Source organism: Paraburkholderia sp. BCC1884 (assembly GCF_900996225.1).
Lineage (GTDB): Bacteria > Pseudomonadota > Gammaproteobacteria > Burkholderiales > Burkholderiaceae > Paraburkholderia.
In genome coordinates, this window is the sequence record NZ_CAAJGL010000101.1 from 228,369 (window position 1) to 284,579 (window position 56,211).

Annotated in this window: 56 protein-coding genes and 1 pseudogene (2 of these 57 running past the window's edge); 44 read left to right on the forward strand and 13 right to left on the reverse strand. The window is 61.0% G+C overall.

Features of this window, described 5'->3' with window-relative positions:
* The 4 genes from gmd to FQ705_RS23435 form a co-directional block, all read left to right on the forward strand.
* A protein-coding gene (gene gmd / locus FQ705_RS23420) for a GDP-mannose 4,6-dehydratase (protein ID WP_144144752.1) crosses the window boundary here: on the forward strand, positions 1-789 show its 3' portion. 330 nt of this gene lie to the left of the window's left edge; only the last 789 of its 1,119 coding nucleotides appear in the window; the start codon falls outside the window, past its left edge; it ends in the stop codon at positions 787-789.
* 6 nt (positions 790-795) lie between these two features.
* Positions 796-1,755, forward strand: coding sequence for a GDP-L-fucose synthase family protein (locus tag FQ705_RS23425; protein WP_144144754.1), 960 nt, complete (start codon positions 796-798; stop codon positions 1,753-1,755).
* A 125-nt stretch (positions 1,756-1,880) separates the two neighbouring features.
* A complete protein-coding gene (locus tag FQ705_RS23430; RefSeq protein ID WP_144144757.1) occupies positions 1,881-3,023 on the forward strand; it encodes a glycosyltransferase family 4 protein in 1,143 nt (380 codons plus the stop codon).
* A 63-nt stretch (positions 3,024-3,086) separates the two neighbouring features.
* A complete protein-coding gene (locus tag FQ705_RS23435; RefSeq protein ID WP_144144759.1) occupies positions 3,087-4,421 on the forward strand; it encodes a glycosyltransferase WbuB in 1,335 nt (444 codons plus the stop codon).
* A 31-nt stretch (positions 4,422-4,452) separates the two neighbouring features.
* On the opposite strand, the gene FQ705_RS23440 is transcribed toward FQ705_RS23435, so the two are convergent.
* Positions 4,453-4,935, reverse strand: coding sequence for a hypothetical protein (locus tag FQ705_RS23440; RefSeq protein ID WP_144144761.1), 483 nt, complete (start codon positions 4,933-4,935; stop codon positions 4,453-4,455).
* Between the two features lie 185 nt (positions 4,936-5,120).
* On the opposite strand from FQ705_RS23440, the gene FQ705_RS23445 reads away from it, so the two are divergent.
* Both FQ705_RS23445 and FQ705_RS23450 read left to right on the forward strand, forming a co-directional pair.
* The gene (locus FQ705_RS23445; protein ID WP_144144763.1) at positions 5,121-5,735 is read left to right on the forward strand and encodes a DapH/DapD/GlmU-related protein; all 615 of its coding nucleotides are present in this window, start codon (positions 5,121-5,123) and stop codon (positions 5,733-5,735) included.
* A gap of 232 nt (positions 5,736-5,967) precedes the next feature.
* Positions 5,968-7,707, forward strand: a complete 1,740-nt coding sequence (locus FQ705_RS23450) for an FAD-dependent oxidoreductase (RefSeq protein ID WP_144144765.1) — start codon at positions 5,968-5,970, stop codon at positions 7,705-7,707.
* 49 nt (positions 7,708-7,756) lie between these two features.
* Here the strand turns inward: FQ705_RS23450 and FQ705_RS23455 are convergent, their stop codons facing one another.
* On the reverse strand, positions 7,757-8,974 hold the full coding sequence (locus FQ705_RS23455; RefSeq protein WP_144144767.1) for a glycosyltransferase: 1,218 nt from the start codon (positions 8,972-8,974) through the stop codon (positions 7,757-7,759).
* A complete protein-coding gene (locus tag FQ705_RS23460; RefSeq protein WP_144144769.1) occupies positions 8,971-10,464 on the reverse strand; it encodes a hypothetical protein in 1,494 nt (497 codons plus the stop codon). Before FQ705_RS23460 ends, FQ705_RS23455 begins: the two co-directional genes overlap by 4 nt.
* Positions 10,465-10,746: 282 nt before the next feature.
* Between FQ705_RS23460 and FQ705_RS23465 the strand changes: the two genes are divergently transcribed.
* Complete coding sequence (locus FQ705_RS23465) at positions 10,747-11,931, forward strand: acyltransferase family protein (protein ID WP_144144771.1); 1,185 nt, start codon at positions 10,747-10,749, stop codon at positions 11,929-11,931.
* A gap of 107 nt (positions 11,932-12,038) precedes the next feature.
* On the opposite strand, the gene FQ705_RS23470 is transcribed toward FQ705_RS23465, so the two are convergent.
* A complete protein-coding gene (locus tag FQ705_RS23470; RefSeq protein WP_144144773.1) occupies positions 12,039-13,244 on the reverse strand; it encodes a glycosyltransferase in 1,206 nt (401 codons plus the stop codon).
* Positions 13,245-13,570: 326 nt separating this feature from the next.
* On the opposite strand from FQ705_RS23470, the gene FQ705_RS23475 reads away from it, so the two are divergent.
* Together FQ705_RS23475 and FQ705_RS23480 are read left to right on the forward strand one after the other, a co-directional pair.
* Positions 13,571-14,824, forward strand: a complete 1,254-nt coding sequence (locus FQ705_RS23475; RefSeq protein WP_144144775.1) for an oligosaccharide flippase family protein — start codon at positions 13,571-13,573, stop codon at positions 14,822-14,824.
* The gene (locus FQ705_RS23480; RefSeq protein ID WP_144145778.1) at positions 14,824-15,921 is read left to right on the forward strand and encodes a glycosyltransferase family 4 protein; all 1,098 of its coding nucleotides are present in this window, start codon (positions 14,824-14,826) and stop codon (positions 15,919-15,921) included. Before FQ705_RS23475 ends, FQ705_RS23480 begins: the two co-directional genes overlap by 1 nt.
* 50 nt (positions 15,922-15,971) lie before the next feature.
* Here the strand turns inward: FQ705_RS23480 and FQ705_RS23485 are convergent, their stop codons facing one another.
* Positions 15,972-17,123, reverse strand: a complete 1,152-nt coding sequence (locus tag FQ705_RS23485; protein WP_144144777.1) for a hypothetical protein — start codon at positions 17,121-17,123, stop codon at positions 15,972-15,974.
* 80 nt (positions 17,124-17,203) lie between these two features.
* Positions 17,204-17,818 (reverse strand): hypothetical protein, encoded by a 615-nt coding sequence (locus FQ705_RS34620; RefSeq protein ID WP_144144779.1) that lies wholly within the window; start codon positions 17,816-17,818, stop codon positions 17,204-17,206.
* Positions 17,819-18,239: 421 nt separating this feature from the next.
* Between FQ705_RS34620 and FQ705_RS23495 the strand changes: the two genes are divergently transcribed.
* Positions 18,240-18,635: a hypothetical protein gene (locus FQ705_RS23495; RefSeq protein ID WP_144144781.1), complete on the forward strand. Its 396-nt coding sequence runs from the start codon at positions 18,240-18,242 to the stop codon at positions 18,633-18,635.
* 86 nt (positions 18,636-18,721) lie between these two features.
* Here the strand turns inward: FQ705_RS23495 and FQ705_RS23500 are convergent, their stop codons facing one another.
* The 5 genes from FQ705_RS23500 to FQ705_RS23520 all read right to left on the reverse strand — a co-directional run bounded on the left by FQ705_RS23500 (position 18,722) and on the right by FQ705_RS23520 (position 21,538).
* Positions 18,722-18,958 carry a hypothetical protein gene (locus FQ705_RS23500; RefSeq protein WP_144144783.1) on the reverse strand — a complete coding sequence of 79 codons (237 nt, stop codon included), beginning with the start codon at positions 18,956-18,958 and terminating at the stop codon, positions 18,722-18,724.
* Between the two features lie 10 nt (positions 18,959-18,968).
* Complete coding sequence (locus FQ705_RS23505) at positions 18,969-19,280, reverse strand: hypothetical protein (protein ID WP_144144785.1); 312 nt, start codon at positions 19,278-19,280, stop codon at positions 18,969-18,971.
* 239 nt (positions 19,281-19,519) lie between these two features.
* A complete protein-coding gene (locus tag FQ705_RS23510) occupies positions 19,520-20,269 on the reverse strand; it encodes a haloacid dehalogenase type II (RefSeq protein ID WP_186307975.1) in 750 nt (249 codons plus the stop codon).
* Positions 20,270-20,318: 49 nt separating this feature from the next.
* Positions 20,319-20,540 (reverse strand): cupin domain-containing protein, encoded by a 222-nt coding sequence (locus tag FQ705_RS34625; RefSeq protein ID WP_260854601.1) that lies wholly within the window; start codon positions 20,538-20,540, stop codon positions 20,319-20,321.
* Between the two features lie 107 nt (positions 20,541-20,647).
* Positions 20,648-21,538 carry a LysR family transcriptional regulator gene (locus tag FQ705_RS23520; protein WP_144144791.1) on the reverse strand — a complete coding sequence of 297 codons (891 nt, stop codon included), beginning with the start codon at positions 21,536-21,538 and terminating at the stop codon, positions 20,648-20,650.
* A gap of 111 nt (positions 21,539-21,649) precedes the next feature.
* On the opposite strand from FQ705_RS23520, the gene FQ705_RS23525 reads away from it, so the two are divergent.
* From FQ705_RS23525 to groL, 19 genes and pseudogenes are all read left to right on the forward strand, one after another.
* Positions 21,650-22,129: a cupin domain-containing protein gene (locus FQ705_RS23525; RefSeq protein WP_144144793.1), complete on the forward strand. Its 480-nt coding sequence runs from the start codon at positions 21,650-21,652 to the stop codon at positions 22,127-22,129.
* 128 nt (positions 22,130-22,257) lie between these two features.
* Positions 22,258-22,836, forward strand: a pseudogene (locus FQ705_RS23535) (SDR family NAD(P)-dependent oxidoreductase); the annotation flags it as partial.
* A gap of 269 nt (positions 22,837-23,105) precedes the next feature.
* Positions 23,106-24,071 (forward strand): hypothetical protein, encoded by a 966-nt coding sequence (locus tag FQ705_RS23540; RefSeq protein WP_144144795.1) that lies wholly within the window; start codon positions 23,106-23,108, stop codon positions 24,069-24,071.
* Positions 24,068-25,195, forward strand: coding sequence for a glycosyltransferase family 4 protein (locus FQ705_RS23545; RefSeq protein ID WP_144144796.1), 1,128 nt, complete (start codon positions 24,068-24,070; stop codon positions 25,193-25,195). Before FQ705_RS23540 ends, FQ705_RS23545 begins: the two co-directional genes overlap by 4 nt.
* Before the next feature lie 495 nt (positions 25,196-25,690).
* Positions 25,691-26,431: a WbqC family protein gene (locus FQ705_RS23550; RefSeq protein WP_144144798.1), complete on the forward strand. Its 741-nt coding sequence runs from the start codon at positions 25,691-25,693 to the stop codon at positions 26,429-26,431.
* A gap of 20 nt (positions 26,432-26,451) precedes the next feature.
* Positions 26,452-27,069, forward strand: a complete 618-nt coding sequence (locus FQ705_RS23555) for a class I SAM-dependent methyltransferase (protein WP_144144800.1) — start codon at positions 26,452-26,454, stop codon at positions 27,067-27,069.
* A gap of 2 nt (positions 27,070-27,071) precedes the next feature.
* On the forward strand, positions 27,072-27,746 hold the full coding sequence (locus FQ705_RS23560) for an acetyltransferase (protein ID WP_144144802.1): 675 nt from the start codon (positions 27,072-27,074) through the stop codon (positions 27,744-27,746).
* Positions 27,747-27,757: 11 nt separating this feature from the next.
* Positions 27,758-28,681: a hypothetical protein gene (locus tag FQ705_RS23565; RefSeq protein ID WP_260854602.1), complete on the forward strand. Its 924-nt coding sequence runs from the start codon at positions 27,758-27,760 to the stop codon at positions 28,679-28,681.
* On the forward strand, positions 28,671-29,495 hold the full coding sequence (locus FQ705_RS23570) for a phytanoyl-CoA dioxygenase family protein (protein ID WP_144144806.1): 825 nt from the start codon (positions 28,671-28,673) through the stop codon (positions 29,493-29,495). Before FQ705_RS23565 ends, FQ705_RS23570 begins: the two co-directional genes overlap by 11 nt.
* A 31-nt stretch (positions 29,496-29,526) precedes the next feature.
* On the forward strand, positions 29,527-30,483 hold the full coding sequence (locus FQ705_RS23575) for a glycosyltransferase family 2 protein (protein ID WP_144144808.1): 957 nt from the start codon (positions 29,527-29,529) through the stop codon (positions 30,481-30,483).
* Positions 30,484-30,491: 8 nt separating this feature from the next.
* Positions 30,492-31,079, forward strand: a complete 588-nt coding sequence (locus tag FQ705_RS23580) for a hypothetical protein (RefSeq protein WP_186307977.1) — start codon at positions 30,492-30,494, stop codon at positions 31,077-31,079.
* Complete coding sequence (locus FQ705_RS23585) at positions 31,072-32,682, forward strand: hypothetical protein (RefSeq protein WP_144144812.1); 1,611 nt, start codon at positions 31,072-31,074, stop codon at positions 32,680-32,682. The genes FQ705_RS23580 and FQ705_RS23585 overlap by 8 nt, the downstream gene beginning before the upstream one ends.
* Before the next feature lie 69 nt (positions 32,683-32,751).
* Entirely contained in the window at positions 32,752-33,120 is a 369-nt protein-coding gene (locus FQ705_RS23590) for a hypothetical protein (protein ID WP_144144814.1), read from the forward strand.
* Entirely contained in the window at positions 33,117-33,998 is an 882-nt protein-coding gene (locus tag FQ705_RS23595) for a class I SAM-dependent methyltransferase (RefSeq protein ID WP_144144815.1), read from the forward strand. The genes FQ705_RS23590 and FQ705_RS23595 overlap by 4 nt, the downstream gene beginning before the upstream one ends.
* 302 nt (positions 33,999-34,300) lie before the next feature.
* Positions 34,301-35,488 carry a dTDP-4-amino-4,6-dideoxygalactose transaminase gene (gene rffA, locus FQ705_RS23600; protein ID WP_144145780.1) on the forward strand — a complete coding sequence of 396 codons (1,188 nt, stop codon included), beginning with the start codon at positions 34,301-34,303 and terminating at the stop codon, positions 35,486-35,488.
* Between the two features lie 30 nt (positions 35,489-35,518).
* Positions 35,519-36,130 carry a class I SAM-dependent methyltransferase gene (locus FQ705_RS23605; protein ID WP_144144817.1) on the forward strand — a complete coding sequence of 204 codons (612 nt, stop codon included), beginning with the start codon at positions 35,519-35,521 and terminating at the stop codon, positions 36,128-36,130.
* Between the two features lie 70 nt (positions 36,131-36,200).
* Complete coding sequence (locus tag FQ705_RS23610) at positions 36,201-38,252, forward strand: hypothetical protein (protein WP_144144819.1); 2,052 nt, start codon at positions 36,201-36,203, stop codon at positions 38,250-38,252.
* Between the two features lie 477 nt (positions 38,253-38,729).
* Positions 38,730-39,020 carry a co-chaperone GroES gene (gene groES, locus FQ705_RS23615; RefSeq protein ID WP_007178996.1) on the forward strand — a complete coding sequence of 97 codons (291 nt, stop codon included), beginning with the start codon at positions 38,730-38,732 and terminating at the stop codon, positions 39,018-39,020.
* A gap of 54 nt (positions 39,021-39,074) precedes the next feature.
* Complete coding sequence (groL, locus tag FQ705_RS23620) at positions 39,075-40,715, forward strand: chaperonin GroEL (RefSeq protein ID WP_144144821.1); 1,641 nt, start codon at positions 39,075-39,077, stop codon at positions 40,713-40,715.
* A gap of 140 nt (positions 40,716-40,855) precedes the next feature.
* On the opposite strand, the gene FQ705_RS23625 is transcribed toward groL, so the two are convergent.
* Positions 40,856-41,716: a hydroxymethylpyrimidine/phosphomethylpyrimidine kinase gene (locus tag FQ705_RS23625; protein WP_144144823.1), complete on the reverse strand. Its 861-nt coding sequence runs from the start codon at positions 41,714-41,716 to the stop codon at positions 40,856-40,858.
* A 290-nt stretch (positions 41,717-42,006) separates the two neighbouring features.
* Between FQ705_RS23625 and FQ705_RS23630 the strand changes: the two genes are divergently transcribed.
* From FQ705_RS23630 to FQ705_RS23665, 8 genes are all read left to right on the forward strand, one after another.
* Positions 42,007-42,177, forward strand: a complete 171-nt coding sequence (locus FQ705_RS23630; RefSeq protein WP_006047743.1) for a rubredoxin — start codon at positions 42,007-42,009, stop codon at positions 42,175-42,177.
* A 267-nt stretch (positions 42,178-42,444) separates the two neighbouring features.
* Positions 42,445-43,857 carry a hypothetical protein gene (locus FQ705_RS23635; protein ID WP_144144825.1) on the forward strand — a complete coding sequence of 471 codons (1,413 nt, stop codon included), beginning with the start codon at positions 42,445-42,447 and terminating at the stop codon, positions 43,855-43,857.
* 264 nt (positions 43,858-44,121) lie between these two features.
* A complete protein-coding gene (locus tag FQ705_RS23640; RefSeq protein ID WP_007178990.1) occupies positions 44,122-44,700 on the forward strand; it encodes a YqgE/AlgH family protein in 579 nt (192 codons plus the stop codon).
* Positions 44,697-45,137, forward strand: a complete 441-nt coding sequence (ruvX, locus tag FQ705_RS23645) for a Holliday junction resolvase RuvX (protein WP_144144827.1) — start codon at positions 44,697-44,699, stop codon at positions 45,135-45,137. The genes FQ705_RS23640 and ruvX overlap by 4 nt, the downstream gene beginning before the upstream one ends.
* Complete coding sequence (pyrR, locus tag FQ705_RS23650) at positions 45,124-45,672, forward strand: bifunctional pyr operon transcriptional regulator/uracil phosphoribosyltransferase PyrR (protein WP_144144829.1); 549 nt, start codon at positions 45,124-45,126, stop codon at positions 45,670-45,672. The genes ruvX and pyrR overlap by 14 nt, the downstream gene beginning before the upstream one ends.
* Before the next feature lie 134 nt (positions 45,673-45,806).
* A complete protein-coding gene (locus FQ705_RS23655) occupies positions 45,807-46,832 on the forward strand; it encodes an aspartate carbamoyltransferase catalytic subunit (RefSeq protein ID WP_144144831.1) in 1,026 nt (341 codons plus the stop codon).
* A gap of 34 nt (positions 46,833-46,866) precedes the next feature.
* Positions 46,867-48,147, forward strand: coding sequence for a dihydroorotase (locus FQ705_RS23660; protein ID WP_144144833.1), 1,281 nt, complete (start codon positions 46,867-46,869; stop codon positions 48,145-48,147).
* 37 nt (positions 48,148-48,184) lie between these two features.
* Positions 48,185-49,015, forward strand: coding sequence for a lysophospholipid acyltransferase family protein (locus FQ705_RS23665; protein ID WP_144144835.1), 831 nt, complete (start codon positions 48,185-48,187; stop codon positions 49,013-49,015).
* Between the two features lie 123 nt (positions 49,016-49,138).
* Here FQ705_RS23665 and FQ705_RS23670 read toward each other — a convergent pair whose 3' ends face one another.
* Positions 49,139-50,011: a symmetrical bis(5'-nucleosyl)-tetraphosphatase gene (locus tag FQ705_RS23670; protein WP_144144837.1), complete on the reverse strand. Its 873-nt coding sequence runs from the start codon at positions 50,009-50,011 to the stop codon at positions 49,139-49,141.
* A 192-nt stretch (positions 50,012-50,203) separates the two neighbouring features.
* Between FQ705_RS23670 and FQ705_RS23675 the strand changes: the two genes are divergently transcribed.
* The 7 genes from FQ705_RS23675 to FQ705_RS23705 form a co-directional block, all read left to right on the forward strand.
* Positions 50,204-51,115 (forward strand): GDP-mannose 4,6-dehydratase, encoded by a 912-nt coding sequence (locus FQ705_RS23675; protein WP_144144839.1) that lies wholly within the window; start codon positions 50,204-50,206, stop codon positions 51,113-51,115.
* A gap of 402 nt (positions 51,116-51,517) precedes the next feature.
* Complete coding sequence (gene rfbB, locus FQ705_RS23680) at positions 51,518-52,573, forward strand: dTDP-glucose 4,6-dehydratase (RefSeq protein ID WP_144144841.1); 1,056 nt, start codon at positions 51,518-51,520, stop codon at positions 52,571-52,573.
* The gene (gene rfbD / locus FQ705_RS23685; RefSeq protein ID WP_144144843.1) at positions 52,563-53,480 is read left to right on the forward strand and encodes a dTDP-4-dehydrorhamnose reductase; all 918 of its coding nucleotides are present in this window, start codon (positions 52,563-52,565) and stop codon (positions 53,478-53,480) included. The genes rfbB and rfbD overlap by 11 nt, the downstream gene beginning before the upstream one ends.
* Positions 53,481-53,489: 9 nt before the next feature.
* Complete coding sequence (rfbA, locus tag FQ705_RS23690; RefSeq protein ID WP_144144845.1) at positions 53,490-54,368, forward strand: glucose-1-phosphate thymidylyltransferase RfbA; 879 nt, start codon at positions 53,490-53,492, stop codon at positions 54,366-54,368.
* Positions 54,365-54,916 (forward strand): dTDP-4-dehydrorhamnose 3,5-epimerase, encoded by a 552-nt coding sequence (rfbC, locus tag FQ705_RS23695; RefSeq protein ID WP_144144847.1) that lies wholly within the window; start codon positions 54,365-54,367, stop codon positions 54,914-54,916. The genes rfbA and rfbC overlap by 4 nt, the downstream gene beginning before the upstream one ends.
* Positions 54,913-55,743 carry an ABC transporter permease gene (locus tag FQ705_RS23700; protein WP_144144849.1) on the forward strand — a complete coding sequence of 277 codons (831 nt, stop codon included), beginning with the start codon at positions 54,913-54,915 and terminating at the stop codon, positions 55,741-55,743. Before rfbC ends, FQ705_RS23700 begins: the two co-directional genes overlap by 4 nt.
* A protein-coding gene (locus tag FQ705_RS23705; protein WP_144144851.1) for an ABC transporter ATP-binding protein crosses the window boundary here: on the forward strand, positions 55,733-56,211 show its 5' end (the start). The gene runs 868 nt beyond the window's last position; 479 of the gene's 1,347 nt are visible here — the first part of the coding sequence; the start codon lies at positions 55,733-55,735; its stop codon lies beyond the right edge, outside the window. The genes FQ705_RS23700 and FQ705_RS23705 overlap by 11 nt, the downstream gene beginning before the upstream one ends.

Here is a 56,211-nt window from a genome sequence, read left to right on the forward strand (position 1 = left end):
GCGTTGCGCATTCTCGAGGCGATCCGCATTCTCGGGTTGCAGGACAAGACACGCTTTTATCAGGCGTCGACTTCGGAACTGTACGGCCTCGTGCAACAGGTGCCGCAGTCGGAAACCACGCCGTTCTATCCGCGCAGCCCGTATGCGGTCGCCAAGCTGTTTGCGTACTGGACCACGGTGAATTATCGCGAGGCATATGGCCTCTACGCCTGCAACGGGATTCTGTTCAATCACGAATCGCCGGTGCGTGGCGAGACTTTCGTGACGCGCAAGATCACGCGCGCCGTAGCGCGTATCGCGGTCGGCATGCAGAAGACGCTGTATCTCGGCAATCTCTCGGCACTGCGCGACTGGGGTCACGCGCGCGATTACGTGGAGATGCAATGGCGCATGTTGCAACAGCAGCAGCCTGAGGATTACGTCATCGCCACCGGCGTGCAGTACAGCGTGCGTCAGTTCGTGCAGCATGCCGCTGCCGAACTCGGCGTGACCGTGCGCTTCGAAGGCACGGGCGTGGATGAAGTCGGCATCGTCGAAAAGGTGGAAGGACGCGAGGTCAAGATGTCGCCCGGCGACGTGATCGTGCGGGTCGATCCGCGCTATTTCCGCCCTGCCGAGGTCGAAACGCTGCTGGGCGATCCGTCGAAGGCGCACGCGAAGCTCGGCTGGCAGCCCACTACCTCGTTCGAGTCGCTCGTCAAGGAAATGGTGCGCTCGGATTATCAGATCGCCCGGCGTGATGCACTGGTTACGCTGGCCGGCTTCACGGCGCTGGAACATCACGAGTAAACCGCGATGAACAAACAAGCACGCATCTTCGTCGCGGGCCACCGTGGCATGGTTGGCTCCGCGCTCGTCAGGCGCCTCGTGGCGGAGGGTTATCCCAACGTGATCACCCGCACGAGGGCGGAGCTCGATCTGATGGATCAGGCCGCGGTGAACCGCTTTTTCGAAAGCGAACGGATCGACGTGGTGCTGCTGGCGGCCGCACGCGTGGGCGGCATTTTCGCCAACGCGTCGCGTCCGGGCGAGTTCATCTACGAAAACCTCGTGATCGAAACCAACGTGATTCACGCGGCGTATCGGGCGCGGGTCGAGCGGCTGGTGTTCTTCGGGTCCTCGTGTATTTATCCGAAGCAATGTCCGCAGCCGATCCGCGAGGAGTACCTGCTGACCTCGCCACTCGAGCCGACCAACGATGCCTATGCGATCGCCAAGATCGCGGGTCTGAAGTTGTGCGAGGCCTACAACCGCGAATACAGCACGCAATATGTTTCGCTGATGCCGACCAATCTGTACGGTCCCAACGACAACTACGATCTGACCAGCAGCCACGTGCTGCCCGCACTGTTGCGCAAGGCGCACGAAGCGCGCATGAACGGCACGCCGTCGCTGACGGTGTGGGGCTCGGGCACGCCGCGCCGTGAATTCCTGCACGTCGACGATCTCGCCGCGGCCACGCTGTTCGTGCTCGAAAACGACGTGACGGATGGGCTTTTCAACGTCGGCGTGGGCGAGGATCTGTCGATTCGCGAACTCGCCGAAAGCATTTGCAGAACCACCGGTTTCGAAGGCGATCTGGTATTCGACGCCTCGAAACCCGACGGCACGCCGCGCAAGCTGCTCGATGTGTCGCGTCTCGCGCAAATGGGCTGGCGCGCGTCGATCGGCCTCGAGGACGGACTGGCCTCGACGTATCAGAACTTTCTGGAAGCACACGCGGGCTCGACACCCGCCGCCGCATTGCAGGTGTAAATGCGCGGGCAGGTTGCAGTCAGGCAGCAAGGGTTCGGTGTTGGACTGAAAGACGCCAGGGATGCGGTGCTGGCGCGGTAAGCGCGGCACACGCAGGGACGATTCTTTGAGGGAGCAGTATAAAAATGACCGCGTCAGTCACTATCTTCCACAACGTCGTATGGTCGCGCCACAAAGGTGTTGTGTTTTCCGCGTTGCATAACATTTCATCGTCGGGCGCGATACGCTACTCGATGGTGCAGATCGCCGACACCGAACACGACCGCATCGGCTTTTCTGACGTCGACTATTCGTACCATCGGTATCCGATGCAGAAGCTGTTCGACGGCTGCTATGAAGACGTGCCCACGATGAAGCTGATCGCGCGGCTCACCTGGGAAGTGCTGCGAACCAAATCGGATCTGATCGTGCTGCCGGGTTACCACCGTCCGGAGTATTGGGCGATGCTGGCGGCGTGCATCGTGACCGGCAAACGGCGCGCGGTGTTTTGCGATTCGACGGCGCGCGACCGGCCCAAGAAACTGCTCACCTCGATCCCGAAACGTGTGTTCTTTTCGCTGTGCGACGGCTACTTCGGCTTCGGCGAGCGCAGCCGCGAGTATCTGCTGTCGCTCGGCGCGAAGCGCGACAAGATTTTCGTGCCGTGTCAGGCCGCTGCCATGCCGGGCTCGTTCTCGCCCGAGCGTGCCCTGCTCGAGCGGACCGCCGCGCGTGCGGGCAATCCGCCGGTGTTCCTGTATGTCGGGCGACTCTCGGAGGAAAAGGGCATTGGCACGCTGATCGAAGCATTCGCCGGTTTGCGTCGGCGCATTCCGGCCGCGCAACTGCGCATCGTCGGCACAGGGCCGATGGCCGACGCGCTGCTTGCGAAGGTGGCCGATCTCGGTGTGGGCGACGCGGTGACGTTCGCCGGCAGTCTGCAGGACGAGCCGCTCACGCGCGAGTATTACCGCGCGACCTGCATGGTGTTGCCGAGCTATAGCGAACCGTGGGGGCTCGTCGTCAACGAGGCGCTCGCGCACGGCTGCCCCGCGGTGGTCAGCGAAAGTTGCGGCTGTGTGCCCGAACTTGTAATCGACGGCGTCAGCGGCTATGCGTTTACGGCGGGCGATGTGGCCGGCTTGCAGCGCACCATGCTCAAGGCCATGGAGGCATTCGCCGACGCCGCCGGCACGGCGCGTCGCTGCATGGATGTGATTCGCCGCTTCGATCCGCCGTCCGCCGCCGCGAATATTGCCCGCGGCTGCGCACTGATGCTAAGCGACTGAACGAAGCCGGCGCGACCGAGGTGGATCGCGCATGCAAAGCCCTAACATGTTCTGGCAGCCACGATGAAGATCCTGATCTACGGCCTCAACTACGCGCCGGAACTGACGGGGACAGGCAAGTACACCGCGGAGATGGCCGTCCTGCTGGCAAGCCGCGGGCACGAGGTCCGTGTGGTCTGCGCGCCGCCTTATTACCCGGAGTGGCGTGTGGCAGCAGGCCATAGCGCGTGGCGCTACCAGCGCGAAACACGCGACGGCGTGAAGCTGTACCGCGCACCGCTGTGGGTGCCGTCGCGTCCGAACGGGATCAAACGCATGCTGCATCTGTCGAGCTTCGCGGCGAGTTCGTTGCCCGTGCTCGCGTGGCAATTCTTCTGGCGCCCCGAGGTCGTGATGCTGATTGCGCCCACCTTGATGTGCGCGCCGGCCACGCTTGGGCTCGCGCGTCTCGCGCGCGCGAGTGCGTGGCTGCACATTCAGGATTACGAGGTCGACGCGGCCTTCGATCTGGGCCTGCTGAAAAGCTCGCGCGCCGCGCGCGTGGCGCGTTGGTTCGAAAGCACATTGCTGCGGCGCTTCGATACGGTGTCGTCGATCACGCGACAAATGAGTGCGCGGGCGACGAGCAAAGGCGTGGCGTCCTCGAAGGTCGTGTGTCTGCCGAACTGGGTCGACGTGTCGACGATCTTTCCATTGCCGCGCGCGAGCGAATATCGCCAACTGTTGGGCATTCCCGCCACGCAGAAGGTGGTGCTGTACTCAGGCAACATGGGTGCGAAACAGGGCATCGAAACGCTCGCCGAAGCGGCGGCGCGACTCGCCACGCGCTCGGATATCACCTTCGTGTTTTGCGGCAGCGGCGCCGCCCGAGAAAATTTGCTGGAGCGCTGCGCGGGACTGATGAACTGTATTTTCATGCCGCTGCAGCCTACCGAGCGCCTGAACGAACTGCTCAATCTCGCCGACATCCACGTGCTGCCTCAACGCGCCGACGCAGCCGATCTGGTGATGCCGTCCAAACTCACCGGCATGCTGGCGAGCGGGCGCGCGATCGTGGCGATGGCGCGCCGCGGCACCGCGCTACATGAAGCGGTGGCGCCGCGCGGGGTCGTCGTGCAGCCGGATAACGTCAAGGCGTTGGTTGCGGCGATTACGGTGCTGGCCAGCGACGCCGAACGGCGGCTCGCGCTCGGCAAGGCGGCGCGCAATTACGCGGAGCGGGCGTTGTCACCGGCTTCGACGATTCAGACTTTCGAGGATCGGCTCGCCAGCGAATTTCGTCAGGCGAAAGAGGGGCTTGCGAAGAAACCGGGGCAGTTCTACGAGCCGAGGCCTCCCACGGCCCACGCACGGCGGCGTCGAAAACCGGCAACCGCAGAGGAGGGCGCGCCGGATTGATCCGGCGCGCGGCGAACTCATGAACGCGATATCACCACGGGGAACGGTAGACCGCTTGCTTGCCGGAGGTGTACGGGTCGGCGTAGGTGGTTTTCGCTGCGCCGCCGGCCATGCCGTCCGGCGTGGTCGGCTGTCCGCCCTGGCCCGCGACGCGCACCGGCCCGTTGCCGGCCGCCGCCTTGCGTTTGCCGGCCGCCGGTTGTGCGCCACCGAGCACGGTCATGCGCTGCTCGCTCATGAGGGCGTTGCGCTGGGCGTCGTCGGTATTGCCCAGTGGCGTGTCGTCGCCGTATGCGTCCGGCGCGCCGAGCAGGGACTGTTCGCCGTTGCGCTGCGTGGCACGCCGGTTCGCGGGCGCCTGGGCATCGGTGCCGTAACCGGTGGCTGCCACGGTGGTGGGCGCGTTGCCTTGTGCGGGCGCAGCGGGTGCCGCGTTCTGTGCGAACGCCGGCGTAGCGCAGGCGGCGATCGCGAGAGACAGCCAGCGTGCAGTGTGACGAAGCGAGATATTCATCGTATTCCCCAGGAAGATGCAGTCGCGATGCAGCTATCGTGCGCCAACCAATCCGCGCGTAGCCGCCAAAACGCTTGCCCGCACGGCCACCTGGCCAAGCTCTGCAGCGGTCCGCAACATAATGTAAGAAAGTTGTTTCGCATACCTGTGCATGTTTACCACGCATTGTGGTTTGGAGAAAGCTGATGGGCAACGTTGCCGACGATCCGCACATCGGGTCCATGCCGCCAGGCGACGCCATTCACGAGGACGGCCGCGTGATCGATCTGAGCCTGGCGGGAAAGGGCAACTATCGCGCGAAGCGCGGCGCCCTGATCGAACTGATCTGGTTCGTGCTCGAAGCGTGCGTGATCAACAACAAACTGCTGCCGCTCTCATTCGTGCGTGTCGCGCTTCTGCGCCTGTTCGGCGCGAAGATCGGCGACGGCTGCCGTTTCGTGCATCCGCTGCGTGTAAAGGCGCCGTGGAATCTGGAAGTGGGCGACAAGTGCTGGTTCGGGGTCGATGTCTGGATCTACAACCAGGCGCCGATCCGCATCGGCTCGAATGTCTGCATCTCGCAAGGCACGTTTCTCACCGCCGGCTCTCACGACATGAGCACCACGATGGATTTGCGCGTAGCGCCGATCGTCATCGAGGACGGCGTGTGGATCACTTCGAAGTGCATCGTGCAAATGGGCGTGACGATCGGTCGTTCCGCCGTCGTGACGCCGTTGTCGGTCGTCCACCGCTCGCTCGAAGCGGAAGGCGTGTATGGAGGAAACCCTTGTCGTTTTATACGGAAACGCTTCGTTCCGTGACCTGAACCACAGACATAGAACCACAGCATTCATACGCTGAGGAGGCCAAGGTCGTGTTTGCCGGAGGGCGGGGGTCGTTGCCCGGGACTGGTCGATGCCGTCTGATCGACGCCCGCGGCGACACCGCCGTCGTCTCCGGTGCTCGACGTGTGCGCAGTCGCGTTGCCGGCCCGGCCGGCAAGCGACGGTGGTCGCGCACCCAGAACTGCATGAAGAAGATGGGGAGTAGGGGATGTTCATCGATACGCGAACTGTTGAACAGAATTCGGTCATTGAAACGACGGTCTGCATTATCGGCGCGGGGGTCGCCGGCATCACCCTTGCGCTGGAGATGTCGCGCGCGGGTGTCGACACCTGCGTGCTGGAAAGCGGCGGCTTTGGTCCCGACGACGAGACCCGCGATCTCTATCGCGGCGAAAACGCCGGACTTCCCTATACCTTCGCGGACGGTTCGCGCAGCCGCTATTTCGGCGGCAGCAGCAACTGCTGGGGTGGCTGGTGCCGGCCGCTCGATCCGTGGGATTTCGACAAGCGCGACTGGATCGCGCACAGCGGCTGGCCGTTCGGTCTCGACGAACTGGCGCCTTACTATGCGCGCACTCACGAACTGCTGAAGCTGGGTCCGCAGAATTTCGACCCGGCGTATTGGGAGCGCGAAATCGGGCGTCCGGATGTGCGTCGTCTGCCGCTCGGCACGGGCCATATGCGCGACACGGTCGCTCAGTTCAGCCCGCCGCTGCGTTTCGGCAAGGTGTATCGCGAAGAGCTGTCGCGCTCCGCGCGGGTGCGCGTGTTCCTCTACGCCAACGTGCTGAACATCGACGCCGACGCGCAGGGTACGAGTATTTCGCGAGTGCGAGTCGGAACGATCACTGAGCGCAAGATGTCGGTCAACGCGAAGATTTTCGTGCTGGCGACGGGCGGCATCGAAAACGCACGCCTGCTGCTTGCCTCGAACAACGTGCAGGCCGCTGGCCTCGGTAATGCCAACGATCTGGTGGGCCGCTATTTCATGGATCACCCGCGGATGATGTCGGGCAAGGTGCGTTTCCGTCCGGGCACGCCGCGCAACAAGCTGTACGACATCAAGTATCACTATCAGAATGCCGCGGTCTCCGCGCACGGCACGAAGATTTCGTCGCAGTTCGCTCCGAACCCGGAATGGATGGCACGCGAGAGGTTATTGAACTCGCGCGTGTGGCTCTACTCGCGCTGGTACGGCGAGGGCAGCGCGGGCTCGGAAGCGCTGATCCGCTTCAAGGAAGCGTTGATGCAGAAGGATCAGCCGGGCCGTAACGTCAGGGCGGATATCGCGACCATGGCCGCGCATCCGCTGGATACCGTCGGTTTCGGTTTGACCCGGCTGTTGCAATGGCCGGCGCTGATCACCGGCGTCACGCTGCAGGCGATCGTCGAAGCGGTGCCCGATCCCGATAGCCGCGTCACGTTGTCGGCGGAGAAGCGCGATCGCTTCGGCATGCCGCGTGTCAAGGTGGAATGGCGTCTGGGCGACCAGGTGCAACGCACCTTCGACAAAACCTTCGCACTGCTCGCGCAGGAATTGCAGCTGGCCGGCGTGGCCGACGTCGAACTCGACGCGCCGCTCGAAGGCCGCAGCTGGCCGACGAAACTGGAAGGCACCTGGCACCACATGGGCACGACGCGCATGCACGATTCGCCACGCGAGGGTGTGGTCGATCGCGATTGCAAGGTGCATGGCATGAGCAATCTGTACATCGGCGGCAGCTCGGTGTTCCCAACCGTCGGCGCCAATTTTCCGACCATCACGATTGCGGCGCTGTCGCTGCGACTGGCGGGGCATCTGGTGCGGCAACTGGATTTGCCGGACATCGTCGGCAACTTGCGGCTCGAAGCCGCGAACAGCTCGAGCATGTCGATTCAGGTACAACCGCAGGTCGAGACCTTGCCGATCGCGGCATCCGCGTTGACGACCCTGATGAAAGAGCAGTGAGCGCGGAGCGACGGTGCGCGTTGGATCGCGCATCGTCGCACGTGCGAGGTTAGCGACCTTCCCGAGCCGGCTCGCGCAACGGGCTGAGCGGGTTGCGTTCGCGTGTGCCGTCGGCGGCGCCCTTCGATTCCAGCAGCGCGGTCAACGCCGCCACCATGGTCTCGATCCGGAAGCGCGAGTTGAACGTGCGGGTAGCCTGCATACGCATGGCCGGGCGAGCGTAGTCGTCGAGGTCGAGCCAGTGCAGCAGACTTTTTTCCGTGCCTTCGACCGTATCCGATGCCACGATGCCCGCGCCGTCCGCCTGGATTTCGCGCCACACGTTGACCTTGTCGGAAATCAGCGCGGGCAGTCCACACCCCAACGCCTCGGCCACCGCCACGCCGAAATTCTCCTGATGCGAGGGCAGAACGAACACATCGCTCGCGTGGAATGCGCCCCACTTGAGGTCGCCCTGCAGCATGCCCGGCAGGCTCATACGGTCTTCGATGCCGGCTGCCTGAGCCTGCGCGCGCAGACTCGTCATCCAGCCGGTTTCATCGGGGCCGGCGATTACCAGGTGCAGCGACTGATCGCGGCCCGCCACGCGTGCGAAGGCGTCGATCAGCAGATCGCAGCCTTTTTTGGCATGCACGCGGCCGAGAAACAGCACGATGCGTTTGCCGCGCAAGCTCGGGATGGCGCGCAGAAAGGTCTCGCGCACCGACTCGGCATCGACCTTCGGCACGGTCGTGCCGAACGGCACGATGCGTTCACGCACCCGGTATAGCCAGAAAGATTGTGCGGCGCGCGTGCGTTCCTCCTCGGTCGTGAAGATCACGGCGCGCGCGTCGCGCAGCACGCGGTATTCCGCCCACGGCCAGTACAACCACTTCTTCAGATGCTTGAGCGGATAGGCTTCCTTGAACCACGGATCGAGCATGCCGTGCGCGTAGACGTAATACGGCACCTCGCTTTTGCGCAAGGCCTTCCATGCGGCGAAGCCATGGTATTGCCACAAGCCGTGCACGATGACCGCGTCGTACTGTTTCGCATTGGCGGCGAGCCAGGGCGCGAGTCGCTTGCTGTAGCTGTAACGGCTGCTGGTCGGGCCAAACGCATGAACCGGAAACGGGAAGGCTGCCAGATGGGCGTCGCCTGGGGCGTCGCAGGTGGCGACTTCGATTTCGTGGCCGGCTTCCTGCATGGCCACGCCGCTGCGGCGTACGCCTTCAACAGGACCGCCGGCGCGTGGGTCGACGCTTGCAAGCAGGTGGAGAATTTTCATCGGACGATATTGGCTCGGTTGGGGCGTTGCGTGGGCGGTTTGCGCGGCACGAGGGCGCCGAACTGGCTGGAGTCGGAAGCGTGATGGGAAGCGGTATGAGACACGCCGAGCGCGGAAGCCAGGTCGGCGCGTCCCATGCCGGGCTGGATGCGGCCGGGCAAATCGGGCATGGCGGACGGACGGACCGGCGGCCTCGGCGCACGTCGCGCGCGGGCCGGCAAGGCGCGTTGCAAGCGGGAGTACGTCGCGATCATCAGGCCGAGCGCAACGCCGAATACGAGCCCGGAAAAACGCGGCCCGAGCGGATTGCCGCCGATCGACGTCGCCGGTAACGCGGCGAACAGCATGATGGCGCGTCCCAGCACGGGCAGCATGGGGGCGTCGGGCACGACCGAGCGCCAATAGCGGTACGAAAGGAAGCAGACGCCGAGCGCGGCGAGCGTGGCCAACGGCATGGCGATGCCGAACACCAGGCCACCTGCGAACAGTTGGTAGACCCAGAAGTTGTGACCGGCAGGCCACTCGACCATCGCGTAGAAATCCTTCTCGCTCATCTGGCCGGCTAGATCCTGCAGATAGATCGGCGAGTAGCGGTAGTAATGGCCGTAACCTTCGCCGAATAGCAGCGTTTCCGGTTCGGCAGTCACCTGGTCATACTGGTCGCGGATTTCCGCGAGACGCGTGATGGTGGTCGGGTCTCTGCCGGAAGCAGTTTCCTGCGACGCGGAAATGCGTTGCGCCCAATGCTCGGCCACCGTCGGGAAACTCACGGCCGCGATGCCGGCCACGCCCGCCAGCACCGCGCCGACGATGATGCTGCGCGAGAAAGCGCGCCAGATATGCTGGATGGACGGCGCGCTCAGCGCGACGGCGATGATGAACAGCAGCACCGTGCCAACCAGCAGGCTGCGCGTCACGCTCAACAATTCGACGACGATGGTGATGGCGAACACGCCCACGGTCATCAGCGAAAAGCGCTTGGCCACGACGAATTCGTGCAGCAGCACACCCTGCAAACCGAGCAACGTGACGGAGATGATCCGGTAGCGCACGTCTTCGAGGTCGCCGCCGGTTGCCATGCCGTAGGCGAACGTAAACAGCATGCTGATCAGATTGGCGATGTATAGAGCCCGCTCGAACTGCGAGATCCGAAACTCGCTCCACGGGCGGCAGGCCACGAGGTAACCCAGCAGGAAAAGCCCGAAGGGCAACAGGGTCCGCAGATAGTTGCCGGTGTCGTTGTCCTGGATCAGTTGGGGAACCACGCTGCCGAGCACGCACAGCACCAGGCTGGCGGTGACGAGCGTCCGCAGCCGCGAGCGCTCGTGAAAACGCGGCGCGATCAGCAGCAAAGCAAGGCCCGCGGCGATCGCCGGGAGCACCAGCAAGGATTGTGCAAAGTGACCGGTATTGGCGTCGGTCGCCTTGTAGTCCACCGCTAGCGGTAACAGAAAGATCCAGATCCAGGGCGTTGCATACTGGTGGCGCATTGCTGAATTCCTCCCCGTCGCCGTCGATTCGCCGTCGGTCTGGTGCGGACGGTCTCGCATCGGGTCATTGTGCGGGAATCTCCCAACTTGTTAGTTGGCTGGGCCGCATTCGTCGCCGATTGACAGGGTTCTGGCGAGCTCGGCATAAGCACGCCCGGCAAGACGCGCGCACACTTACCTACTTTGTCGGCCAATGCCTTGAAGTTGGCGCGCACGCGTGCGTAGCGCCAACCAAGATGCAAAAAGGGCCACGCGCCCGCGAAGACGACAGGGGAGAACAACATGAAATTATTCGGCGGGGCGGGACCCGCGAAGACCGGCCGGGCGATCGAGCTCGATTTCGTTCGCGGCATCGCGATCATCGCGGTCATGGGCTTTCACTTTCATGCTGTTCACACCGGTAATTACCTCATACAGATCATCGAATACCCGCTGAAAAATTTCGGCCGGGAAGGTGTCAATCTGTTCTTTACGCTCAGCGGTTTTCTGGTGGGCGGCCTGTTGCTCAGACAGTACGCCGAAACGGGCCGTGTCGACGCGCGGCGCTTCATCATCCGACGGATTTTTCGTATCTGGCCCGCGTATTACGTACTGATCGTGTTTCACGTGCTGGCCGGGCGTCATCCGTTGAATAGCTTTCTGGTTCAGAACCTGACCCACTTGCAGAACTATCTGGGGACCTCGATCACCCAGACGTGGAGCCTCGCGGTTGAAGAACACTTTTACCTCGTGCTGCCGGCGCTTTTATTGCTATTCGCGCGTTGGCGTCTCGGCGCGTGGACGATCGTCAGTATTCTGACCGGCATTTGCGCGGTGGTGCTCACCGCGCGCTGTTTCGCGGTGGCGGGCGGCAACCTGGATGGCGCCTTTGCGTACACGCAATACCGCATCGACAGTTTGCTGGTCGGCGTGATTCTGTCCGCGATCTACTGGATGAAGCCGGGCGCTTATCGCGAACTCGCCAGGCGCAAATGGTTGTTGATCGTGAGCGTCGTGCTGCTGTGCGCGTGGTTGGCTTTTGCCACGAAAAACCTCGCGCTCGACGAAAGCATCGGCTACACGATTCAGGCAATCGGCTTCGCCGCGCTGATCGTGCTGGTGCTGGAGTATTCCGGCTCGCTGCGCTCGTCGCTGGTGTATCGCGGTGTCGCGTGGATCGGGCTCTATTCGTACGGTATTTACCTGTGGCATTCGCTCGCGCTCGCACCGGGCGACATCATCATCCGCAAGGCCACCGCCCTCGGTCTGGCGCCGAGCGTGATCTGGGTCGTCGCGCTCGCCGCGCAGTTCGCGATTGCAATCATCATTGGCTACGCGACCACGCGTGCCATCGAGTATCCGTTCCTGCTGATGCGCAACAGGCTGTTCCCGGAAAAGCACAGCAGTTCGGTGCGTGGAGACGGTCCCGCCGATTTGCCTGTCGGGAAGGAAGTGCCCGTTGCAAACGGTGGCCAGTTGCCGACCTGAATCTACGGTTGGGCGCGCGGCCGTCGCGAGCGCGAACACGAAAAAAGGCGTTCATCCTGTTCTACGGATGAACGCCTTTTTCGTCGTGTCGGGAAACTGCCTGGAAGTCAGGCCATCTGCTGCAGCAAGGTTTGCTTGAACTGGCCGAGCGTGTGACGCGACAGCAGATCTTCGCGCGCCGAGGGCACCGCTTCCTGCGGATGCGGCCACGAGGTCATGGTTTCGGTAATCGCACGACCGATCGAAGCAGAGCTCAGGTCGCTCAGAATCGGCCCCAGTTCGCAACGCCGGCTGAACCAGCCGATCAATCCGTCTTCAGTCGCAATCACAGGCTTGCCGAAGCGGTATGCCTGCACCAGCACACCGCTCATGCCGTAGTGACCCTTGTAACCGAGCCAGACTGCGTCGCAGGCCGAGAACAGATCGCGCTCGATGTCGTTCGAAATGAACGCGTCGAGCACGAGCGGCGCCGGTGTCAGACTGCGCACGTGATTGCGCATGAAGTGGCGCGTGCCGGCGTCCTGCTCGCCGGCGACGATCAGCGTCGGCGCATGTTCCAGACGCGTCAGCGCATGCACCAGTTCGTAAATGCCCTTGCGTTCGGTGATCGCGCCGTACACGAGCAGATATTGCTGCGCCGGATCGAGCCCGAGCCGCGCGCGCGCCAGCACGGGATTTTCCGCGTGCTCGTCCGGAAACGGATCGGCCACATAGGCGATCTTCGCACTGCCCTTCGACGCACTGCGCGCGGACCATTCCGGCAAGGTGGGATCGATCGTCAGCAGGGTGCGCAGTCCGGTGGTGCGGATCGCGCGCTTGAAGAGCTGCGCCTTGATCGCGTTGACGAGCGGACGATCGGGCGCCTTGATGCCGACCTTGTGATGATGAAAGGTGGCGCGCATCGTGATGCCGATCCACGGCGTCTTGCCGAACGGCGAGCCGAGAAACGGCAGCGAATAAAAGAAGTAGTCGACGTAGGGCACGACCACGAGGCGGATCGACTGCATGCGGCTGAGGATCGAATACACGCGCTTGAAATATCGGTGAAAGCGCCAGTATTCGTTGGGGTCGCCAAATAGGCCGCGCGGTTTCTCCTCGGGGTCGACAAATGCAATCTGCTGCTCGGGACGATTGGCGGCCGTGATCTGACGGGCCAGCCGGTGGTCCTCGTTCGCGCATTCGGTCACGAGAATGCAGGGATAGCCGGCCTCCGCGCAGGCTTGCATGGTCCACTCGACATACCGCCAGCGATGGCCGGTGAGATTGGGTTCCACAATCAGGACGTAGTCTTGTTCCATCGCGTCGGTAGCCATGTGCGTTGGGAAAAAAAGTGCCCGGTCGCCGGTTGTGCCGCGGCGTCAGCTGAACCACGTTAGCATCGCCGATAACTATGGAATCGCCTATTTGACCCGTTTTGTGGGTAAACGTACCAGGGCGCGTCGGCTTCGGCTGAACTGGCCTAGCTGATGGCGGTTGTCGCCGATTCTCTCGCGGTAAGGTCGTGCATAGAGTTCGTTGAAAAACATCGCCAGCCTGGCTGGTGCGACCTAACTAATTATGCGCCGGCGGCGTTCACAGCGAAGCGTTATATCGCCATGAGCCCTGCAACAACGGCGTTGCGATTCGACGGAGATTCAGCTTGCGGGCGATCAGGCTTCCGGCGCTCTCGATAGCGGGCAGCTTTGGCGCGAGTGCTGCGACGTGGGTGCTGCTTCAGCAGTTCGCCGTGCGTGGCCTCGTGGCTATCAAATTTCTTGCCATCGGGCGCATGCTCGGGCCGGCGGCTATCGGTAGCGTCAGCGTGGCGCTGCTCGCGGTGGCCATCGCCGAGGCATTGTCCGACACGGGCCTCGCGCAGGCGGTCATTCAAGGCGAGCATCCGCCGACACGTCCGCAGCTCGGCGCGGTGTGGACCACGCTCACCGTGCGCGGCGTGCTCATCTCACTGCTGCTGGTCGCGCTCGCGCCCTTGCTGAGCAGCCAGTTCCATCTGAACGGTTCACTCGTGCTGATCCAGCTCGCCGCGCTGCTGCCGTTGCTGCGCGGGCTGGCGTCGCCCACTTATTACGTCGTGCAACGCGAGCGGCGCTTTCAGCATATTGCCGGCGTGGAAGTGGCGGCGTCGTTCGTGGATTGTTCCGTCGGACTCGCGCTAGCCTGGTTCGGTGCCGGCGCGGCCTCGGTGCTGATCGGCCTCGTTGCCGGCGAGAGCCTGAAGAGCACGCTGACGTGGGCGACCATGAAGCCGCGTCCGCCGATTCGCGCCGTGTGGTCCGGCATTGGCCACTATGTCGGGTTCAGTCGCTGGATCTGGGCGAGTAGCGTGATCAATCTGCTACTCAACCAGTTCGACAAGGTCGTGGTCGGCAAATTGCTCGGGCCGGCGCAACTGGGCAGCTATCAGATGTCGTCGCGGCTCGCGCAGATGCTGCTCGCCGATGCCGCCATCGCGATGTCGCAGTACCTCTTCCCTACCTTCGCGGCGCATCATCGACGCAATCCCCATTCGGCCTCGCGGATCATCAAGATCTATCTGCTGGTGATCGCAGTCGGCCTCGCGGCGTTCGTCGAAGTGCTCAGGCTGATCGCCGAGCCGCTGTTCTCGCTGATCCTCGGTGCGGCCTGGCTGCCTGCGGTACCGCTCTTCCGCATTCTCGTGATCAACATGGCGATCGGCGCGCTGATCGCGGTGCTGGTCGCTTATCTGCGCGCCATCGGCGATGCGAAGGCGACCGTGCATGCGTCCGCGATTCAGGTCGTGGTGCTGCTCGCGAGCGTGCCGTTCGCGGTGCATTATTGGGGCGTGACGGGCATCGCCTGGTCGATGACAGTCGGCCTCGGCTGCGCCGCTGCATGGATGCTCTTCAGAACGCTCAGGCCAAGGACGACATGATGCGGGTCTTTCACCTCGTTCTCGCGCCCCGGCTTTCAGGCGCCGAAGTCCTCGCGCGGGATCTCGCGATCGATCAGTGCGCCGAGGGCATGGCGGTGTGCGTGGCGTCGTTGTTGCCGGCGCACGCCGACTTTCAGCCGTTGCAGCAGGAATTGGAGACGCAGGGTGTGGAGTGCTGGTTTCCGGCTCGCCGCCATCGTCCGGCTCGCAAGCTGTGGAATCTGTTTGGCGCCGTGCGGCAGTTTCGTCCCGACGTGATTTTCGCGCACGCCACCATTCCGTCGTTTTACGCGCGTGCATTGCCGCTGCGTGTGCCGGTCGTCTATGTGATGCACTCGGCGACCAACGACTTCGAACGGCCGCTCTTCAGGCGCGTCGAGCATCTGCTGTCGGGACGCGCGCGCATGGTGATCGGCGTCTCGCAGCAGGGCCTGACCGATTACGTGCAAGCCATCGGGCCGCATCCGTCGATGACCGTTGTGCCCAACGGCGTGGACCTCTCGCGCTTCGCCTTTACCGATGGCGTCGCGCAGAATGATCATGCGCCGCAGGTCGTGCAGATCGGCCGTTATGCGGCGGTGAAAAATCAACTATCGACGGTGCAGGCTTTCAGCGAAGTGCTCAAGCAGGTCAAGGATGCGCATCTCGTGCTCTACGGCGTGATCGAAGACCCCGACTATCAAAGCGCAGTGAAGGCGCTGGTGCAGCAGTTGGGCATTGCGGAACGCGTCGTGGTGGCCGGGCCGCGCAGTGACGTGGCCAAGGTGTTGTCGGAGTCGAATGTGTTCGTCATGCCGTCGCGCTCGGAAGCGCACAGCGTGGCTTTTCTCGAGGCACTCGCTTCGGGGGTGCCAATCGTGGCGAGCCGGATTCCCGCCTTTGCTTTTGCAAATGGATTTCCGGGCGTTCAACTGGTCGACACGGACAACCTGCAGAGTTACGTCGACGCCGTCGTCGTGGCGTTAGGGCAGGCGCGCGCGAAACGCTCGCTGGCCGGCTTGACGCTCGGGGATACCGCCGCGCGTTATCGGGCTATCGCGCATCAGGTGTCGGGCCGCGTCGGACCGCTCGCACGGGTCGAGACTGGCCGTTCGTGAACGTGGCAGTTGCGTGGATGGCGCACGCCGCGTCGAAAAAATTCCAGAAATCAATGGTGGGCCGTCAGGTCACGCGGGTCGGCGGCGACCGGTTCCGGCGCGGGTTCGACGGGTTGTGCCACCTGCATTTCCGACTCGTGCATGGCCTGCGAGACGAGACGCTGTGCTTCCTTGCTGCTCGAGTCGATCATCAGCGCGTTGCCCGCGTTGTGCCACACACAATTCCAGCGTGCGATATACCCGCAGCCTCGCGCGAGGCTCAGCAGTGCGTCGCGCTGCTGTTCGCGGGCACCCAGGGCGGTGCGCAGCGTCAGCGCGTCGCGGTTGTCCGGTTGTACGGCAATTGCGGCGGCGAGACGCGCCTTCGTCGCCGACAGGTTGTTCTCCTGAAGATCGGCCCGCGCGGCCTTGATGTGCCTGGACACGTCAGCGCGCGGTTTGTCCGGCGCGTTGCCTGAGCCGCGCTTCGTTTCGGGCGTCACCATGGCGACCCGGCGCGTAACGGCGGCGGGCGCGGACGGCGCCGGTACGGAAGACGAACGCACCGGCGAGGACCGTTGTGCCGCGACCGTGGCAGGCCGCTGCACCGCGCTCGGCGCGGGCCGTTGGGCGAGCGTCGGTGCAATTTTCTGCGCGACCGTCGGTGCTGGACGTTGCGCCACCGTGGCAGCAGCCCGCGGCGTCGCGGCCGGTGCGGGCCGCTGAGCCACCGTAGCGGGACGCGCGGCGAGAGCGACCGATGCCGGAGGCTTCTGCGCAAGCATGATCGATGGCTTGCCGTTCTGCGCCTGCACCTTGCCCGACACCGCGATAGGCGTCCCCACGTCCGAGTCGTTGCTATGGATGAAGCCCAGATACACCGCCGACGTCACCACCAGCACCGACGCGCTCAATACGAGCGGCTGGCGCAGTTTCTGATAAGCGGTAAGAGCGACGACGGGCTCTTCAAGGAGTTCGTAGCGATTGGTCAGTGCGCGCGAGGACGGCGTCCAGATCTTGCGTACCGGCAGCCGGGCCGCCGGCAGATCGTCGGGGTCGCCGAGCGGAACCTTCAGAGTGGAAGCGGGCCGGGCATGCGCACCGCGTGCTTCGGCTGGACGCGTGTCGCACGCGGGACAGCGCGCGAAATGGCCGGCGAGCAGCGCACCGCAGTGGCCGCATCGGGGAGGATCGTGCTGATCGGAGGTAATGTCGCTAAGCATCGCCGTGTCGCAAAGGGGCGTCGAATGCCGGCGCCACAATCAATCGAAAACAGGCACGGCGACGAGGCTTGCAAGCAGGGTTACTGTGCGACTACGTAACCCCGCGCTTGCATGCACGCGCCATACGCGGCCCAATACTGTGTCATCGGTGGCTCGGGTGCCGGCAGCGGCGGCAGCTTGACGCTGGAGGCCGAGCTTGCGTCGTCGGCGCTCGCCACCATGGTGTCCGAGGCGCCCGTACCTGCACTTGCACTGGTGGTCGCCGACGCCGCCGTGGCCGCTGTCGCGCCCGTGCCGCTTGCGGCCGTCGCGGTGGCGCCCTGCGCTCCTTTGCCTGCCTTCGGCGCCGACGCGGCCGCTGCCACGGCGGCGGCCGAGCCCGCTTCAGGCGCGCTCGCGGCCGACGGCATGCTCGCGCCGAACGGCGCGGCCGAGAAGCTGCTGGGAGGTAAAGGTGGTTTCGACGGCACGCCTGTCGAAGACGTTTTGGTGGCGGCCGGTTTGCGCGGAGGAAGCTGTGACTCGTGCGCGATGTTGACCTTGGTCTGCCGGTTCGCCGCCGCATAGCAGGTGGCACTATCGATACTGCGCTGATAGGGGCTCTGACTGCGAACTGGATAGATAAGCGGCTGCCATGCGAAGGCAGCACTGCTAAACACTACTAGCGTCAGTACGGTATATGTTTTGAATCCCATCGCAGTCGCTCCCGCAGCGATGTTTCGCCTCTCGTAGGCAATCGCGCTTCGCGGTATGTTCTGGTGGCTACTGATTGTGCCGCTGAACGGCGGCTCACTGGCCGCGAAGGCTGCTAGTTTCAGCGTAACACCGCGCTCTGTCGATACAAGCTTTCTGATAGCGCGCGAAAACGCCATCCTGCAGTTCAAACAAGCCAAATGTGGACGGAAAGCGACGAAAGCGCAGCAGGGCGTACCGGGTGTAGGGGCTATCCCTGGGCATGCCGGGTGCTTCGCCCGCGCCATGTGAACGAGCGCTAACCGGGTGACGGCGGCCCCGCTTGAACCTCGCTGTCGACCGGCAGAAGGCAAGGGATCGCGCAACTCGCGAGCTACAATCTGAAGAATACGCATGAGGTTGCCTTGCGCTCCTGGAGCCGAGATGAAAAATAAACCGAGTCGTTTCAGCCTGCTGTGCCTCGCAGCGGCTACGTCACTGGTATTGATCACGCTTACCCCACCAGCGGCGGCGAGCGAGGAAAGCGCCGACGCCAATGCGGAAACCGCGGGTGAGCGTGCGCATTTTGCCCAGATGCATTGCGATGTGAAGCCCGAGCGTATCGGTGGTTACAAGGAACGGCTCAGGCATGTGTTGCACGACGCGAGCGATTTCGACCGAAGCTGGCAAACGGGATGGAGTCGCGGCGAGAAACAGGACATGCGTCTGGATTCACTGCGCCGCAGCGATCCGGAAGAATATGCGGCGCGAGTCAAGGCGAGCTGCGAGCGACTCAAGTGGCTCGCGAAAAATTCGTTGCGGGCACGCCCTCCGAAGTGAGCAGAAGCGCCACACGCGAAGTGTTGCGTGTGGCGCGGTGGACGTCCTCACGCCGACGATGCCCACGTGCCCTTGCGACAGGCGCTTCAACTTGCCGGCTTCTTCATCAACTTCGACGCGGCCATGTCGATCTCGTACTGCTCGTGGAGATCGAGGACGGGAAGACGCTCCAACTCTGCGTCGAGTTCGACTTCGGTCAATTGTTGATCGGGGCCCGGATTGAGATTCACGTGCTGGAATTTGCTGCCGGCGCGTTGGAGATCGACTGGCTGGATCACGCCGAGTATCTTGCCTTTGGCATCGTGCACGATAGTGAGCTTCATGATCTGTACCTTAGAGATTGGACTCGACGAATGCGTACGAGACCGTAGCGCGCGAGAAATTCATGACGAGCAGGTAGTAGGTGATGGTGCGTTGATCGTTGCTCATTTGTGACCAGAGTGTGCTGACACCGAGCTGCGCTTCGGTCGGGAAGCTCAGGGATGTCGGGCTGATCGACCAGTGAAAACTGCCGTCGCCGTTGAACGACGGCGTCAGCGGACGCACTGAAATGACGGGTAGCAGACCCGGTTCCGTGGGCAGGCTGAACGCCCATCCCTGGAGTTGACCCGCGCCTATCGTGTTGTTACCCCATTCTGTAGCCATGCGGCACCTCGCTGCGTCTGAAGAGAGAGATCGGAGAAGAGCGTGGAGCGGGCCAACGGCGGGCGCGCCGCATCCGCGCCGCGCAAGATCGACGGTGACGAACGGTCGGGCGATTGGCCACGCTCGATGAGCGCGAAAGGCGCTCGATAGGTAAACGGATGTCGGCGAAAGGTTTTCAAGCGATTGGCACCAGGCCTTATCGATGAATCCGCGAGCGCCGCCTGATCGTGCAACGACGCTTACAAATCGACGAACGCCGGCAACGCCGTGAAGCTCGCAGCAATGGCGTCCGGCACTGCGGCCAGACGCTCGATTGGCGTGCCCAGGCGGTTCATCCAGATCGTTGGGTAGCCGAACGTCTTCGCGCCCGCTGCATCCCATCCACCAAACGCGACGAACGCAATATTTTCGCGAGGCAGCCCGAAAGCATCGACACCCATCTGATACGAACGAGGGTCCGGCTTGTACGCTTTCACGAGATCGGTAGAGAGCAAGTGGTCGAATACGCCGGTCAGATCCGAATTCGCAATCGCGGCCTCCAGCATGGGCACTGTGAAGTCCGTCAACGGTGCGAGGCCGAGTCCTCGTTGCTTGAGTGTTTTGAGTACCGGGACGACGTCGGGCCATGCTTTCATGTTCACGAAGCCGGCCAATAACTGCTGACGCTGCCCGGTCGTGAGGGTGATTTTTTCGGCTTCTGCGGCGAACATCAAAGCGTCGTCGGTGACCTGCAGAAAATCCGCATAGGTGCCGGTGAGCGTGCGTAGCCACGTGTAGTCGAATTGCCGGCCGCGCCATGTCGCGACGATCGAGGCGCCTTTACCCGGGAAAAACTGTTCCATGAGTGCGAAGATGGGGCGCGGATCGAACAGCGCCAGTCCATCGAACGCGACGGCCTTGATGTTGCGTGTTGCCGCCCACGCAGGTAACGCGCTGGCCGCGGCACTGGCCACTGCCGCGCTCAGGAACGTGCGTCGTTTCATCTTCATTTCACTCCTGTCATGGCGACGCTCGCATCGGCATCGCGGATGTGCGCGCTCAAGTCGATCGGGCTGCGCCAGCCAGATGGCCGTTGCGCAACATGATGACGGTCGGAATCCCGGCGAATGGCTCGTGCCGCGAACCCGGATGCAGTCGCAGCCAGGTTCCCGCCGGATATCGCTCATCACGACTGCGCAACTCACCGCTCAGCACGAATATTTCTTCACCGTAGGCGTGGTCGTGTTCGCGCGTGCGTGCACCCGGTTCCCATTCGACCAAGGTCAGCCTATGACCGGCAGGGCAAGCCAAGCATGCGCTGCAACCGCATGCTTGAGAAGTCGCGGAACCGGTAAATGACAATCCACGAATCGCGGACAATCGAGTGGTTAGTTCGAGCGCAATTTCATCAGCGCATCGATCAGAACATCGATCCTGGCGGGTTTCGTCCGCGAGCCCGGCACGATGACATTCACCGGCAATGGGTCGGGGCGGCATTGCGGCAGCAGTTCCTGCAATGCGCCGCTGTCGAGATAACGTCGCGCCATGAATTCCGGTATCTGGGACAACCCCGCGCCCTGGACCGCGGCGTCCGCCAGCGCTTCTCCATGACTGATACGGAAACGCGACTTCGGGACAAGGGTGACGGAGCGACCCTGGTCGTTGAATTCGAGCGATCGGTCCCGCCCGCTCGTCGGCATCCGGAACGCGACAATAGCGTGTTCGGACAGGTCTGCAACATGCCTGATCTTCGGATGGGCAGCGAGATAAGCCGGGCTCGCGCACAACACCAGCGGCTGCGAATCGAATTGACGTGCGATCATGCTCGAGTCGGTTAACGTGCCGAAGCGGATCATCGCATCGAAACCTTCTTTCACCAGACTGACCTGCTCGTCCGACAGGCGCAGATCGATGTCCAGCTCCGGATAGCGTCGCTGCAACGCGCTCAGCACGGGTAACACGACTCGCGTGCCGTAGCCGATTGGGGCACCGATACGGATCGTGCCGGCGGGCTCGTCGCCAGAGGAGACGCTGTTCAGATCCAGTGCGTCGATCTCGTCGAGAAGGCGTGCGCATTTCGCAAAGAGTGCCTGCCCCTCCGCCGTCATGTGCACGGAGCGCGTCGTACGATGGAACAGCCGAACGCCCAACTCCTGTTCGAGCCGCGCGATGCTCTTGGCCACGGAGGAGGGGGCGAGCCCCAACTCCCGCGCAGCGCTCGCGAAACTGCCCTGTCTTGCGACGGCGGCAAAATTGAGGAACTGACTCAGGTTTTTCATCAACGCTATTCCCGGCAATCTGTCATCAATGAAACGGCAGTGAGGAGATCAAACGGGAGGCAGTATGCGGGTAGATTGAGCTCGTGACGAACTCAATCCTGAAGGTACCCCATGCATTTCCATAAAAGCAAACCCGTTGAATATGATTTTGGTGGCTCGCGTGCCCGCATGCTGGTCTCCGGCAAACACACGGCGGGATCGTACTGCATGATCGAAATATTTTCTCCGGCCGGCCGCGCGACACCGACCCACCGCCATCAGCATGAGGACGAGACGATCCATATGCTGGAAGGTGCGCTAGACGTCAACATCGAAGGCACGGTACACACGGTGCGGGCCGGCGAGACCTTGATCTTGCAGCGTGGCACGGCGCATCAACTGATTAACCAGGGTGAACAGACGGCGCGCTATCTGGTGATCTGCGCACCGGCGGGGTTCGACGAATTCGTCGAGAGCTGCTCCGAAGTGATCGACGCTCCCGCCGATCTCGCGCCGCCGAGTGACGCCGCGAAGGAGCGGATGCGGGCCGCCGCGCCGCGCTTCGGCATCACCTTGATGCCGCCGCAGAGCGCGCCGGTCAAGGCCGCTTGACGAAGGGCTCGACGCGTTAAACGCCTGAACTCGCTGCGCGGCCTCGCTGCGGCGAGCGGGCGGCGCGCAACTCCGACGCATCGAGGTAGAAATTCCGGTTGTCGGCCATGCGCTCGATCATGAAGTCCGGCCTGCTAGCTGCCGTCGAGGAATCCGCCGACCAGGACGTCCGCCGCATGTACGACACCAACGTTTTCGGTTTGCTGAACGTCACACGCGCCGTTCTGCCCATATTGCGTGCGCAGCGCTCTGGCCATGTGATCAATATTTCGTCGATCGGCGGCTATCGGGCGGCAGCGGGATTCGGCGTGTACTCGTCGACCAAGTTCGCTGTCGAGGGCATCACGGAGGCATTGCATGCGGAATTGAAGCCGCTCGGCATTCGCGCGACCGTGGTCGAGCCGGGCTATTTCCGCACGGACTTTCTGGATGCCTCGTCGCTGGTCGTGGCGCCCGAGGTGATCGACGACTACGACGACACGGCGGGCGCAGTTCGTCGTCGCGCCATGCAGATGAATCACAATCAGCCGGGCGACCCCGCCAGGTTGGCGAGTGCGCTGATCGAACTGGTCGACGCGCCGACACCGCCGTTGCGTTTGCCGCTCGGCACGGACACGCTGGCCGCGATCGCCGCAAAAAACGATTATGTCGCGCAGGAGATGGCGACGTGGAAGGCCTTGTCTGCGTCGACGGACTTTCCGGTCTGAGTCGAGGGACGACGCGCCGCCTGCTGGGACACGCACGGTCGAGGCGGCATCCTGTTCTTACATCGTAACCTCGGGTCATATTTCCGGTAACGAATGTAACCGAGTTCATCACTAGACTGTCGCCACATTCGGACGACCGCTGTCGGCTCGTTCGTCATTTCCGGATGGGGCTTCAGATGATTTCGATGGATCAGGCGACGTCGGCGGCAACCGCCCGGCGCGATGCGTGTGGCGTTGGCGATTACATATGGCCGACGCGCGCAAGGCGTTTGTCAGCGACATTCTTCAAGCTGCTCTATCGCTGGACGCACAGCGACGCTTACCGGCATAACGAGCGTTTGTGGCATGACGTCGGCATCACGCGCGATGCCGAGGGTTGCCTTGCCGGCATTTCGATCGGGGGTCACGAGATCGAAGTGGAGAACGCGCGTGGCTTGAGCATCGCGCGAACTGCTTCGTGTCATCTGATCGCAACTGGACCATCGGTTAACGACATCGATTACGATGCGCTCGATCTCGATCACGTGATGGGGGTCAACGGGGCTATCGCGCTACGGGACCGGCACGACATTCCGTTTGAGTTCTACTGCATCGTCGACTCGGGGTTCGTGCGCAATCGACCTGACATGGTTGCGCGCGTGGTCCGCGAGGACTTGACGCTCTTCACCACGCCACTCGTGCTCTGGTACATCGCGCAGTGTTTGCCGCTCGCGCAGATCCGCTGCCGCATTTTCCTGATTGAAGACGTTCAGTATCCGGCTCGCAAACGCTCGTTGCGCCCGCGCGATCTGCTCGACATGCAGGCGAATTCCGACGCGGTGTTGTTTGACGAAGCGGCGCCACTTGGCTTCAGCACGAATCTGAAGCGAGGCGTATTCGACGGCCGGACGGTGGCTTATACCGCGCTTCAGGCGCTTGTCTGGCTCGGGTTTCGTGAGGTCTTTCTGCATGGCGTCGATCTGGGCGATGCGGCGCATACCCCGCGTTTCTACGAAACCGTCGACACCATGCAGCCGAGTTCGCTCGATGCCCAATTCGACGCCGTCATCGAACCTTCGTTCCGGGGCGCTTCGACGCTGCTTGGATCGCTTGGTGTGGACGTGAAAAACCTGTCGCCGCAGAGTGCGCTCGGTACGGGAATTTTCGAAAAGGTCGATTGGCGAACCCTGAGGCGAACGCCCGCGATGAGGACTTCATGCGCCGCACAGCGTCGACGTGCGGCGGGGTTGTCATGAATGTCGTGCACGTTTCCAATACGCCGGTTGCCGGCAGCCCCGGCAATATCGTGTCGGCGCTCAATCGGCTGACCGATATCCGCGCGCGTCATATCGTGTTCAATAGTTCGGCGTATCGGACGCGGACGTTCGCCGTCGATATCGACTGGGAAAGCCAACGTGAAGAGGCGTTCGACGCGATCGCCGCGGCCGACGTGATTCACATTCACCAGTACTTCGCTCTTGAGAATACATTCGGCGCCGACTTTCAGCGCCACTTCGGCAAGAAAAAACTGATCCGGCAATATCATTCCGCGCCGGATCTCTGGGCGAAGGGCGATGCCGCGGTAGTGGCAAGCATTGTCAATGAAGCCGTGCCGCAACTCGTGATTGCCCAAGGGCCCGAGCGCTACTATCCGTTCGCGCGCGTGGTGCCGAACGTCATTCCGCTTCACGATTCGCGCTATCTGCCGATGGAGCCGCCCGACGGCTTGCCGGTCGTGGTGTTTTCGCCGAGTGGGCGCGCCTCCGCGTGGAAGACGAGGTGGGAAACCAAGGGCGCGCCGCAAACGCTGGCCTTGCTGCGCAAGCTGCAACGCGAAGGCTTGTGCAAGCTGGAACTGATCGTGGATCGACCGCACGACGAATGCCTTCGTGCGCGACAGCAGGCGTCGATCGTCATCGATGAATGCGTGACGGGCAACTATCATCTGAGCGGACTCGAGGCGCTTTCGCAGGGCAAGCCGACCATCGGCTATCTGGATCAGCGGGTGCAGGCGCAGCTCAGGACCATCACCGGGGCCGTGGAGTTGCCGTGGATCGACGTACGGCTGGAAGAGGCGGAACAACCGCTGCGCGAACTGCTGGCCAGCCGGAGTTTGCGCACCGCGGCGGGCGCGGCCTCGCGAAAGTGGATGGAAACGTATTACGATGACGCCGGCTTGATCCAGCATTACCGCCGGGCCTATCTCGATCTCTTCGAGGCGCCGGAGCGGTTCGGCGTGGCACGTTTCGATAGTGAGATCGAGCGGTGGCTGGCGGTGGGGCTGCCGAATCATCACTGGAGTGCGCGGCGTAGGGCACGGGCGCCGTTTGGGCGTGCGTTGAGGTCGCTGGGAGGGTGGGTGGGTATCCACCAGATTTAACTTGCGGGGCTTCTCCTGACGGAGACGTCTTGGACGCTGGCAATTTTTATCCGTGGCCCGTGAAATCTGTCAAATAACGGCCGCAACGCCTGTGAAAAGGCATTTGACCGAACCTCGACGTCTCGTGGTGGCAGACTCGAACCGTTTAGCGTCGCTAACGCGCTTACGGGGATCAAAAAATTTTGAACGACCTTGGGCGTTCTGTCTGTGTGACGAAGTCTCGCGGGTCATGTCTCAACGCCCGCGCCCAGATCTCAAACACCTCCACAACGACGATCACAGACCCCGCCAAATTAACGCCCCATAGGGGTGGATGATGGTCACGCAAATGTGGTAGCCTAAGCCCACAATTTTATATTCTTACCGCATATTATCTCCCGCGTTCGGTGGTGGCTTTTATGGCCTGCTCTCGTGAAGAGGTTTATGTGTGATGGTCGAGCCAGGCATTAAAGGCATATCTGTGCAGTGCATGCGAAAGGCGGAGATGTGAGAGAAATGGATCTTCCGAAGGTCAATCAAAATAAACGCATGATTGCAATCGTGCAATCGTGCTATATCCCTTGGAAGGGTTTTTTCGACCTTATTGCCTGCGCCGATGAGTTTATCCTGTACGACGACATGCAATACACCCGTCGAGACTGGCGGAATCGGAATCTGATCAAGACTGCTCAGGGGCTGACCTGGTTGACAGTTCCAGTAAAAGTGAAGGGAAAATATTTCCAGTCGATTCGAGATACGGAAATAGATGGGCGCGATTGGCAAGAAAAGCATTGGAAAACTATTTCGCAAAATTATCGGCGTGCTCCTTATTTTGCGGATATTTCGAAAGTTCTTGAGCCGCTTTATTTGGAGCGGCAATACGAGAAGCTATCGGAGCTGAATCGGACATTAATAGAGGCGATTTGCCCGATGTTGGGAATTCATACGCCGATTAGATGGTCTTGGGATTATAAACTTGTCGACGGAAAAACCGAGCGACTGGTGGATATTTGTGTTCAGGCAAATGGAACGGATTATATTTCCGGGCCGGCGGCGCGAGAGTATATCGACAAGAGTCTGTTTGATCGAGCTGGCGTCGACCTGCATTACTTCGATTATTCGAATTACCCGGAATATCCGCAATTGTGGAGCGGTTTCGAGCACGGCGTGACAGTGCTTGATCTGCTTTTTAATTGCGGGCCGGGCGCAGCGGATCATATGAAATTCGCGTCGTCGCCAATCACTATCAACAGCTGACGGGATCTTTCGTTATCTCTATGGACAATCTGCTTGCTCAGGTATCCAGCTATTACACGGAAAAAATCGAGCGGTTTGGCGCCCAACCGCTCGGCGTTGACTGGAATGGCTTTGACGGTCAAGTGTTACGCTTTGCGCAGTTATGCAAACTATTACTACCGGGCTCGCATTTTTCGGTCACCGACGTAGGTTGCGGCTACGGCGCACTGCTGGATTTTCTGCTGGATAACTTCGATGCGTTCGATTATGTCGGCATCGACATTTCTGAAGCTATGGTCGATACCGCGACCAAGATGCGTGAGCAGCACTCGCGGTCCAAATTTATTGTTGGCGCGGAGCCGCCGCATCCGACAGACTATGTCGTCGCGAGCGGCATCTTCAATGTCAAGCTTGGCGCCGACACCGATATGTGGCGGGCCTACATAGAGTCGACGTTGGAGGTCATGAACCGTTTTTCCACACGTGGATTCGCGTTCAACTGTCTTACCGGCTATTCAGACGCGCACAAAATGCGTGCCGATCTTCATTACGCCGATCCTTGTGAATTATTCGATATGTGCAAACGTCGTTACTCGCGTAATGTGGCCCTGTTGCATGACTACGATCTTTATGAATTCACCATCCTCGTCCGAAAATGACTATGGCAAAGCAAAGTAAGCCGCTCGTCATATTTGGCGCCGGCCAGATCGCGGAACTCGCGTGGTTTTACTTTACCAACGATTCCAGCTATCAGCCGATTGCCTTTACGGTTGATCGGGAGTTCATCGATGGCAGGGATTTCTGCGGGCTGCCGGTTGTCCCATTCGAGGAAATGACGCAGTTCTATAAAGCCGAAGACATCGACGTATTCGTTGCTCTCAGTTACGCGAAGGTCAATGCGCTGCGTACGCAAAAGGTTCAGGAAGTACGTGCGGCAGGCTATCGAACCGCTAGCTATGTCAGCAGCCGCGCTACCGTCTTTCCAGATTTTGCCGTTGGAGGTAACTGCTTCATTCTGGAAGACAACACGATACAGCCGTTCGCCAAGATTGGTGACAACGTTACGCTTTGGAGTGGCAATCATATTGGGCATCACTCGGTCATCGAAGATAACTGTTTCATCAGTTCCCATGTCGTTATATCCGGTGGGGTGAGGGTTGGGGCGGGAACGTTTATTGGCGTGAACTCAACGGTGCGCGACCACGTTTCAATTGGTGAACGTTGTGTGCTCGGGGCCGGATCGCTGATTACGGCAGATACGGAACCCGAAGGCGTTTATCACGCGCCAGCCTCCGAGCGCGCCCGCGTCCCGAGTTCCCGGTTACGCAGCATTTAATGGAGTCCGCGGTGCAGTGGAATAAGCTCGGTCGGATCTTCTGCGCGTCAGGCGAGTATCCCTGGATGCTTAGCCATGCAGCAAATCCTGTGGCCGAATGGTTGCATGACAATATCTTCCGCATCTACTTCAGTTCGCGTGATGCTGGGCGCCGCGCTCACATCGGCTACGTCGACATTGATATCAACGAACCGCAAGTGATTTTGGCCGTCTCCGATGCCCCTGTTATCGCGCCGGGAAAGGTCGGCGCGTTTGACGATAGCGGCACGTCGATGGGATGCATCGTCCACCACGAAGGACGTCGTTATTTGTATTACCTGGGGTGGAATCTCGGCGTAACCGTTCCGTGGCGGAACACAATCGGCCTGGCCATCAGCGAGGCGCCGGATGCGCCCTTCGTCAAAGTATCTCGGGTTCCTGTCATGGATAGGCACGAGGTTGATCCCTTTACCATCTCGTATCCGAGTGTCATTGTTGACGACGGAGTGTGGCGCATGTGGTACGGATCAAATTTGTCCTGGGGAACCGGCAAGCAGGAAGAGATGAACCATCTGTTCAAGTATGCCGAGTCGGATGACGGGCGCGTCTGGCGTCGGGACGGCGCGATCGCATTGCATTTCAAGGACGAGACGGAGTATGCGATGTCCAAACCGAGTGTCGTCAAGGACGTCGGCGTGTACCGGATGTGGTACTCGTATCGTGGTCTCGCGTACAAGATCGGTTATGCGGAATCTCCGGACGGCATCTCCTGGGTCCGTCGCGACGAACTGGTCGGCATTGGGCCGAGCGAATCCGGGTGGGACGCCGACGCGATCTGCTATCCGTGTGTGTTTGATCACGGGGGGGGGCGTTACATGCTCTATAACGGTGGTCGCTATGGAGACTCCGGATTTGGTTTGGCGAAACTAGAAGGCTGCGACAAGAATGCACGGTGAACGATTTTACGGCGATCAGCGGCCTGTCTCGGTCCTCGACGATCCTATTGCCTACCATCTGGAGGAGCTTTGTTCCTTGGGCTACACGGTCATCAATGACGTGCTGCCGGGGAGTGAGCTTGATGATTGGCGCAAGCGTATCGACGCGGTGTATGAGCGGCAGGAACTAGAGGTTGGGGGGCGAGATGCGTTGATCGCTATCGGAGACCAGGATATCTGTCGCGCTCCGCTGCTCTACGACCAGACGTTTCTGTCGATGGCTCGACATCAAAAGGTACTTGCCGTCATAAGCCGAATTTTTGGTGACTCGTTTATCCTGAATCTACAGAACGCGATTATCAATCGGCCCAATGAGCGCCATCAGCAAAGTGCGTGGCATCGAGACCTACCTTATCAAAACTGGGTTGCATCGCGTCCTTTAGCCATCGGCGCCTTATTTGCAATAGATCCGTTCTCTGAAGAAACCGGTAGCACCCTGATGCTTGCGCATTCGCATAGACGTGAGTCGATTCCCTCAGAGGCTTACATCCGTACACACGCGGCAACGGTGACAGCCCGACCTGGATCGGTGGTGATGTTTGACGCAATGGTGTTCCATCGTGCCGGGTATAACCGTTCCCCGCAAATTCGACGTGGCGTGAACCATCTTTATACGGTACCAATTCTGAAGCAGCAGTACGACTTTACGCGCGCGTTGGGCGACGTGTTTCGCGAAGATGCGGAATTGCGGCGTCTACTCGGATATACGTCGACCGTACCCATCGACGTTTTGCAATGGCGTAGAGAGCGCCAGACTCGAAAGACGGCGCGCTAGCGCTATTTTCGTATTAGCGGATCGACAATTGATGGCAAGAATCGAGATCAGTGTGGTGGTCCCTTCGTACGGCTGTATTGGCTGTCTCGAGGAGTTATGTGCCAGGCTTGACAAAGTCTTGCGAGAAATCGTGTCGTCACACGAAATTGTCATCGTGGATGATCGTAGTCCTGATAATTCATGGCCACTGGTCCAATCACTGTCGCAACGCTATCCTGAGGTGCGAGGGGTTCGGCTAAGCCGAAATTTCGGACAGCAATTGGCGATTACCGCGGGCCTGCAGGCCGCATGCGGTGACAGCGTGGTCGTAATGGACTGTGATTTGCAGGACCCGCCTGAGCGGATCCCTGACCTGCTTGCCGAGTACAAGAAGGGGTACGACATGGTGCTGGCGCGTCGCATCGAGCGATCTCACTCGGCATTCCGGCGCGCTGCCGCGAGCGCTTACTTTGGATTAGTCAGCCGGATGACCGGGACGGCGATCGACGGAAGCTACGGAACCTTCAGCATCCTGTCGCGAAAGGTCGTAAATGAGTTTCTTCGATTTAGCGAGCGCGATCGACACTACCTCTTCATTCTGAAATGGCTGGGCTTCAATTCTGGTTCTATCGAGTATGTCCATGATGAGCGCCATTCAGGCGTTAGTTCGTATAGCCTGGGTCGTCTGCTGAAGCACGCGTTTTCCGGCGTGCTGTTTCACAACGCTGTGCTGTTGAACTGGATCATGTACACCGGGCTGCTTCTAACGTGCACCAGCTTCCTGACGGGCGGGTTCCTGATTTACCGGCATTTGACGTCGACTTCCTTGCCGGGCTGGACTAGTCTCGCCGTCACGATCCTGCTTTCTACGGGCGTCATTTTGGCCAGTGTTGGAACGGTCGGCCTGTACATCTCCCGTCTTTTCGAAATGGCTAAGGGGCGTCCTATCTACGTTGTCGACACCGAATGTGGGTGCGAGGCAACAATGTCAAAGGTCACTCGTTCGTGAGCGTTCAAGTGGGTACTTCCCAACTCGGCCATACGATCCTGAAAGTGCTCACTGGATTAGCTCTCCTGTGTGCCACGGCGGCTATCCTGAACAACGTGCTGTCCTATCGCATGGTTTTACAAGAGCGGGAGAAAGCGGCCGATGGCGTGGCTGCTTCGTTGGCAGCCCTTGGTGAGCGCAACGGAAATGCCGACGCGATCTTAAGACGAAATTTCTACGCGGTGCTGGAAATGCTTGGAAAAGATCCATCACTGCACCACGGCGATACGGGTGTGTTTGTTGCCGACTCCGCGTTTTTCGACGGCGCCTATATCGACAAGTCACCCGACGCAGTGCTCGAGCGTTGTGCAGTTCAGCCTTTCACCATTCCGGCATTAACCGGAATGCCGTTGATTGCAGCGCTACGTGATCGTCACAACAACTGCAAGTACGATTCTTACGCCTACCAATATTTGCCGGCACACGAGGCGATCGCCCCAGCGGGGTCGGCACAGCCCTGCACTCTGGCACGCCTACGCGGCCTGCGCAAGGTTGTCGTAATTCATCGCGTGGACACGACTTTCACTGCGGCGAGGCTAAATTGTGAGAATGGTTGAGCGTCTTGCGTCTAAGTTTCCCGCAGCGAGTGCAAAACCGGACCGTATTTTGCTCGACGGCTATGTGGCGTGTTTGAGCGCGACAATTGTGTTCGCGGTCGCGCTCCTCAGTTGCTACTCCAATGCGCAAACGCGAATAGACGCGACGCAGTCCCTTCTCAATGCCATATACGTAACATCTGCGACCGTCCTGGTCGGTATCGCGGTCATGTTCGAGCTTGCAGAAAGTCTCCAGAATAAGATGGTGGCCGCGCTTTCGCTGTCGATCGTAGTGGGGCTGGCGGCGCTCGCTCCTACTATGGCAATCTTGGGATTGCATCCGTTGCTTGCAAAGGCGGCAATTTTGCTGGTTAGCTTCCACGTGATTCGTTTGCTTGCCCGGGAGGGCCGTTGGCGGCGCGCCATCGCCCCGGCTCTAAGTGGCGCAGTGATGGGGTATTGGACGTTTCTCCTCGGGTTTGTGGACGGCTACAAGACTCCCTGGATCGCCGAAGCAACCATGTCCGGCCATGCACACGTCGACCTCCTATTTCACTCTGCGATAGTCAACATGCTGCGCTCGTACGGCATAGGGTCAATCGGCGTTGATGGCGCTAGCCCATTTCCCTACTATTTCGGCAGTCATCGGATCGTCGAATTGTTGTCGCGGGTTCTCAATGTTCCGGCTCTTGCGTTCTACTCCGTCGTTTTTCCGTTGTTACTAGGCCCGGTATTTTTGGCGGTGTTTTTTTTCTACGGTGTATCGTTCCAGACGTTCATCCGGAATCGGGAATTGTCTGTTCCCATCAGTTTTGGTACGCGAAATAACCTGTTCTGGCTCCTGTTCGCTATTGTCTTTATCGGCGTATTTCCCGCCGAATTCCGGCGCTTCCTAGGATTGTTCGACAACGTATTCCACAGCGAATCGTTTGGAATCGGGATGGTTTTTGCCTACCCACCAGGTGTGTTTTTCTTTGAGTACATCGGGCGTCGACGGGCGGCGTCGTTGAATGTAGTGTGGCCCATCGTAGGCGGCTTGTATCTCGCTGGGCTATGTATGGTGAAACTTAGTGTCGCGTGCGTCGTGGCCGGCGCGTCGGCTTACCTGCTTCTGCGCCTCAAAATATCCTGGCGGAATCGCGTCTTGGGGTTTTTGGCCGCCGGAGTACCACTGTGCTATGGCGTATCGGTTACCCGCGGCAGCCCATCGGGAGATTCCGGGCCGACGATTTCGGAAATGATCAAGCCGTTGGCGTTCCTGCGCGATACTGTTGAACCCAGATTCTGGTTGCTGTCGTTCGTAGCATTCTTTGGCCCGTTTATCATGTTCGTCTTGCTGCGCGTATTATTTCGGCGGAACTCCTTTGCCAATACGTTGATGACGGACGTGAAGGCTCGTGAACTCCTTGATGTTGAAGTGCTGACGGCGCTGCTGATCGGCTCCGTAATACCCGGCATGGTGCTATCCATTCCTCAAGGAGCGACGAATTTTTTCTCGGAAGTCTCTTATTGGTTCGTGCTGCCCATGCTTGCGGTTACGCTCTCTGAGCTTCTCCAGCGTTACGGTATTGTCGATATCTCGCGCGGTGCACCGGTGGCGCGCGCGGAACTCCCGAATGGCTAGCGCCACCCTTTTAAAAATTTCTGGCTCGGTGTGTCGAGTGCCGGTTGCTTAATAGTCAAGGCATTGGAAATGCGCATTTTTTTTGCGGTCCTTCCCACAGTGTTGCTGGTGGCGTACAGCCAGATCGTCGTGAAGTGGCGTGTCGGTATCCTGGCCACAACCATCGACCTCCAGCGCACGGGAGTGACACGCTACATCGCTTATCTTCTCGATCCGTTCGTGCTCTCGGCTTATGTCGCCGGTCTGTTGGGATCCTTTGTCTGGCTCTTTACCGTCTCGAAGCTGCCGTTAGCACTGGCGTTTCCCGTGTATCAAGGTCTGACTTTCTTTCTCGTCGTGATAGCGAGCGCGATGATTTTCAATGAACCGATGACATCGGCGAAGGTGATTGGCATCGCCATGATTCTGGGTGGTGTGATCGTGGGGACGCGGGGATGATCGCGATTGTTCGCTCGGTTGGTGTTGAAATCAATGATATGACCGGTGCTATCCGCGATGTTGTCGGGCGAGAGGCGCCCGATCTGTTGGATCTGTTTGACGAGTATGTGGGAGAGATGCGTTTCGGGCGTGCCTTGATCGATAAAAACATTGCCTCGCTACGGCGTGGCGCGGCCATACTTGAGGTAGGTGCGGGATCACTACTGCTGAGTTGTCGATTGCAGCAGGAAGGTTTCAATGTAACGGCACTCGAACCGATTGGCAGTGGCTTTTCCCATTTTTCCAGGCTCCAGGCGATCGTGCTGCGCCATGCCAGGCATGAAGGCTTTGCACCTAGCTTGTTGAGCAGTACAGGCGAAGCACTCTCGATTTGCAACGCCTTCGATTTCGCATTTTCGATCAACGTTATGGAGCATGTTGCCGATGTTTCGACGGTGTTGCAGCGTGTATTCGACTCGCTCAAGCTGGGCAGTACGTATCGGTTTGTGTGCCCCAATTACGCGTTTCCGTACGAGCCGCACTTCAATATTCCGACTGTGATTAGTAAGTCACTGACGCAAAAATTGCTGTGGCGATGGATAGAGCACTCGAACAATGTTGTCGATCCGATAGGTACGTGGGCCTCTCTCAACTGGATCAGTGTACGCAGCGTGACGCGAGTTTGCCGTAAAAAACTGTCCACTACGCCACACTTCGATCGCTCGATTTTCGATGCTTTCCTGAATCGCGCGATGTCCGATCCAGGTTTCCAGAGCAGACGTGGTACCGTTTTGGTGGCGCTGATAGCGTTGCTCTGGCGAACGGGATTTCTGTCGCTGACAAGATTGATCCCGGCTACCGCACTTCCGATAATGGATTGTTCTATCGTTCGCGTGTAGGAGTCTGGTTGCGTGGACCTGTAGTGTCAGGTGACGCATTTGCATTTGGAGTAATTGGGCAGGTTTTTTTGAATTTTTTCCGGGCAAGATCGCGAAATTGATCGCCAGAGGCGGGAATAATTGGGGAGCCAGACCGGGCTGCGTGAAGCAGTATTGTTTGCAATTTGATGATGTGGATTGACGAGCGCGTCCTGACGCACTTTACGCACCAGAACCGTGGCGCACGACTGACGTATCCGAGGCAAGGCCTGAATATGCATACGCTCCATTCGCAAGTTCCCCTGACAGTCAGCGAGGCCGATATGCCTTCGAAAGCAAAGGATAGCGCGCTCAACAGTCGCGCATCGGGGGTCAATATTCCGTTTAATCGCCCGTACATGACGGGACGAGAGTTGCACTACATGGCACAGGCGCACGCTGCTGGCCATTTGGCTGGCGATGGGGTGTTTACAGGGCGCTGCCATCAATGGTTGACTCAACGAACCAAAGCTGCGAAGGCCTTACTCACCCATTCGTGTACCGCGGCTCTCGAAATGGCTGCGCTGCTGTTGGACATCGCGCCGGGCGACGAGGTCATCATGCCGTCTTACACCTTTGTCTCGACGGCCAATGCGTTTGTTCTTCGTGGTGCCGTGCCCGTCTTTGTGGATGTTCGTCCGGATACGCTTAATCTGGACGAGACGTTAGTCGAAGACGCGATAACGAATCGAACCAAGGCAATCGTCCCGGTCCATTACGCCGGTGTCGGTTGCGAAATGGATACGCTTATGGCCATCGCTGAGCGGCATGGTTTGTACGTCGTCGAAGATGCCGCACAGGGCGTGATGGCGAAGTATAAGAATCGTGAGCTCGGCAGCATTGGACAATTAGGCACGTACAGTTTCCACGAGACCAAAAACGTGATCTGCGGAGAGGGTGGGGCGCTTATCGTCAATGATGCGAAATTTGCGATGTCGGCGGAAATTATCAGGGAGAAAGGCACCGACCGCAGTCGTTTCTATCGAGGCGAGGTAGACAAGTACACATGGCAATCGAGCGGTAGTTCATTTTTGCCGAGTGAGCTCTCCGCGAGTTTTCTCTGGGCGCAATTGCTGGAAGCGGATTGGCTGACATCGGAGCGTCTGGCTTTATGGAATCGTTACAACGCGTTACTCGCGCCCCTTGAACGCAAGGGCTTGCTCCGGCGTCCAGTCATTCCGTTGGAGTGTGAGCACAACGCGCATATGTACCAGATCCTTCTCACTCCTGATATCGACCGGCAACTGGTGCTGCAGAGACTAAAGGACGCGGGCGTCGGCGCGGTATTCCACTACGTTCCATTGCACTCGTCACCGGCCGGCCGTTCGTTTGGACGCGCTCACGGCGACCTGGATGTGACATTAGACATTTCGTCGCGTCTGATTCGCCTCCCGCTGTGGATCGGGTTAAGCGACATTGAGCAGCGGTATGTTGTGTCTGCGCTGGAAACGGCGTTGACGACCGACGTTTGAGCGGCATCGGCATAAGTGAGCATCGAGAACATGGCCCAAAAAACCAGTGGCATTCGCAGCGTGCTGTCGAACCCCGGAATCTACGATTTTTTCCAGACTTTGATGGGCGGTCGAAATGGCCGTTCTGATTTTGCGCAGCACTTCGTCAGAGCTCATGAAGGCGATAACGTATTAGATATCGGGTGTGGCACGGCTGAATTGCTGGCCTACCTACCGCGGGTAAACTACTGGGGCTTCGATATTAGCGAGCGGTATATCGATGCGGCACGTGAGCACTATGGCGCACACGGTAACTTTGTGTGCAAGCTAGTGGATTTTTCCGATCTGGCTCGGCTTCCAAAATTTGATCTCGTGATCGCCTCTGGAGTTATCCATCACCTGGACGATGATGCCGCGGTAAACCTTTTCGAACTGGCGAAAACGGCGCTTAGTCCAAGGGGCAGATTTGTCTCTATCGATCCCGTCCTTTGCAAAAAGCAAAACCCCATCGCACGTTTGCTCGTGAGCTATGACCGGGGACAAAATGTGTGCGATGGCTCTGGATACGAGCGACTCGCGAGGAAGGCTTTTAAGACGGTGTCCGGGACTGAGCGCCATCAAAAATGGATACCGTATTCACACTGGATTATGGAGTGTCAGTGACGTTGTTCGATGAGCCTGTTTTCGACTGTCGGCACTCGGCTGAGGTGCCCGATTTTGCCGAGTCGTTGTCGTGAAGCGCATCATCTTCGCGGCTGTATTTGGAGTCTTTGTCGACTCGCTCGTTATTCGCGCTGGCGCGACGATGAGTGCGCGACTCCTGCTCGCTCCTTTCCTGGGCGCGTTAAGCCTTACGGCCTGCGGTGAATGGATACTAGCGCGGATGCGCGTGACGTTACTGGTAACGTGGTTGCCGGCCGCCTTTGTGACCGGCACCATGGTCACGTCAATCGCCATATTCGGACTGACGTTAATCGGTACGCCATCGGCGCAATCGGCTTTCATTATCTGGACCATGGTAGTGGCTCTGGCGTGGATAGTCTGGCGCCCGCCGTCAATGCCGCAATCTGGAAGCTGGCTTGATGTCGGCACCATGATTGGATTCGCGGCGTTGTGCGCTTACTTTTGCCGCAGCGTTGCTGGGTTCTTGCCCACTGCGCCGTCGGGTGGGGCGTTGTTGGGCTGGTCGGATCTTTATCTTCACGGCACCGTTATCGCCTCGTTTGGTGACGCTTTGGCGCTTACCCGCGGAGACATTTTTTTAGCAGACGCCGCTCGTCCTTTTTATCATTATGGGCCGTTCATGCTACCGGCCGCGTTGCTGCCATCAACAGGGCTTCCCGGGGTGGGTCTGGCGACATCTGTCCTGCTGCCATTTGGATTGCTTATCGCAGCCTTGGGGGCGCACGTGTTTGTGGCGGAGCTCGCTGGGGAGGGTGCAGCCCTAGTTGCCGTACTGGCTGTTGCTATTTTTCCTGACGCGTCAGTTTATGGCATGTACAACGGGTTCTTCGGATTCCATTGGTTGCTCATTACGGCGCCCGGTTCCGGATATGCGCTCGGCGGCGGATTGGTGGCTTGCACCTGCCTCATGTACAGCTTGCGGACCGGTGATCGGCTACCTCTAATCGCAGCGTTCTTTCTGCTCGCGCTGCTTTTTCTGACCCGCGTTCACTTTTTCATGCTGCTCGCCCCTGCAATGATTGGCGTAGCGATACTGACCAATACGAAAGGCGGTGCGCGCCGGCGCGTATTGTGGGGTGGCGTTTTTATCATAGCGGTCGCGTCGGCGGCAGTAGCCATTTCGCCTGCCATTCGAACCGCGTGGACTAATCTCGTTGAGCCGGCGGTCGCTATTGACACGATGTTGGCAAGCGGTCCTGAACATTTTCGGCAGTTGTTCAGGGTGCTGATAACGCAGTGTTATGCATTTGCTTTACTGGCCGGAATCAGCATGATGCTGGCTGCTGCGCTTGGCATTTTCTTGGTCGGCTATCCGATGGTCGCTGCGTGGCGGTGCCGATCCGAACATCGTGAAGCAATTGACCTACTGCCTCTTTTGCTGTGCGGCAGTTTCGCGGCGCTTTGGTTGATCGCACCGGTGCCTGCAGCGAGCGATGCTTCTGAGTACAAGCAGCGGCATTTCATTTTGCTCTACGCAGTGGTTGCGCTTTGGGTCCTTGCGAGATTGCTTCAGGCTCGCGGGGATATCAAATTGAACACTCAGAGCGCACGTTTCGTTGGCTGGTGTGCTTTCATGGGGGTCATCGCAGCCACGATGGTTTTCGGTAAAGACGCTAACCCGGGCGCGCCGGCAGCGAAATATATGGATTGGGCTAGTCAGTTCTATGGTCAGAAAATAATACCTGGGATAGCGCAGGTTGCCGCCTATATACGTAGCAACTCGAGGCCGGGTGATACTTTGGTAATGGCTGGCGAGCCGATCAAGGATCCGCTGACAGGTCCTCTCGTTGAATTGGTTAGTCTGTCCGACGTGCCCGCCTATCTGAGTCGTACTGATCTGCTGTTACAGAAGGGCGGCACGTCTGCCACTCTGGCCAATCTGCGCTCAGCGCAAATCAATCAGATTGTCCAGAGCGCGGACTGGACGTTGGCATGCAATGCAATGCGGCGAAGCGGCATTCGCTGGTACGTAGGAAGCGACAACGTGCTACCTGCGTGGAGCCTCGGAAGAGCGCACGCCGTCTTTCGAAGCGGTGAATTTTCTGTGTATGACGCCGGTGGACCGCATGTCACTGCGCGCTGTGACACGGCTTCTAACTAGCGTGCTCCCTGATTCGCATAGCACGGCCTTCATCGACATCGAAGGCGTACGCGTAGTTAACGCCGGGGAATACTAGAGCTCCGAGTACGATCGTAGCCGTGCGTACGGGCCGGGCCGATGGGGGTGTTTTCCCGAGGTTAGGCTGCGGCCGCTACAATTTGCAAGCAAGTGCCCGCGAAAAGGCTGCGGCCAAATCTGCATCGAAGTGTGCTAATGACCTGTCAATCTCCGCGTTAAGTCATTGTTTTGGAAGTGATTTAAAAGGTGAGGCAAGGCTCCTTACGCTTTTCGAAAGGTTGAGTGGGGCGAGACGCTGCTTTGAATCTTTCCCTTCCCGCCCCGATCCCTTCTTGAATTTGTCACCACCCATCCATATAATTAGCACTCGCTGCACGAGAGTGCTAACAACATCGCCGGTTGGCTTCGCCAGCCGGGTTTTCTCAGCGTTCTTCAGTCTCAATCAAGAGAGGAGTATGTATGAACCTTCGTCCTTTGCATGATCGCGTGATCGTCAAACGTCTGGATCAAGAAACCAAGACTGCGTCGGGCATCGTGATCCCCGAAGCCGCAGCGGAAAAGCCGGATCAAGGCGAAATCCTCGCAGTCGGCCCGGGCAAGCGTGACGACAAGGGCGCACAGATCGCGCTCGACGTGAAGGTTGGCGACCGCGTCCTGTTCGGCAAGTACGCAGGCCAGACCGTCAAGGTCGACGGCAACGAACTGCTCGTGATGCGTGAAGAAGACATCATGGCCGTGGTGCAGAAGTAAGCGCTGAGTCGCTACTTTTCCCGGTCATATCCCAAGAATTCAAGGAGTTAGAAGATGGCAGCTAAAGACGTCGTATTCGGTGATTCCGCCCGTGCCAAGATGGTTGAAGGCGTGAACATCCTCGCGAACGCTGTGAAGGTCACGCTCGGTCCGAAGGGCCGCAACGTGGTCCTGGAACGCAGCTTCGGCGGCCCGACGGTCACCAAGGATGGTGTCTCGGTCGCAAAAGAGATCGAACTGAAAGACAAGCTCCAGAACATGGGCGCGCAAATGGTCAAGGAAGTCGCTTCCAAGACCAGCGACAACGCAGGTGACGGCACCACGACCGCAACGGTTCTGGCTCAGTCGATCGTCCGCGAAGGCATGAAGTACGTTGCATCGGGCATGAACCCGATGGACCTGAAGCGCGGTATCGACAAGGCTGTGTTCGCAGCGATCGAAGAACTGCGCAAGATCAGCAAGCCGTGCACGACCAACAAGGAAATCGCGCAAGTTGGCTCGATTTCGGCAAACAGCGACTCGTCGATCGGCGATCGTATCGCTGAAGCAATGGACAAGGTCGGCAAGGAAGGCGTCATCACCGTCGAAGACGGCAAGTCGCTGCAAGACGAGCTCGACGTCGTCGAAGGTATGCAATTCGACCGCGGTTACCTGTCGCCGTACTTCATCAACAACCCGGACAAGCAAGTTGCTGTGCTCGAGAACCCGTTCGTGCTGCTGCACGACAAGAAGGTTTCGAACATTCGTGACCTCCTCCCGGTACTGGAACAAGTCGCCAAGGCTGGCCGTCCGCTGCTGATCATCGCAGAAGACGTCGAAGGCGAAGCACTGGCAACGCTGGTGGTGAACAACATCCGCGGCATCCTGAAGACTGTTGCCGTCAAGGCTCCGGGCTTCGGCGACCGTCGTAAGGCCATGCTGGAAGACATCGCGATCCTGACCGGCGGTCAAGTCATCGCTGAAGAAACCGGCCTGACGCTCGAAAAGGCAACGCTGGCTGAACTGGGTCAAGCGAAGCGTATCGAAGTGGGCAAGGAAAACACGACGATCATCGACGGCGCTGGCGAAGCTGCAACCATCGAAGCGCGTGTGAAGCAGGTTCGCACGCAAATCGAAGAAGCTACGTCGGACTACGACCGTGAAAAGCTGCAAGAACGCGTTGCCAAGCTGGCAGGCGGCGTTGCAGTGATCAAGGTTGGCGCTGCGACCGAAATCGAAATGAAGGAAAAGAAGGCACGTGTCGAAGACGCACTGCACGCAACGCGCGCAGCTGTGGAAGAAGGCATCGTCGCTGGTGGCGGTGTTGCGCTGATCCGCGCTCGCACGGCAATCGCTGGCCTGAAGGGCGCTAACGCCGATCAGGACGCAGGTATCAAGATCGTGCTGCGCGCGATGGAAGAGCCGCTGCGCCAGATCGTCACGAACGGTGGCGAAGAAGCCAGCGTCGTGGTGGCAGCAGTTGCAGCAGGCACGGGCAACTACGGCTACAACGCAGCAACCGGCGAGTACGTCGACCTGGTCGACGCTGGTGTTGTCGACCCGACGAAGGTGACGCGCACGGCGCTGCAAAACGCAGCTTCGGTTGCGGGTCTCCTGCTGACGACCGACGCAGCTGTTTGCGAACTGCCGAAGGAAGATGCACCGATGGGCGGCGGTATGCCCGGCGGCATGGGCGGTATGGGCATGGACATGTAATTCCGCTTGGGCCTCGTTACGAGGCTCAGTGGGAAACACATGGGGAAGCGCGCCGCGAGGTGTGCTTCCCAAAAGAAAAAACCCGCAGAAATGCGGGTTTTTTTATGGGCGCCGCGCGTCGATCGCGGCGCTAACGGCGTTCAATGCCGCGCTTCCCCCGGCGCAGCATCTTTGCCGGCGGCCGGCGGCGTTTCGTCGTCGCTGCTGCGCGCCCAGAAAAAACGATCGGGCAGATACGCGCCCATGCCGGGGCGAAACGCGGCGCGCACGGCCTGATACAGATACTCCTGCGCCTCGCGCACGGCCTCGGCAGGGTCCTGGCCGTTGGCCAGCAACGCGGCAATCGCGGCGCCCAGGGTATCCGTCAATCCCATGATCCGGTGACTGCCGCGATCCCACATGTCCTGGCGTAATTGGCCGTCTTCGCTGAAAAGCGTGTTGACGTGGCGGTGCGTCCCCGTTTCCGTCGACATAATGTATTCGCAGCCCTGCGAGAGCAGATGCGAGATCGCTGCGTCGAGGCTCGGCGCTTCGGCGTCGCCGTCCGGCTGGGCAAGCGCGAGCAGCGTGGTGGCGTCGGCGACCAGCAGCGTGGTCTGCGGCGCCAGCAGGTCGGCGATCGCCTCGCGCAGTTCGTCGGCGGCGAGCACGTGTTCGTCGTCGAGCGTGAAGTCGGGGGCGAGAATCAGGGGGATGTCGTCGTAGTCCGCCACCACTTCGGCGATCGCGCTGACGACCTCAGCGCGAGTGCACGCGCCGACTTTGAACGCCGCGATTGGCATGTCTTCGAGCAGCATGCGCGCCTGGGTCGCCACCACTTCCGGGTCGAGCCCGGTCACCTCGTCACAGCTCGCCGAATCGCGCACGGTGTAGCCGGTGAGGACGGAGACGCCGTGACAGCCCATGCTGGCAAGGGTCATCAGGTCGGCCTGCAGGCCGGAGCCGCCGGTGGGATCGGAGAGGCCGAAGGTGAGGACAATCGGAGGCGTGTCGCTGGGCATGAAAATTGGCTAAAAGGAGCTGAATTTAGGCGCAGAGAGTGCGCAATCGGCTCAATTATGCGGCCTAAACCGTCGCGAGGGCGTTTTTTCGCATCCTTGGCTGCATCGCGGCGACGACGTGCTCGCCTGCGCGCGGCACGGTGTCGCGATGACTGTGTCGGCGCACGCTGGGCATTGCGTCACAGGGCACCGTACGCGAGCCTTCCTCCTTTCTGATTGCTAGGCATTGGGGCGGCAACACGGTACCATCATGGCTCCCGTTTCCACGGATTCTACGACGCGACACAAGAATGGAATATCAAAGCTGGATGTGCCTGATTTGCGGCTGGATTTACGACGAAGAAGCCGGTTTGCCGGACGAAGGCATTGCGCCGGGCACCCGCTGGGAAGACGTTCCCATTAACTGGACCTGCCCGGAATGCGGCGCGCGCAAGGAAGACTTCGAGATGGTCCAGATCTGATTCCAGGTGACAGCCGGCCTTGGCCGGTCGCATCAGGAGTCGGGGGTTGGCGGCGCGCGGGCGGCGCAGTGTTTCGGCGCCGGCTCATGCCGTATCGCACCCATCTGGCTCTTCTGGAATGCTGTCTCAACGCTTCGGCGCGGAACGTCCACGCTCGTACCGTGTCGCAGCGATAGTCTGTCATTGTTCTGTCGCCGGTTCGCGCGTTAGCCAGTCGGTCTGCGTGCGGTGCGAAGCGACGGCCCGTCAGCTTCGTGTCTCCTGCCCATGACTCTTCGATCCGCTGCACCCGTTTCCTTCGACGCCTTGCCAAATCCACGCGGCGGCGCGGTTCGTCCCGCGGAACTTGCGCTGGCCGAGGCGTCGCTGGCGTTCGAGCAGCACGAGGATTGCACCGCGGCCTTGCTGCGCGCGTCTCACGCGTTGCGCGGAGCCGGCTGGCTGAGCGCGCAACGCCTGGCCGACGCGCTCGTGCGCGTTTCGCCGCTCGCCTCGGACGATCCCGCCGACGCGCAACACGTACGACCGCTGATCGGCGCGTCCCTGCGCGATTTCCGCGCGGCGCTCGAGCGTCACAATCTGCGCGAACTGTCCTGCTCGCCCACGCTGTTCAATCACTACCGGGCACTCTGCACGCATCTGTCGGAGCACACGCCCGGCACGACCGTCGCCTTCGAAGATCTCGCGTTGACCGCACGCCCGGTGCCGCCGGTAACGTTGCACGCGCAATCGGCCGACCAGCTCGCGCATTTACGGGCCCGCTACGAGCGTGCGCTGCTGCCCGTGTTGCGCTCGCAAGCCGCGACCGGCAGCGCGGTCGCGCTGGCCGTCACCAACGCGGCGCTCGACGAACTCGACGCGGTGTTCGGCGAACTCGCGGGCCCCGATCCGTACGACTTCTGGCGCCTCGCCCGAGCCTGCGGCAAGGCGCTGCGGGTCAGCGGCCGCGCCACCGGCGAGACCGATGCGCGACGCTTCTATGCACGCTGCAATCTGGCGCTGGCCGATCACGCGCGCGGCATCGAGCTTGCGCCGCGCTCGCTGGTGCGCGCGACCTTGGCGCTGCTGTGGCGCGACTACGCGCTATTCGGTGCAGCCGCGGAAGACGCAGACCAGGTCGAAGTCCTGCACGATTACGGCTTGACCGTCGACTGGCATGTCGCCGGCACCCAGGCATCCGAAATGTTGTGGGAGAAGAGCGCGACGCAAGTGCAGTCCTTCACCGCCATGCACAGTTCATTGACGCGGGAATTGGGCGCGCTGACGGTCAACGCCAATGCCTACGAAGATTTTCTGCAGACCGCGGATACGTCGATCTCCGCGCTGACCGACCACGCCCGCGCAGCCGACCAGCCGGAGAAAGCCGACCCAAGCGAAGCGCTGCAGGCCGGCGACGCCGCCTATCGGCTCGGCTCGGCTGCCTGCGCATTGGGCCTCGGCCAGGTGGCGCTGCTGGCCGATGCACTCGGGCTCGCGTGGCGGCGGCGCGCACATGCCGCGGTCTCGACGCCGGCGGTTCGCGCGCACGTGGTCGTTGGTGCACCGGCGGCGAGCACGCTGGAACAGGCCGCCGAGGCATTGCGCGCGGCGCTGCACAAAGTCGCCGCGGGTGTCGCGCCGGCGGGCGGCAATGCCGCATTGACCGCGTTGCGGCGCGCCATCGAACAGGGTGGCGCGTAATTCGCCTACGGCGCTTACCGCCGCAGATCCGCAGCGATCACCCACGGCGGCGTGCGCTGGACGATATGGTCTGCCACGCCACCCGCTGGCACGGCGGATGCGTGCCCCAAAGTGCCGCCAACCTGCGTCATGGCGAGGGCTCGCGTGCGTGATAGAGTGCAACTTGATTCGCCGTCGATGGCTCGCGGCACGCTTCATTGGCACGCGTCGCGGTTCCACGCTCAAAGCCCGCCATCCTGCATCGTCTTTGCTAAAATCCGAACTATGTCCAAGAGTACCGATCGCATCAATCTGACCAACCAGTTCCTGATCGCCATGCCCAACATGGCCGATCCGACGTTTTCGGGAACGGTGGTCTACCTTTGCGATCACAGTGAGCGCGGCGCGCTCGGCCTCGTCATCAACCGGCCGACCGATATCGACCTGCAAGCGCTCTTCAGTCGCATCGATCTCAAGCTCGAGATCGAACCCCTTCTCCATGTGCCCGTCTATTTCGGCGGCCCGGTGCAAACCGAGCGCGGCTTCGTGTTGCACGATCCGAAAGACGGCAATGCGTACACCTCGTCCATGTCGGTGCCGGGCGGTCTCGAGATGACCACGTCGAAAGACGTGCTCGAAGCCGTCGCAAGCGGCACGGGTCCGGAGCGTTTCCTGCTCACGCTCGGCCATGCCGGCTGGGGCGCAGGCCAGCTCGAGGAAGAAATCTCCAAGAACGGCTGGCTGACGGTCGAAGCCGATCCGAAAATCGTCTTCGACGTGCCCGCTGAAGAACGTCTCGAAGCCGCACTCGCGTTGCTCGGCATCAACCTGTCGATGCTCTCGGGCGAGGCGGGTCACGCATGAGCCTGCCGGCCGGACGTGAGGCGACGCTGCTTGCGTTCGACTATGGTGAAAAACGCATCGGCGTGGCGGTTGGCAATTCGCTGACCCGCAGCGCGCGGCCGCTCGTCATCGTGCAGAACCGCAGCCGCGAATATCGCTTCGAGGCGATCGGCAAACTGATCGCGGAATGGAAGCCGGACATGCTGGTCGTCGGCTTGCCGATGCATCCCGACGGCACGCCGCATGAGATGACCCAACTCGCAAAGCGCTTCGGCAATCAGCTGAATGGCCGCTTCAATCTGCCGGTCACGTGGATCGACGAGCGTTATTCGTCGGTCGAGGCGAAGGCGGAAATCCGCGCCGGTAACGGCCGCGCCGATATGCTCGACGCCGAAGCCGCCAGCATCATCCTCCAGCAATACTTTGACGGACTGTCCGACGATCATGAGTTCCATTGACGCCGAAGCGTTGTATCGCGCGTTGCTCGACCAGATTCGCGCGGCCTATGGCGACCAGCTCGGCGCGGGCCGGAGCGACGCCGAAGGCGCGGTGCTGGCCGGCATTCATAGCGGCGGCGCGTGGCTCGCCGAACGGCTCGCGCACGATCTGAATCTGCCGAGTTTCGGCGTGGTCAACGTCGCCTTGCATCGCGACGACTACGCGAAGAAAGGCCTGCACTCGCAAGCGAGCCCGACCTCGCTGCCGTTTTCCGTCGACGGTCGCCGCATCGTGCTGGTGGACGACGTGCTGTACACCGGCCGCACGATTCGCGCGGCGGTGAACGAGTTGTACGACTATGGCCGCCCAGCCGCGGTGGACCTGGCCGTGCTCGCGGATCGCGGCGGACGCGAGTTGCCGGTGGCGGCGCGCTTCGTCGGCGGCATGGTGACCGTGCCTGCGGACGCCACGCTCGTGCTGGCTCGCGAGCAAGGCGCTGAAGCAGGCGGCGCGCCGGCGCGGTTCACTTTTCACACTGAAGCACGGGTCGATTGAACGCGGCGCAAGCAAGCGTGCGTGGGTGCGTGGGTGCGTGCGTGCGTGAGCCAGGGCCTGTCGGCCCGGCACCGTAGCACGCGGTCAGCATCGACATCGATCACGTTGAAGCCCGTATTTGAAGCAGGTACACCATGAACACCGCCACCCCGGCTCCCAAGGATTCCGCCGATAGCGCCACCGAGCGCTTCCGTTACGGCTTCCTGAAGGGCAACCCGCAGCTCACGAAAAACGGCGAGCTCAAACATCTGCTGTCGATCGAAGGTTTGCCGAAGGCGATCGTCAATCACATTCTCGACACCGCCGATCAGTTCGTCAGCGTGACCGATCGCGAAGTGAAAAAGGTGCCGCTGTTGCGCGGCAAGTCGGTGTTCAATCTGTTCTTCGAGAACTCGACGCGCACGCGTACCACCTTCGAAATCGCTGCCACGCGTCTGTCGGCCGATGTGCTGAATCTGAATATCAACGCATCGTCCACGAGCAAGGGCGAGTCGCTGCTCGACACGATCAACAACCTTTCGGCGATGCATGCCGACATGTTCGTCGTGCGTCACGCCTCGAGCGGCGCGCCGTATCTGATCGCCCAGCATTGCGCGCCGCACGTGCACGTGATCAACGCTGGCGACGGCCGTCACGCCCACCCCACACAGGGGCTGCTCGACATGTACACGATCCGCCACTACAAGAAAGATTTCACGAATCTGCGTGTGGCGATCGTCGGCGACATTCTGCATTCGCGGGTGGCGCGTTCCGATATCCACGCGCTGACCACGCTCGGTGTGCCGGAAGTGCGCGCGATCGGTCCGCGCACGCTGCTGCCGGGCGGCCTCGAACAGATGGGCGTGCGGGTGTTCCACAATCTCGACGAAGGCCTGAAGGACGTCGACGTGATCATCATGCTGCGTCTGCAGAACGAGCGGATGAGCGGTGCGCTGCTGCCCTCGGCGCAGGAGTACTTCAAGAGCTGGGGCTTGACGCCGGAGCGCCTCGCGCTCGCCGCGCCCGACGCGATCGTGATGCATCCGGGCCCGATGAATCGCGGCGTCGAAATCGACTCGCAAGTGGCCGACGGTCCGCAATCGGTGATTCTGAATCAGGTGACATTCGGCATCGCGGTGCGCATGGCGGTGATGGGTATCGTCGCGGGCAATCACGACTGATCCCGTCGAGTACAGGTTAAACAAAAGGCAGCGCATGAAGATTCATATTCAAGGCGGCACGCTGATCGATCCGGTAGCGGGCACCGAACAGCAGCAGGACGTTTTTATCGCGGCGGGCAAGTTCGCCGCCATCGGCCATGCGCCGGCCGACTTCCACGCAGAGAAGACGATCGACGCCAAGGGCTTGCACATCGCGCCGGGTCTGGTCGATCTGTCCGCGCGTTTACGCGAACCGGGCTACGAACACAAGGCGACGCTCGAATCCGAAATGGCCGCGGCGCTCGCGGGCGGCGTGACGAGCCTCGTATGTCCGCCGGACACCGATCCGACTCTCGACGAACCGGGCCTCGTCGAGATGCTCAAGTTCCGCGCGCGCAATCTGAACCAGGCGCACGTATATCCGCTCGGCGCGTTGACGGTCGGCCTCAAAGGTCAGGTCATCACCGAGATGGTCGAGCTGACGGAGTCGGGTTGCATCGGCTTTTCGCAGGCCGATGTGCCGGTGGTCGACACGCAGGTGCTGATGCGCGCGCTGCAATACGCGAGAACCTACGGCTACACGACGTGGCTGCGTCCGGTGGATGCGTATCTCGGCAAGGGCGGGGTGGCCGCGAGCGGCGCGCTGGCCTCGCGTCTCGGTCTGTCGGGCGTGCCCGTGTCGGCGGAAACCATCGCGCTGCATACGATCTTCGAACTCGTGCGCGTCACGGGCGCGCGGGTGCATCTGTCGCATCTGTCGTCGGCGGCGGGCATCGCGCTGATGCGCGCGGCCAAGACCGAAGGCCTGCCGGTTTCGTGCGACGTCACCATCAATCACGTCCATCTGATCGATCTGGACATCGGTTACTTCGATGCGCAGTTCCGGCTCGATCCGCCGCTGCGTCAACAGCGCGATCGCGAGGCGATCCGCGCGGGTCTCGTCGACGGTACGATCGACGCGATCTGCTCCGACCACACACCGGTCGACGACGACGAAAAGCTGCTGCCGTTTGCCGAAGCCACGCCGGGTGCAACGGGCCTGGAGCTGTTCCTTTCGCTGACCGTGAAATGGGCCGACGAAGCCGGTGTGCCGCTCGCCAAGGCGCTGAGCCGCATCACCACCGCGCCGGCCGATGTGTTGAATCTCGAAGTGGCGGGTCGCCTCGCCGTGGGTGGCGCGGCCGATCTCTGTGTGTTCGATCGTCACGCGCACTGGCGCGTCGAGCCGCGCGCGCTGAAGAGCCAGGGGCACAACACGCCGTTCCTCGGCTACGAACTGCCGGCGCAAGTGCGGGCGACGATCGTGTCCGGTCACGTCGCTTTCGAACAGCGCTAATCGCCGCGGCATCGCTCAGATACGGAACGCACCGACCATGAAGCTCGCCTTACGCAAGGCCCGTCTCCTCGCGCATCTGTTGCACGGCATGTGGACCGTCGCGACGCGGTTTCCACGCGCCAGCGTGCAGCAGCGTCAAACGCTGAATCGCGAGTGGTCGCTGAAAATGCTGCGGCTGTGCGGCATGCGGCTCGTCGTTCATAACGACAGCGCACGCCTCGATCGCGGCGCGCTGGTGGTCGCCAATCACATCTCGTGGATCGACATCTACGTGATCAATGCGTGGCGGCCGACACCGTTCGTTTCGAAGGCGGAGATCCGGCAATGGCCGATAGTCGGCTGGCTCGCGCAGCAACTCGATACGGTGTTCATCCAGCGCGAGAAGCGCAGCGACGCGAAGCGGATCATGCATGAACTGTCCGGGCGCCTGAGTGCGGGCGAACTGATGTGCGTGTTCCCCGAGGGCACGACGTCCAGCGGACTCACACTGCTGCCGTTTCACGCGAATATGTTCCAGGCGGCCGTGTCGGCGTCCGTGCCGGTGCAGCCGCTGTGCATCATGTATGAGGACGGCCAGGGGCGGCAATCCACCGCGCCGGCTTATATCGACGACCTGTCGCTCGCCGATTCGCTGAATCTGCTGCTGCAAGGCGGCCCGTTGACGGCGCATGTCCACGTGGGCGCGCCGCTTGCGCCGGGCGCGGACCGGCGCACGTTGGCGGCGGAGGCGGAAGGGGTGATTGCTGCTGCGCTGCGGCAGATGCAGGGCGGCCGGGCGACTGCCGCGGTGGCTGCGCAAGAGGCCGTGTCGGCAGCGACGACGGGGGCGCTGATCGAGCCTGTCGATCACTCGGGCCGTTCGGCGTAGCCCGTGGGCTCAGGCGCTGGCGACTCGCATCGTGATGCGCTTGTGGCCATAGTGCGTGGCCATAGTTTCCGGGCCGGCTCGAAGCGCGCTGATCGTTTTCGAGTCGCGCCGGTTCTGCCCGTTCTAGTTGCCGCCGCCGGGTGCGCGGCAGCTTTCACAATCGACCTGCGTCAGCGTGCGTTCAGCCGGATTCGGCGCGAGGCGCACGGCCGACAATCGCTCGCCCCACACGCAGCCCGAGTCGAGTCCGATCAGATTGTCGCGCAAGGTCAAACCGAGCGCGGCCCAATGACCGAACACCACCGTTACGTCGGAGGTCTTGCGCGAAGCCACGTCGAACCACGGCACGCAGCCTGGCGGCGCGGCGTTCAGGCCGCCACTGCTGCTGAAATCCATCGCGCCTTCGGCGTCGCAGAAGCGGATGCGCGTCAACGCGCTGCAGGTCAGACGCAGCCGCTCGATCCCCTTCAAATTGGGCTTCCAGCGATTCGGCTCGTTGCCATACAAACCCGCCAGCGTGTCCTTCCAGTTCGGCGCGCGCAGCGCCCGCTGCAATTCGTCGGCGAGTTCCATCGTGAGACTCGCATCCCATTGCGGCAGCACGCCCGCATGAACCATCAGCATGCCGTTGTCGAAGTGCGCGAGCGGACGATGCCGAACCCAGTCGAGCAGATCGTCGGCGTCGGGCGCGGCGAGGATTTCGTCGATCGTGTCGCCTTTCTTCGACTTGCGAATCCCCGCCGACACCGACAGCAGATGCAGATCGTGATTGCCGAGCACCGGCACCGCACGCTCGCCGAGCGCGATGATGTCGCGCAGCGTGGCGAGCGATTCGGCGCCCCGGTTGATCAGGTCGCCGGCGAACCAGAGTGGCGTGTCGGCCGATGGCGCGGCTTTGGCCAGCAGTTGCTGGAACGGTGTGCGGCAGCCCTGCAGGTCGCCGAAGGCAAGGGGAACAGGGCGGGACGTGGCGCTGGCAGTGTTGGAGGGTGTCATCGAGGAAGTCGGTGCAGTTTGATACACGCGGTTACGCATGAGACGTGCCGCGTTGGGCGGTGCAGCATGCTAGCGTGACATAATAGCCCGTTTGAAGCACGGATATCGCGCGCTGCGCCGCCGGGCGCGATTGAGCGTGGCAAGCGCGCGATATTGCGACACAACACGATGACTTACGTGAACGGAGAAAGCATGTCGTCTTTTCATGCGAAGCAACCTATCCGCACACTCGTCACCGGGGCGAGCGGCTTTACGGGCCGCTATCTGGTCGAGAACCTGCTGGGCCGTGGCCATACCGTGATCGAGACGGTGGCGGGCCGCGACGAGGCCGAAACACCCACGCGGTTGCGCCTCGACATCACGTCGCCGGCCGACTGCCGGCGCGTGATCGAAGCCGTGCGGCCCGACTACATCGTTCACCTCGCTGCGATCAGCTTTGTCGGTCATAACGACCCGCTCGACTTCTACCGCGTCAACGTACTCGGCACTTTGAACCTGCTGGAGGCGTGCGAGGCCGTCGGCCACACGCCGCGCAAGCTGTTGATCGCGAGCAGCGCGAATGTGTATGGCAATGTAACCAGCCGCGCGATCGACGAGACGTTTCCGCTCACGCCGGTCAATCACTACGCGGCCAGCAAGGCGGCGATGGAAACCATGGTGCGGACCTGGTTCGACCGTCTGCCGATCCTGATCGTGCGGCCGTTCAACTACACGGGCCGTGGCCAGGCGTCGAACTTCCTCGTGCCGAAGATCGTCGAGCATTTCGCGCGGCGCGAAGCGTCGATCGAATTGGGCAATATCGACGTGGCGCGCGATTTCTCGGACGTGCGGTATGTGGCGAGTGCTTATGAAGCACTGCTCGACTCCGGGGCCGCGTCGGAAACCGTCAATGTCTGTACCGGCACGCCTTACACGCTGCGCGAGATCCTCTCGGCGGCGAGCGAACTGACCGGGCACGAGATCGACGTCCGGATCAATCTGGCTTTCGTGCGTCAAACCGACGTCAAGATGCTGGCAGGGTCGCCCGCCAAGTTGCATGCGCTGGTCCCTAAGGTCGAGCCGATTCCGTTCATGAATACGCTTAAATGGATGTTGGCCGCCTGAAGGCGTCGAGTGCCGGCATTTGCGGGTATTTATCGTAATCTGGTGCCGCATTCGCGGCATTATCTTTCTCCGCTGCGAATTTCCATCAATTGATTCGCTCCACCATTGTTCGCGAATGGCGGAGCGGTCGCGTCTACCGATATCAGATCCGCTCCACGGACCTTGCGATTGACTGTCGCCAGTGCAATGGAAACCAAACTTGTCAAGCTGTTTCAAGTTGTTAGGGTTCTAGTTTTTGCCCTTGGCGGCTTTATAATCGGGGCTTCATAAGATTGGCGTTTGAGCGCCTGCCTGCTTTGCACGCGGTTGCGCCGGATGTCGACAAGACTCGAAAACCACAACACGGGGTAGTGGATCGGCAATGTCATTGCGATCCGCCACTAACATCTAGAAGGGAATTTCATGATCCTGGTAACGGGCGGTGCCGGCTTTATCGGCGCCAATTTCGTGCTCGACTGGCTGAATGCGTCGGACGAAGCAGTGCTCAACGTCGACAAGCTGACCTACGCGGGCAACCTGGGTACGCTGAAATCGCTGCAGGGCAATTCCAGGCATGTATTCGCGCAGGTCGATATCTGCGACCGTACCGCGCTCGACGCGCTGTTCGCCGAGCACAAGCCGCGCGCCGTGCTGCACTTTGCTGCCGAGAGCCATGTCGACCGTTCGATTCACGGCCCGGCCGATTTCGTGCAAACCAACGTGGTCGGCACTTTTACCTTGCTCGAAGCCACGCGCCAGTACTGGAACACGCTGGCCGAGACGGACAAGGCGGCCTTCCGCTTCCTGCACGTCTCGACCGACGAAGTGTTCGGCTCGCTGTCCGCCACCGATCCGCAATTCTCCGAAACCACGCCTTACGCACCGAATAGCCCGTATTCGGCGACCAAGGCCGGGTCCGACCACCTCGTGCGCGCCTACCATCACACGTACGGCTTGCCGGTGCTGACGACCAACTGCTCGAACAACTATGGTCCGTATCAGTTCCCCGAGAAGCTGATTCCGCTGATCATCGCCAATGCGCTCGGCGGCAAGCCGCTGCCGGTCTATGGCGACGGTCAGAACGTGCGTGACTGGCTCTATGTCGGCGACCACTGCAGCGCGATTCGCGAAGTGCTCGCGCGCGGCACGCCTGGCGAGACGTACAACGTCGGCGGCTGGAACGAGAAGAAGAACCTCGACGTGGTGCACACGCTGTGCGATCTGCTCGACCAGTTGCGTCCGAAGACCGCGGGTTCGTACCGCGATCAGATCACGTACGTGAAGGATCGTCCGGGCCATGACCGTCGTTATGCCATCGACGCCCGCAAGCTCGAGCGCGAACTCGGCTGGAAGCCGGCGGACACCTTCGAGACCGGCATGGCGAAGACGGTCCAGTGGTATCTGGACAATCAGGCGTGGTCGGATGAAGTCGCGTCGGGCGAGTATCGCAAGTGGGTGGCCCAACAATATGCATCGTAAGGCGAGTTCGGTGCCCACCCTTCTGGTAACCGGAAGCAACGGCCAGGTCGGTTTCGAACTGCGCCGAAGCCTGGCGCCGCTCGGCAACGTGATCGCGCTCGACCGGTCGCTGTGCGATCTGTCGCGCGCGGACGAAATCCGTCGTGTGGTACGCGAGGCCAAGCCGGATGTGATCGTCAATCCGGCCGCTTACACGGCGGTGGATGCCGCGGAAAAAGACGTCGAGACGGCGTACGCCATCAACGGCGTGGCGCCAGGCGTGCTGGCCGAAGAGGCTAAGGCGCTCGGCAGCCTGCTGGTGCATTACTCGACCGATTATGTCTTCGACGGTCGCAAAGACGGCGCCTATGTCGAAACCGATCCGGTCGATCCCCAGTCGGTCTACGGCAAGAGCAAGCTCGCCGGCGAGCAGGCCATTGCCGCGAGCGGTGCGACGGCTATCGTGCTGCGCACCTGCTGGGTCGCGGGCGCGCATGGCGGTAACTTCGCCAAGACCATGTTGCGGCTCGGTCGCGAGCGCGACAGCCTGCGCGTGATCGCCGACCAGTTCGGTGCGCCCACCACGGCTTCGCTGATCGCGGACGTGACGGCGCAGATCGTCGCGCGTCACTGGCTGGACGGCGATCGCGCGGCCTTCGCGGCGGGTATCTATCATCTGGCCGCTGCCGGCGAAACCTCGTGGCATGGCTATGCGGCCGAGGTGCTGCGATTTGCTGCGGCGCAGGGCGTCGAGTTGAAGGTCGATCCGGCGCGCATCGAGGCAATCGGCACCGCCGAATATCCGCTGCCCGCGCCGCGTCCCGCGAACTCCCGTCTCGACACGCACAAACTGCGGCAAACCTTCGGCATCCATCTGCCCGATTGGCGCGATGGCGTGCACCATCTGCTAGAACAGATTCTTCCGTGAGCGACCACCATGCGTAAAGGCATTATCCTCGCCGGCGGGTCCGGCACGCGTCTTTACCCGATCACGCGGTCGGTATCGAAGCAACTGCTGCCCGTCTACGACAAGCCGATGATTTACTACCCGCTGTCGACGCTGATGCTGGCGGGTATTCGCGACATCCTCGTGATCTCCACGCCGGAAGACACGCCGCGCTTCACCGAGATGCTCGGCGACGGCAGCGCCTGGGGGCTCAACCTGCAATACGCGGTGCAACCTTCGCCTGACGGGTTGGCGCAGGCCTTTATCATCGGACGCGACTTTGTCGGTTCCGATCCTTGCGCGCTGATTCTCGGCGACAACATTTTTCATGGCCACGATCTCGTGCGCCAACTCGCGCGCGCGTCGGAGTCCGACGACGGCGCGACGGTCTTCGCCTATCACGTGCACGATCCCGAGCGCTATGGCGTGGTCGAGTTCGACGGTAATTTTCGCGCGATGTCGCTGGAAGAGAAGCCGCTCAAGCCGCGTTCGAATTATGCGGTGACAGGCCTCTATTTCTACGACAACCAGGTGTGCGATATCGCGGCAGACGTCAAACCGTCCGCACGCGGCGAGCTCGAAATCACGGACGTCAACAAGCGCTATCTCGAACAGGCGCAGTTGAACGTCGAAATCATGGGCCGCGGTTACGCCTGGCTCGATACCGGAACACACGACTCCTTGCTGGAAGCGGCCAGTTTCATCGCCACGCTGCAAAGCCGTCAGGGGCTGATGGTGGCGTGTCCCGAAGAAATCGCCTATCGCAGCCAGTGGATCAGCGCCGAGCAGGTCGAGCGTCTCGCGCAGCCGCTTGCCAAAAACCGGTACGGCCAGTATCTGAAGCAGATCATCTCTGAAGCAGTGAAATAAGTATGAATGTCATCCCAACTGAAATTCCGGAAGTGCTGATCCTCGAACCGAAAGTGTTCGGAGACGACCGTGGTTTTTTCTACGAGAGCTTCAACGCTCGCCGGTTCGAGGAAGCGACCGGCTTGAAGCGTGAGTTCGTTCAGGACAATCACTCGCGTTCCGCACGCAATGTGCTGCGCGGTCTGCATTATCAGATCGAGCATGCGCAGGGCAAGCTGGTACGCGTCGTGGCGGGCGAAGTGTTCGATGTCGCGGTCGATCTGCGCAAGCAGTCGCCGACGTTCGGCAAATGGGTTGGGGTGACGCTGTCGGCCGACAATCACCGGCAGTTGTGGGTGCCGGAAGGTTTCGCGCATGGCTTCGTGGTGATCTCGGAGTACGCCGAGTTTCTCTACAAGACCACCGACTACTGGTACGCGGAACACGAGCGCAGCATTGCCTGGAACGATCCGCAGATCGGTATTCAGTGGCCGATCGTGGGCGAGCCCGCGCTGTCGGGCAAGGATGCGGCCGGAGTCAGCTTCGAGTCTGCCGAGGTCTATCAGTGAATCCACACGCACCCTATTCAACGGGGCCGCTCAGCGTTGTACGCAGCATTACCAGCCATCGTCAGCTGATCAGGCAGCTTATTGCCCGTGAGGTGGTGGGACGGTATCGCGGCTCCATCATGGGTCTCGCGTGGTCGTTTCTCAATCCGCTGCTGATGCTCGTCATTTACACGTTCGTCTTTTCGGTCGTGTTCAAGGCTCGCTGGGGAACCGGCGGCAACGAAGATCGCAGCGAGTTTGCGCTGATTCTGTTTGCCGGTCTGATCATGCACACGCTGTTTAGCGAATGCGTGATTCGCGCGCCCGGCGTGGTGCTCGGCAATGCGAACTACGTCAAGAAGGTCGTGTTTCCGCTGGAGATTCTCTGTTGGGTGAGTCTCGGCTCGGCGTTGTTTCATGCGCTCGTGAGTTGCGGCGTGCTGCTCGTCGCCATGCTCGTGGTTCGGCATACGATGCCGTGGACCGTCGTGCTGTTTCCGTTCGTCCTGATCCCGTTCGTGTTCGGCGTGATCGGACTGAGTTGGGCACTCGCCGCGTTTGGCGTGTTCGTCCGCGATATCGGCCAGATGGTCGGTATGGTCACCACGATCATGATGTTTCTCACGCCGATTTTTTACCCGGTCACTTCGTTGCCGGAGCGTTTTCGCGTGTGGGTTTATCTGAATCCCCTGACATGGGTGGTCGAGCAGGCGAGGAATACGTTGATCTTCGGGAAGGTGCCGTCCTTTCATGGCTGGGCGATCAGCATGATCCTGGGGGCACTGGTTGCATGGGGCGGTTTCTGGCTGTTCCAGCGCTTGCGCAGAGGGTTTTCCGATGTCATCTGAGATTGCCATCCGCGTAAAGGGTTTGTCGAAGTGCTTCAATATTTACGACCAGCCTCGCGACCGCCTGAAGCAGGCGATTTTTCCGCGCCTGCGGCGGCTGCTCGGGCGCGCGCCGAAGAGTTATCACCGCGAGTTCTGGGCGCTTAAAGACGCGAACTTCGAGATTCGGCGGGGCGAGACGGTCGGGATCATCGGACGTAACGGTTCGGGTAAATCGACGCTGCTGCAACTGCTGTGCGGCACGCTGACGCCGACACACGGCGATATCGAAGTCAACGGCAAAGTCGCCGCGCTGCTGGAGCTTGGAGCAGGATTCAATCCGGAATTTACGGGCCGCGAGAATGTGTTTTTAAGCGGCTCGTTCTATGGCTTGACCCGTGAGCAGGTGCAGGATCGTTTCGATCGCATTGCGGCGTTCGCAGATATCGGCGAGCACATCGAGCAGCCGGTCAAGACGTATTCGAGCGG

What these genes read in the sequence shown, in the direction of transcription:
- FQ705_RS23425 (WP_144144754.1), top strand. Translation starts at nt 796, where the DNA reads ATGAACAAACAAGCACGCATCTTCGTCGCGGGCCACCGTGGCATGGTT.
- FQ705_RS23430 (WP_144144757.1), top strand. Translation starts at nt 1,881, where the DNA reads ATGACCGCGTCAGTCACTATCTTCCACAACGTCGTATGGTCGCGCCAC.
- FQ705_RS23435 (WP_144144759.1), top strand. Translation starts at nt 3,087, where the DNA reads ATGAAGATCCTGATCTACGGCCTCAACTACGCGCCGGAACTGACGGGG.
- FQ705_RS23440 (WP_144144761.1), bottom strand. Translation starts at nt 4,935, where the DNA reads ATGAATATCTCGCTTCGTCACACTGCACGCTGGCTGTCTCTCGCGATC.
- FQ705_RS23445 (WP_144144763.1), top strand. Translation starts at nt 5,121, where the DNA reads ATGGGCAACGTTGCCGACGATCCGCACATCGGGTCCATGCCGCCAGGC.
- FQ705_RS23450 (WP_144144765.1), top strand. Translation starts at nt 5,968, where the DNA reads ATGTTCATCGATACGCGAACTGTTGAACAGAATTCGGTCATTGAAACG.
- FQ705_RS23455 (WP_144144767.1), bottom strand. Translation starts at nt 8,974, where the DNA reads ATGAAAATTCTCCACCTGCTTGCAAGCGTCGACCCACGCGCCGGCGGT.
- FQ705_RS23460 (WP_144144769.1), bottom strand. Translation starts at nt 10,464, where the DNA reads ATGCGCCACCAGTATGCAACGCCCTGGATCTGGATCTTTCTGTTACCG.
- FQ705_RS23465 (WP_144144771.1), top strand. Translation starts at nt 10,747, where the DNA reads ATGAAATTATTCGGCGGGGCGGGACCCGCGAAGACCGGCCGGGCGATC.
- FQ705_RS23470 (WP_144144773.1), bottom strand. Translation starts at nt 13,244, where the DNA reads ATGGCTACCGACGCGATGGAACAAGACTACGTCCTGATTGTGGAACCC.
- FQ705_RS23480 (WP_144145778.1), top strand. Translation starts at nt 14,824, where the DNA reads ATGCGGGTCTTTCACCTCGTTCTCGCGCCCCGGCTTTCAGGCGCCGAA.
- FQ705_RS23485 (WP_144144777.1), bottom strand. Translation starts at nt 17,123, where the DNA reads ATGCTTAGCGACATTACCTCCGATCAGCACGATCCTCCCCGATGCGGC.
- FQ705_RS34620 (WP_144144779.1), bottom strand. Translation starts at nt 17,818, where the DNA reads ATGGGATTCAAAACATATACCGTACTGACGCTAGTAGTGTTTAGCAGT.
- FQ705_RS23495 (WP_144144781.1), top strand. Translation starts at nt 18,240, where the DNA reads ATGAAAAATAAACCGAGTCGTTTCAGCCTGCTGTGCCTCGCAGCGGCT.
- FQ705_RS23500 (WP_144144783.1), bottom strand. Translation starts at nt 18,958, where the DNA reads ATGAAGCTCACTATCGTGCACGATGCCAAAGGCAAGATACTCGGCGTG.
- FQ705_RS23505 (WP_144144785.1), bottom strand. Translation starts at nt 19,280, where the DNA reads ATGGCTACAGAATGGGGTAACAACACGATAGGCGCGGGTCAACTCCAG.
- FQ705_RS23510 (WP_186307975.1), bottom strand. Translation starts at nt 20,269, where the DNA reads ATGAAGATGAAACGACGCACGTTCCTGAGCGCGGCAGTGGCCAGTGCC.
- FQ705_RS23520 (WP_144144791.1), bottom strand. Translation starts at nt 21,538, where the DNA reads ATGAAAAACCTGAGTCAGTTCCTCAATTTTGCCGCCGTCGCAAGACAG.
- FQ705_RS23525 (WP_144144793.1), top strand. Translation starts at nt 21,650, where the DNA reads ATGCATTTCCATAAAAGCAAACCCGTTGAATATGATTTTGGTGGCTCG.
- FQ705_RS23545 (WP_144144796.1), top strand. Translation starts at nt 24,068, where the DNA reads ATGAATGTCGTGCACGTTTCCAATACGCCGGTTGCCGGCAGCCCCGGC.
- FQ705_RS23550 (WP_144144798.1), top strand. Translation starts at nt 25,691, where the DNA reads ATGGATCTTCCGAAGGTCAATCAAAATAAACGCATGATTGCAATCGTG.
- FQ705_RS23555 (WP_144144800.1), top strand. Translation starts at nt 26,452, where the DNA reads ATGGACAATCTGCTTGCTCAGGTATCCAGCTATTACACGGAAAAAATC.
- FQ705_RS23560 (WP_144144802.1), top strand. Translation starts at nt 27,072, where the DNA reads ATGGCAAAGCAAAGTAAGCCGCTCGTCATATTTGGCGCCGGCCAGATC.
- FQ705_RS23570 (WP_144144806.1), top strand. Translation starts at nt 28,671, where the DNA reads ATGCACGGTGAACGATTTTACGGCGATCAGCGGCCTGTCTCGGTCCTC.
- FQ705_RS23575 (WP_144144808.1), top strand. Translation starts at nt 29,527, where the DNA reads ATGGCAAGAATCGAGATCAGTGTGGTGGTCCCTTCGTACGGCTGTATT.
- FQ705_RS23585 (WP_144144812.1), top strand. Translation starts at nt 31,072, where the DNA reads ATGGTTGAGCGTCTTGCGTCTAAGTTTCCCGCAGCGAGTGCAAAACCG.
- FQ705_RS23590 (WP_144144814.1), top strand. Translation starts at nt 32,752, where the DNA reads ATGCGCATTTTTTTTGCGGTCCTTCCCACAGTGTTGCTGGTGGCGTAC.
- FQ705_RS23595 (WP_144144815.1), top strand. Translation starts at nt 33,117, where the DNA reads ATGATCGCGATTGTTCGCTCGGTTGGTGTTGAAATCAATGATATGACC.
- rffA (WP_144145780.1), top strand. Translation starts at nt 34,301, where the DNA reads ATGCCTTCGAAAGCAAAGGATAGCGCGCTCAACAGTCGCGCATCGGGG.
- FQ705_RS23605 (WP_144144817.1), top strand. Translation starts at nt 35,519, where the DNA reads ATGGCCCAAAAAACCAGTGGCATTCGCAGCGTGCTGTCGAACCCCGGA.
- groES (WP_007178996.1), top strand. Translation starts at nt 38,730, where the DNA reads ATGAACCTTCGTCCTTTGCATGATCGCGTGATCGTCAAACGTCTGGAT.
- groL (WP_144144821.1), top strand. Translation starts at nt 39,075, where the DNA reads ATGGCAGCTAAAGACGTCGTATTCGGTGATTCCGCCCGTGCCAAGATG.
- FQ705_RS23625 (WP_144144823.1), bottom strand. Translation starts at nt 41,716, where the DNA reads ATGCCCAGCGACACGCCTCCGATTGTCCTCACCTTCGGCCTCTCCGAT.
- FQ705_RS23630 (WP_006047743.1), top strand. Translation starts at nt 42,007, where the DNA reads ATGGAATATCAAAGCTGGATGTGCCTGATTTGCGGCTGGATTTACGAC.
- FQ705_RS23635 (WP_144144825.1), top strand. Translation starts at nt 42,445, where the DNA reads ATGACTCTTCGATCCGCTGCACCCGTTTCCTTCGACGCCTTGCCAAAT.
- FQ705_RS23640 (WP_007178990.1), top strand. Translation starts at nt 44,122, where the DNA reads ATGTCCAAGAGTACCGATCGCATCAATCTGACCAACCAGTTCCTGATC.
- ruvX (WP_144144827.1), top strand. Translation starts at nt 44,697, where the DNA reads ATGAGCCTGCCGGCCGGACGTGAGGCGACGCTGCTTGCGTTCGACTAT.
- pyrR (WP_144144829.1), top strand. Translation starts at nt 45,124, where the DNA reads ATGAGTTCCATTGACGCCGAAGCGTTGTATCGCGCGTTGCTCGACCAG.
- FQ705_RS23655 (WP_144144831.1), top strand. Translation starts at nt 45,807, where the DNA reads ATGAACACCGCCACCCCGGCTCCCAAGGATTCCGCCGATAGCGCCACC.
- FQ705_RS23660 (WP_144144833.1), top strand. Translation starts at nt 46,867, where the DNA reads ATGAAGATTCATATTCAAGGCGGCACGCTGATCGATCCGGTAGCGGGC.
- FQ705_RS23665 (WP_144144835.1), top strand. Translation starts at nt 48,185, where the DNA reads ATGAAGCTCGCCTTACGCAAGGCCCGTCTCCTCGCGCATCTGTTGCAC.
- FQ705_RS23670 (WP_144144837.1), bottom strand. Translation starts at nt 50,011, where the DNA reads ATGACACCCTCCAACACTGCCAGCGCCACGTCCCGCCCTGTTCCCCTT.
- FQ705_RS23675 (WP_144144839.1), top strand. Translation starts at nt 50,204, where the DNA reads ATGTCGTCTTTTCATGCGAAGCAACCTATCCGCACACTCGTCACCGGG.
- rfbB (WP_144144841.1), top strand. Translation starts at nt 51,518, where the DNA reads ATGATCCTGGTAACGGGCGGTGCCGGCTTTATCGGCGCCAATTTCGTG.
- rfbD (WP_144144843.1), top strand. Translation starts at nt 52,563, where the DNA reads ATGCATCGTAAGGCGAGTTCGGTGCCCACCCTTCTGGTAACCGGAAGC.
- rfbA (WP_144144845.1), top strand. Translation starts at nt 53,490, where the DNA reads ATGCGTAAAGGCATTATCCTCGCCGGCGGGTCCGGCACGCGTCTTTAC.